Here is a 55570-nt window from a genome sequence, read left to right on the forward strand (position 1 = left end):
GGATGATGCTGTACGTTTCATACGCGACAGACGAACCAAAGAAAAGAGAAGCACCTAAAGTGGCAACCGATTACGACGAACTGCGTTCCGACGTCAAGGAATCGCAGGACAACTCTCTCGAGCAGCTCCAGTCAGCCAACGCTCCCGACGCGCGCAGCGTCGTCCTGGAGCTGGACGAAGCTGACGGCCTCGACGGCGCGGGCGTACCCGGCGGCGAGTTTGTCGCTGAGGAGCTCGTTGTTCAGGTCATCCCCCAGGCCGAGGACGAATTCACCTGCTACTCCTGCTTCCTGGTCCGCCACCGCTCGCAGATTGCGCGCCAGAAGGACGGCCACAGCTACTGCACGGAGTGCGAAGGCTAAATCAGGAAGTCAGGCGGGACGGCGCATTCAGCCGCCCCTAACTGAGCAGAAGGCACGCCCACTATCGTGTGGACGTGCCTTTCCGCTTTAAGCGAGCTTTTGGCGCACCAGCTGGCTGACTTCCTTGCCATCGAAGCGCCCTGCAACCTTCGCCGTCACGGGCTTCATCACTTCGCCCATCTGCCGCGGCGTCAGTTCGCGTCCCTCGGCGCGGAGCCCGTCGATGACCTCGTCCACAATCGCCTCCACCTCCTGCAGGGACAGGGGCTTTGGCAGGTAAGACTCGATCACCTCCGCTTCAGCAATTTCCGCCGCCGCCCGCTCCGGCTGTCCGGCTTCCGCGTAGATGCCAGCCGTGTCCCGGCGCTTCGCTGCTTCCTTTTGAAGCAGTGACGTCACCTGCGCATCATCGAGCTGCACGGGTGTCTTCCCCGACTTCTCGCGGGTCTCAATCTCGCCCAAGACGTTTCGGACAGTGGTCAGCGCAGTCTTATTGCGTTCCTTCATATGGATGACGACGTCGGCCTGCAACCGTTCCTTCAAAGATGACACGTTTCCTCTGTTCCTGTGTTTTTTCTTTCATTGGGACGGAGCGCCGCAGGGCGCCGCGGCAGCGTCCCACCCATCCCTAGTACCGTAGGTGCTTATGGCCAAAAATGACCACTCATGCCCGGGAAGCATTCGGTGAACCTTGCCAAGGACCCTTGGAATACGTTCATCAGTGCCTTCAGCCGCACCGACCTTCCCGTCATTACATTCACTGAGCTGATTCTCGCCCTGGGCATAGTGACTGCCTTGTCGACCCCCCGCCAGTCCTGGAAGTATGTGGGCCTGCTTGCAACAGCCACCCACGAGTTGGGACATGCCTTCGCAGCAGTCACGAGCGGCCAGCGGTTGTCAGGGATACGGCTTCGGTTCGACCATTCAGGCACCACCACCACATACAGCCGGAGCAAACTGGCCACCGTGTGGTCCTGCTTCTGGGGGTATCCCGTCCCTGCAGTCGTAGGCGCCGCGTTCGTGTGGTGCGGCTTCACCGGGTGGGGTCCTGCCGCCCTGGCGGTCAGCACGGTGGCCCTTGCAGCGACACTGCTCTTCCTCCGCAACTCCGCGGGGTTCCTCATCACCACCGCTGCGATAGGCGGCAACATAACTCTTATTTTCCTGGTGCCGGCCGGTTTCGTGGGCCATGTGTCCGTCATCCTGGGCCTGGTACTGCTGGTGGGCGCCGTACGGGACCTCATTAAGCTCGCGCATGTGCACCTGCGGCGCAGGGAGCGGCTTGCCAGTTCCGACGCGTACCTCTTGTACCGTGCGACGGCGGTTCCTTCCGTTGTGTGGATCCTCCTGTTTACGGTCCTGGTGGGCGGGTCCTGGCTGGTCGCCTGGCAGCCTATCTCTGCAGTCCTACCAGCGGGGTTTAGGGTGGTTTTATGAGCCAGGAAACGGAAAGCACCCAGCAAGTGGACGGCGGGGGTACCGCAGAGCACAGCACGCGCGGCGCCTACGTAACCGGTGGAGCGGAATTCAACCGCGACACCAACTACATCGAGGACCGGATCACTGCAGACGGCAGGCCGGGCCTTAACGGGGAGCCCGGTTGGCCAGTGGAGTCGGGACGCTACCGCCTTATCGCCGCAAGGGCATGCCCTTGGGCAAACCGGACGGTTATTGTCCGCCGGCTGCTGGGGCTGGAGGATGCCATTTCCCTCGGGCAGCCCGGCCCCACGCATGACGCGCGGTCCTGGACTTTCGACCTGGATCCCGACGGCGTTGACCCGGTCCTGCGAATCGAACGCCTGCAGGAGGCGTACTTCAAGCGGTTTCCTGACTACCCGCGGGGCATTACCGTTCCGGCGATTGTTGAGGTGGCCACCGGAGCGGTGGTCACCAACAACTTTCCGCAGATCACGCTTGACTTCTCGACGGAATGGACGAAGTTCCACCGGCCCGGCGCACCCCGGCTGTACCCCGAGCATCTCCGGGAGGAGATCGACAAGGTCAACAAACGGGTGTTCACCGAAGTCAACAACGGGGTCTACCGCTGCGGCTTCGCAGGGTCCCAGGAGGCCTACGACGCCGCTTATGCGAGGCTTTGGTCAACCATGGACTGGCTGGAAGACCGGCTCTCCCGGCAGCGGTACCTGGTAGGCGACACCATCACGGAAGCCGACGTGAGGCTGTTCACCACGCTGGCGCGGTTCGACGCCGTCTACCACGGCCACTTCAAATGCAACCGCCAGAAACTCAGCGAGATGCCTGCCCTCTGGGGCTACGCGCGCGACCTGTTCCAGACTCCCGGGTTCGGCGACACCACCGACTTCGTCCAGATCAAGCAGCACTACTACATCGTGCATGAGGACATTAATCCCACCGGCATCGTCCCTGCCGGCCCAGCACTGGGTGGCTGGCTTGACGCTCACGGGCGCGAGTCCCTGGGCGGCCGGCCCTTCGGGGATGGAACCCCGCCGGGGCCGGTGAAGACCGGCGAAGAAGTTGCGCCGGGACACGGAGCGGACTCCTGAAGGAAAGCGCTTTCTGGCTAAACTGGCCGGATGCAGACAACTCAATGCCACGTAGCGCCCGGCTACGAAAATGTCCTGGAGCTCTTCGAATCATTCCTGGCTGAGGACCCGCAGTACAGTGCGCAGCTGGCGGCCTACCATCACGGGAAGCAGGTGGTGGGACTTACAGGTGGACCGGACATGGACGAAGATACGATAACGGGCGCGTACTCCTGCTCGAAGGGAGTCGCGGCCATGGTGGTCGCACTCCTGGTCCAGGACGGGCTGCTTGACCTTGACGCCCGGGTTGCCCACTACTGGCCGGAGTTTGCGGTGCATGGCAAGGACCGGCTGCTGGTGCGGGAGGCGCTGTCCCACCAGGCCGGAATCATGGGGGTGGAGGGCGGTTTCGCCCTTGACGGGTTCACCACCCCTGGTGCTGCCGCCCGCCTCGCAGCGGCCCGGCCGTCCTGGCAGCCTGGCCGCCAGTTCGGCTACCACGCCCTGACCATCGGGATCATGATGGAAGAGCTGTGCCGCCGCACCGCAGGAGAATCGCTGCAGGACTTCTATGACCGCCGGATTCGGACGCCACTGGACATCGATTTCTTCCTGGGCCTGCCGGCGGACATGGAGCCCCGCTACCGGGAAGTCCTGTACACCATCGATCCGCAACAGCCCTGGGTCGATCCGCTCAGCCTCGACGGGCTGAACAGCAATGCACCCGTCAGCACCATCATGGAGCTCCCCAACGTCCGCAGTGTCCGCGGTGCCGGCATGTCGGCGGCCGGCGGAGTGGGATCTGCTGAGGGACTGGCCCGGCTTTATGCGGCAGCCACCACCGGCGTCAGCGGTGGGGAAGGATTCCTGGCTCCCGGAACGGTGGAGCTGATGTCCCAGGAACAGGTGTGGGGCCTGGACCGTTCCTCCGGCCTGGACAACGCTTTCGCCGTGGTTTTTATGAAGCCGCATCCCTCCCGGAACTTTGGCAGCCACCGGGCTTTCGGCCACGAAGGCGCCAACGCTGCCCTCGGGTTCGCGGACCCCGCCTACGGCCTGGGATTCGGCTACATCCCACGGCGCGCAGAGGACGGCCGCACCCCTGGAAAGGCGCACCAGTTGGCCGCAGCCGTGCGCCGTTCAGCGGCGGCTTTGTCCTAGAAGTTTCGCCCGCCGCCTTTTACTGCCGTCCTGACCAGTAGCTTTGTCCCTTGCCCCACAGGCCCCCTAGGGTGGATCGGATGGGCAAATCTCAAGCACGTCCGGCAGTCCGGTGGGCCAAGGGGACCCAGTTTCTGAAGCAGGCAGTGGAAGGACTGTCCGCGGCGTTCGCTGCACAACGCCTGCAGTTGGCGGCCAAAGCCGCCCTGGCCGCAGGGTTGGCCTTCCTCATCGCCCCGCTCATGCCCGGCGCAGCCGCGAACTACCCGTACTACGCGCCGCTGGGAGCGCTGGTGGCGATGTACCACAACGTGGCCGGATCAGTCCGGCAAGGCTTCCAGGCCCTCGCCGGACTCAGTATGGGAATAGGTCTCGCGGTCATCCTGGTGAACATCGCGGATCCCTCGCCCCTGACGGTCGCTTTGTTCATGGGCATAGGCGTACTGCTGGGCGGGTTGCCGGGAATTGGCTCGGGCAGTGATTGGATTCCGACGGCGGCCCTGCTGGTGCTCCTCGTGGGAGGCAGCAACGCGGACGACTTTTCGTTTGGCTACCTTGTGCAGATGGGCGCCGGCGTTGCCGTAGGCATCGCAGTGAACTTCTTAGTCTTTCCCCCGCTGCACTTGAAAGCCGCCGCGGCCAGCCTCGATGAACTCCGCTTTGCCTTGGGCAGGCAACTGACCGACATGGGCGCCGCGCTGGAGGAAGAATGGCCGCCCGAGCACGAGGAATGGTCGCGCCGTTCGGATGAGCTGGCATCAGCCGCCCGCACCGTACGCCATCTCGTCAAGGAAGCCGATGCCAGCCGGCGTGCCAACCCCCGCCGTAAACTCCACCCCCGGGACATCGACCGTGACTACCGTAATCTCCGCCAGCTGGAGAGGGTAACCTTCCACATTCAGGACATGACGGACGTGCTCTCCGACGTCATCTGGGAAAGCGACGTGCCGTACACCGTCCCGCTGCAGGACAACGGTCCGCTGGCCGGGGCTATCACCGCCACGGGCGAATTGCTGCGCTCATTCAGCAATGAAGACCCGCAACAGCAGGAGGAGCTCTATCAGGCCGCCAGGACGGCGGTGGAAGCCTGCATGGCAGCCACCGCCACCCGTGAGCTGGACGAAGGCGCGGTTCCGGCGTCCGAATCCATCCTCCTGAGCCTCCACCGGATCCTTCGCGCCGTCCACCCGTCAAGTGATTCGGAGGCACCGCCCCAGGGGAAACTCTAGAGGGCGGCGACTGAGCCGCTGAAGTGACGGCGGCCGGAGCGGGGATTCCACGCGACGAAGTCGGAACGCTCCCAAGCTCCTGCCGCCCCCTGCACCGTACTGATGTCCAGGGCGACCCGGCAGGGAAGGAAAACCGGCGCCTCAAAGTCGACTTCCCAAGTGAAGGAATCCCCCCGGACCGCGCCGACGTCGGCGAGTGCCCTGGCCGCCAGGTACATGCCGTGGGCGATGGAGCGGCGCATGCCCAGTGCCTTGGCGGACAGCACGCTGAGGTGGATCGGGTTAAAGTCGCCGGAAACTGCCGCGTATGCCCTTCCGGTGTCCACCCCGAGCTGCCACAGCGCGGTGGGATCCGGCGCCGTGAACTCCGGCCGTGCCGGGGCGACTGTTGGTTTGTCGATTCCCGGCAGGAAAACGCCCTTGGCCAGATAGGTGGAGACCCCCCGCCAGGAGATTTCCCCACCCGGGGCCCTGCGGACCTCGACCACCAGGTCCACCTGTGTGCCCGACCGGTGACCACGAAGGTTCTCCACGTGCGCGGCGATGACCAGGGTATCCGTGAAGACGAGCGGCCGCCTGTGTTCCACGACGTTGCGCAGGTGGATCATCCCGAGCAGCGGCAAGGGAAAATCATCCCGGTTCATGACGCTCATGGCGAGCGGAAAAGCCAGGGCGTGGATGAATCCTGCGGGCAGCACGTCACTGGCAGTTTCGCCGATGAGGTGCTGGTAGGCCGTAAGGTTACCGACGTCAACCGTGACGCCGCGGACTTCGTGGCTCTCTGCCGGAAGGACTGATCCGTCATGCGTCCCCAGCAGCCGGCGCCGGGCGGCCTGGGCGGCAGCATTGACGTAGAGCTTGGAAAGCGACGGCATCTCCCCCAGGATGAGCGGCTGTACAGGCGTCATGCCCCCACCAGGTTCTGGCCGCAGACCCGGAGCACCTCGCCGTTGATACCGCCAGCCGCGTCGCTGGCCAGAAAGGCTATGGTCTCTGCGACGTCGGTTGGCTGGCCACCCTGCTGAAGCGAGTTCAGGCGCCGGCCCATCTCCCGCAGTGCAAAGGGTATCCGGGCCGTCATCTCGGTTTCGATGAACCCCGGCGCGACGGCGTTGATGCTGCCGGCTTGGGCGGCTAGAAGCGGCGCAGTCGCGCGAACCATGCCCATGACTCCGCCCTTGGACGCCGCATAGTTTGTCTGGCCGCGGTTGCCGGCGATGCCGCTGGTGGAGGCGACGGAGACGATCCGGGGAGAGCTGCGGAAGTGTTCTGAGGCCAGGAGGGCCTCATTGATCCGGAGCTGGGCGGCAATGTTGATGTTGATCACTGAGTTCCAGCGGCCCTCATCCATGTTGGCCAGGAGCTTGTCCCTGGTGATGCCGGCATTGTGGATCATGATGTCCAGGCGCCCGTACCGCTGGGCGGCGTGCTCCAGGATCCGTTGCCCGGCCTCCCCTCTGCTGATGTCCAGCTGGAGGGCTGTCCCCCGCACCTCATTCGCCACCGCAGCCAGCTGGTCGCCCGCCGCAGGGATGTCCACCAACACCAAGGTGGCGCCGTCCCGGTGCAGTGTCCGGGCTATGGCCGCACCGATGCCACGAGCTGCTCCGGTGACGACGGCGATCCTCCCGGCCAGGGGCTTCTCAGGGTCCGTGGAAAGTTCTCCCGCCGTCGTGGACACCGTGACGAACTGGCCGTCCACGAAAGCGGAGCGGCCGGAGAGGAAGAACCGGATTGCCGCCAGCGCGCTTGGGCTCGTTGTGTTCACGTCCCGCGCCAGGAGAATACCGTTGCCGGTGGCACCACCACGCAGTTCCTTGGCCAGGGAGCGCAGGAACCCGTCCACCCCCTGGCGTGCGGCTGCTGCCGCCGGCGAGGGTGCGTCCGAGGCAGGCCGGGACACCGTCACGACACGGCCTCCCTGGGCGAGATCCCGCAGGGAGGCTGCAGCGGAGAGAATCGGCTTCCCGAGGTCTTCAGGTTCCGCCACTTCGTCCAGCACCATGATGATGGCACCAAGCTTCTCCCGCGGAACGGCGTGCCGCCTGACGTCGAGATCCCAGGAGAGCAGTTCGGCGGCGAGGCTGTCGGCACCGGCAGTGCCGCCCTGGACCAGGATGGGCCCGGTAATCAAGGGCTGGCCGGGCTCGTACCGGCGCAGTACTGCCGGCTGGGGCAGCCCGAGCTTTTTGGCCACGTTCCTGCCCAAACCCTGGTTTACCAGTTGTGCGTACTTGTCTGTCATGCGTTCCCCCTACAGTGATTCAAGAATCGCGGCGACGCCAAGTCCGCCGGCTGCGCAGACCGAGACGAGGCCCCGTGCGGGACGGCCTTCGGTGCTGGCTTTTTCGTGGAGCGTCTTGGCGAGCGAAGCCACAATCCGGCCGCCGGTCGCGGCGAACGGATGGCCGGCGGCAAGCGAGGACCCGTTGACATTCAACTTTGATCGGTCGATTTTGCCAAAGGCACCAGGCAGCCCCAGCCGGGTCCGCCCGAATTCCTCGTCCTCCCACGCGGCCAGAATGCTGAGGACAGTCGCTGCGAAGGCTTCGTGGATCTCGATGAAATCAAAGTCGTCAAGGGTGAGCCCGTGCCGGGAGAGCAGTCTGGGCACGGCGAAGACGGGTGCCATCAGCAGGCCGTCCTTCCCGTGCACAAAGTCCACCGCGGCGGCTTCGGCGTCCACCACAGCGGCCAACTTGGGCAGGTCGCGGGCGTCGGCCCACTCCTCGGAGGACAGCAATACAGTGGAGGCGCCGTCCGTCAACGGAGTGGAGTTGCCGGCTGTCATGGTCGCGTCGGCACCGAGGTTCCTGCCAAAGACCGGCTTCAGGGTTGCGAGTTTTTCCAGGGAAGTATCGGGCCGCAGGTTGCCGTCCCGCGTCAGCCCCCGGTACGGGGTGAGAAGGTCGTCGAAGAATCCGGCGTCGTAGGCGGCAGCGAGGTTCCGGTGGCTGTTCAGGGCCACTTCATCCTGTGCCTCCCGCGAAATCTTCCACTGTGCCGTGGTCAATGCCTGGTGCTCCCCCATGGACAGCCCCGTCCTCGGCTCGGCCGTTCCCGGCGCCAGCGGTGCCAGATCCTTGGGCCGGAGGCGGCTGAGGATCTGCAGCCGCTGTGGAAGGGTTTTGGCCCGGTTGAGGTCGAGGATTACCTCACGGAGTCCTTCGCTGACCACCACGGGTGCATCAGAGGCAGAGTCGACACCGCCGGCGATCGCGGAGTCGATCTGGCCCAGCTTGATCTTGTTCGACAGTCCTACAACAGTTTCCAGCCCAGTGGCGCAGGCCTGCTGGAGGTCGTAGGCAGGCGTCTCGGGGGACAGTGCGGAACCGAGGACGGCCTCGCGGGTGAGATTGAAGTCCCTTGAGTGCTTGAGCACTGCACCGGCGCCCACTTCCCCGATGCGTTCATCCTGCAGTCCGAAACGTGCGATCAGTCCGTCCAGGGCAGCTGTCAGCATGTCCTGGTTTGAGGACTTGGCGTAGGCCCCGCCGGACCGCGCAAACGGGATTCGGTTGCCTCCCACGATGACGGCCCTGCGGGGTGCAGGGGCGGAAGTTGCGGCGGGAGTTCCGGCTGCGTCGGGTCCGGTGGTGGGCTGTCCGTCAATGGACATGGCTGTCTCCTCGGGTCACGTTCGATTACCGATACCCAGCGTACCTGATACGCTGGGTATCGTGAACATCCAGGAAGCAGGGCATGTGCCCGCCGTTGCCGCCGGGCCCGGAGACGGCCGCTCGTCCCGCTGGCAGAGCCACCGGGAGGAGCGGCGCAGGGAGCTGATCAAGTCAGCCCGCCGCGCGGTGCACGCACTGGGCAGCGACGCCTCCATGGAGGACATTGCCGCCGCAGCGGGCACCTCCAAGTCTGTCTTCTACCGCTATTTCGGGGACAAAGCCGGGTTGCAGCAGGCAGTGGGTGAAGTTGTCCTCAGCCAGATGCAGCGCCGGATCCAGGAGGCTGCGCAGAGCGCCGTCACCCCGCGTGAAGGTTTGCTGGCAATGGTCACCGCCTACCTTCAGATGGCCAGTACAAGCCCCAACGTCTACACCTTTGTGACAAGGCATGCCGCAGCAGAACCGGAGACTACGCAGGACCCCGCAGCGGGATCGGCTGCCCTGGGACATTTTTTTGAAGCCGTCGCCGACATGATCGCCACCCCCATGCGTTCGCATTTGGGGGACGGCAAGGAGGCCGTCATTGGTTACTGGCCCAAAGCGGCGATCGGGCTGGTACGGAATGCCGGTGAAGAGTGGCTGAGTACGCCGGACTCCCCAACAAAACCAGGGCAGGAGGCGATGGCACGGCAGATCACCGCCTGGCTGTGCGTTGGCATCGCTCCTGAACTGCCCAGGCTGTCCGCCCCCGACGCGTGAACCCCCTTGCTTGCCGCAGCACCACCAACCCATCTGTCAGCACCAACGAAGGACAATGACATGACTGAACTAGTGGACCGTCCCGCTGGAAACAGGCACCGCCCCGCCACGGTGGCCGCTGCCGCGTCCGGAGCAGCCTCCGCACAGCCCGCCGTCGACGTCGACGCGCTGGGTGAGCAGCTCCTTGGCAAGTGGGCCGCAGTCCGGCTCCAGGCCCGCAACCTCGCAGCGTCACCCGAGCTGCACAAGATCGAAGGCCTGACGCACACTGAACACCGCGCCAGGGTGTTCGGCCAGCTGCAGTACCTCGTGGAGAACGAGGCCGTGCACCGCGCGTTCCCCGAGTCCTTGGGCGGCTCGGATGACCACGGCGGGAACATCGCCGGTTTTGAAGAACTGGTGGTGGCGGACCCTTCGCTGCAGATCAAGGCCGGCGTTCAATGGGGGCTTTTTGGTTCCGCGGTGATGCACCTCGGCACTGCCGAACACCACGCCAGATGGCTCCCGGGCATCATGAACCTGGAGATCCCGGGGTGCTTCGCCATGACGGAGACAGGGCACGGCTCGGATGTGGCCAGCATCGCCACCACCGCCACTTACGACCCTTCCACTGACGAATTTGTCGTGCATACCCCCTTCCGGGCTGCCTGGAAGGACTACATCGGAAACGCGGCCAATGATGGCCTGGGCGCAGTGGTCTTCGCCCAGCTGGTTACCCGGGGCGTCAACCACGGGGTCCACGCGTTCTACGTGGATCTCCGGGACCCCGCGACAAAGGAATTCCTGCCGGGCATCGGAGGCGAGGACGACGGCGTCAAGGGCGGCCTCAATGGAATCGACAACGGCAGGCTGCACTTCACAAACGTCCGGATCCCCCGGACCAACCTGCTGAACCGCTATGGGAACGTGGATACCGACGGCCGGTACACCTCCCCCATCGCCAGCCCGGGCCGCCGCTTCTTCACCATGCTGGGCACCCTGGTACAGGGCCGGGTATCCCTCGACGGGGCTGCCGTAGCCGCATCCAAAGTGGCCTTGAAGGCGGCCATCCAGTACGCCACCGAGCGCCGCCAGTTCAATGCCTCTTCCCACACCGAAGAGGAAGTGCTCCTCGATTACCAGCGCCACCAAAAGCGCCTATTCACGAGGCTGGCCACCACATACGCAGCAGGCTTCGCGCACGAGCAGCTGCTGGAAAAGTTCGACGATGTGTTCTCCGGTGCCCATGACACGGACGAGGACCGCCAGGACCTCGAAACCCTCGCCGCAGCACTGAAACCGCTGAGCACCTGGCATGCCCTGGACACCCTGCAGGAATGCCGCGAAGCCTGCGGCGGCGCAGGGTTCCTGATCGAGAACCGTTTTGCCTCATTGCGGGCCGACCTGGACGTCTACGCCACCTTTGAAGGCGACAACACTGTGCTGCTGCAGCTCGTTGCCAAACGGCTGCTGGCCGACTACGCCAAGGAATTCCGGAGTGTCGACTTCGGGGTCCTGGCCCGTTACGTGGTGGGCCAGGCTACCGGCGCCGCCATCCACCGCACCGGCCTGCGCCAGGTGGCACAGTTCGTCGCGGACACCGGCTCCGTGCAGAAGGCGGCCATTGCGCTGCGGGACGAGGAAAGCCAGCGCGCGCTCCTCACGGACCGTGTCCAGACCATGGTGGCTGAAGCTGCCACTGCGCTAAAGGGCACGGGCAGGTTGTCGCAGGAGAAGGGTGCGGCCCTGTTCAACCGGCACCAGAACGAGCTCATTGACGCAGCCCAGGCGCACGCCGAGCTGCTCCAGTGGGAGGCGTTCACGGACGCTCTCCGCGTTGTCACGGACCCCGGCACGAAAACAGTGCTGACCTGGCTGCGCGACCTGTTCGGGCTTTCCCTGATCGAAAAGAACCTGTCCTGGTACCTCATGAACGGCCGCCTTTCCATGCAGCGGGGCCGCACGGTGGGCGAGTACATCAACCGGCTGCTGGTCAAGCTCCGCCCGCACGCCGTGGACCTCGTGGACGCCTTCGGATACGGCGAGCAGCACGTTCGGGCTACGATCGCCACCGGTGCCGAGAAAAAACGGCAGGACGAGGCCCGCGCCTATTTTCGGAGCCAGCGCGCCAGCGGTCAGGCGCCTGTTGACGAAAAGGTGCTGATAGCCCGTACCGCTGTAGGCAAGCGCAACTGACCGTCCCCGGACGCAAGGAACGACGACGGCGCCGCTCCCCTTGTGAAGGGGGCGGCGCCGTCGTCATGTCCCTAGGAGGGCTGGCCCTGCGCCGGAAGCACTGAGCGGTACACCTCGAGCGTGGTTTCGGTGATGGATTCCCACGAGAAGTGCTGTTCGGCACGCAGCCGGCCGGCCTGTCCCATGGCGCGTGCGCGCTCGGGATCCGAGACAACCTCGGTGAGGGCGGCGGCGAACTCGGTGACGAACTTTTCCGGGTCAAGGGGTGTTCCGGTACCGTCCGTCACCTGCTCCAGATCGACCAGGAGGCCGGTCCGGCCGTGCTCCACCACCTCGGGGATACCGCCGGTGGCGCTCGCCACCACTGCTGCGCCGCATGCCATGGCCTCGAGGTTGACGATGCCGAGCGGCTCGTAAATGGAGGGGCAGGCGAATGCCGTGGCGTGGCTGAGGACCTGGATGAGCTCGTTGCGGGGCAGCATGCGCTCGATGAGGACAACGCCGGTGCGCTCCCGCTGCAGGTCCTCGATCAGGCGGGCAGTTTCCGCGGCCAATTCCGGAGTGTCTGCAGCGCCAAGGCAGAGGACCAGCTGGACGTCGGCCGGAAGCTTCGCGGCGGCCCGCAGGAGGTAGGGAACGCCCTTCTGGCGCGTGTTTCTCCCCACAAAAACGACGCTCGGCTTGTCCGGATCAATGCCCAGGGCGCGGACCGCGTCAGTGTTCTCGTCGCGGTTCCACAGCTCCACGTCGATGCCGTTGTGGACCACCCGCACCTTGGCCGGGTCCACGTCGGGGTAGCTGCGCAGGATGTCCTGCCGCATGCCCTCCGACACGGCGATGATGGCCGCTGCAGCTTCGTAGGCGGTCTTCTCCACCCACGAGGACAGGGCATAACCTCCGCCGAGCTGCTCTGCCTTCCACGGCCGGAGCGGTTCCAGGCTGTGGGCGCTGAGAACGTGCGGAATCCCGTGGAGCAGGGAGGCAAGATGTCCGGCCATGTTGGCGTACCAGGTATGCGAATGGACCAGGTCCGCGCCTTCGACGTCCGGGACGATCCGCAGGTCAACACCCAGGGTCTGCACCGCGGCGTTGGCCGAGCCAAGATCCTCCGGAACGGAGTAGGACGTCACCGCCGCGCCATGGTAGTCGGCGTCGCGGGGAGCCCCAAATGCACGAACCTGCAGGTCAACGTGCTTACTAAGCACCCTGCTCAATTCGGCCACGTGGACACCCGCGCCACCATAGATCTCCGGTGGAAACTCTTTAGTCACAATGTCTATTCGCACAAGACCCAAGGTAGTCCTTCACGCATAACTGTTCTAGTGTGAAGGAGTCCGGGCATGCCGGACTGTCTTGGGGAGTTACGAAGGCGTACAGGAGCGACCATTATGCCGTTGAACAAAAGAGTTCTGGCCATTGTCCTCGCAGGCGGCGAGGGAAACAGACTGATGCCATTGACGGCAGACCGCGCGAAACCCGCGGTGCCCTTTGCGGGAAGCTACCGCCTGATCGACTTCGCCCTGTCCAACCTGGTGAATTCCCGCTATTTGCAGATCGTTGTGCTCACCCAGTACAAATCGCACAGCCTGGACCGGCATATCTCCGAGACCTGGCGCATGTCCACGCAGCTGGGCAACTACGTCGCCTCCGTCCCGGCGCAACAGCGCGTGGGCAAGAGTTGGTTCCTCGGCAGCGCAAACGCCATTTACCAGTCCCTGAACCTCATCCACGACGCCAACCCCGACATCGTGGTGGTGGTGGGTGCGGACCACGTCTACCGCATGGACTTCGCCCAGATGGTGGCGCAGCACGTCAACAGCGGTGCCAAAGCGACGGTCGCCGCCGTGCGGCAGCCCCTGCACATGGCCGACCAGTTCGGTGTCATCGAGGTGGACCAGAACGATCCCCAGAAGATTGCCGCCTTCGTGGAGAAGCCGGCCAGCACGCCCGGCCTGGCGGCAGATCCCTCGCAGTTCCTGGCCTCCATGGGTAACTACGTCTTCGACGCCGACGCACTGGTAGCGGCGCTGCACGTCGACGCCGAGCGTCTCGACACCAAGCACGACATGGGCGGGGACATCATCCCCTACTTCGTGAACCAGGGCGAAGCCGGCGTCTACGACTTCACCCTCAACGACATCCCCGGCTCCACCGAGCGGGACCGCACCTACTGGCGTGACGTCGGCACCATCGACTCCTTCTACGATGCCCACATGGACCTCATCTCCCCGCTGCCGGTCTTCAACCTGTACAACTCCGAGTGGCCCATCTACACCCGGCAGAGCATCTCCCCGCCGGCGAAATTCGTCCGCGGCAAGAACAACACTGTTGGCACCGCCCTGGACTCGATCGTTTCCAGCGGCGTAGTGATCTCCGGCGGTGTTGTGGAGGGCTCGGTCCTCTCCAACGATGTCTACGTGGCAACGAGCAGCCGGATCATCGATTCGGTGCTGATGGACAAGGTGCAGATCGGCGAGGGCGCCGTTATCAACCGGGCGATCATCGACAAAAACGTCAAGGTGCCGGCCGGGGCGGCGATTGGGCTGGACCCGGAACTGGACCGCGCCCGCGGCTTCAAGGTCACTGATTCCGGGATTACTGTGCTGTCCAAGGGCCAGGAGGTTCCGGAGCCCGGCGAAGAAGAGCGCAAGCTCGCTGCCGCAAACCTCCATCTTGTGCCGAACGCCGTCAAGGCCGCCGCCGCGCAGTACCCGGACGTCCGCGAGTCCGTTGACAAGGTCGCCAAAACGCACGCTGCGGCAGCGGCGGAAATGGCGCCCGGCGCGAGTATTTCCTGATTGCTTGCCGGGAGCGCCCGGGCCGGGCGCTCCCCCGCTGCCGGCCCTGTTGATGGTGGGACCGGCGGGGACTCCCAGGCTGTAAAATCGGTACAATGAGCTCCCCCGATCTGACGCCTGAGGAAATCCAGGCCTGCCTCAAGGTCCTCAACACGATCCACGCCTATGACGAGGAGCATCCGGACTACGTTTCGGTCCGCCGTGCCACCGGCAAGATGTTCAAGGCCGTCAAGAGGCACCGACGCGTCACCAAGCGGGACCTGATCTCCGAGGCGGACCGGGCAGTGATTGCCCAGACCGCCACCGCGGCCCCGGACAGGATCGACGACGAAACCCGCGGGAACAAACTGGCTCCTTCCGCCACCGGCAAGGTGGCCGGCCATCTCATCCGGTCCCGCCCGTGCTACATCTGCAAGCAGCACTACACCCAGGTTGACGCCTTTTACCATCAGCTCTGCCCCGAGTGCGCCGCGTTCAACCACGGCAAGCGCGACGCCCGCACGGACCTGACGGGCCGCCGCGCGCTGCTGACCGGCGGGCGGGCCAAGATCGGCATGTACATCGCGCTCCGGCTGCTCCGCGACGGCGCCCATACCACCATCACCACGCGGTTCCCCAAGGACGCGGCCCGACGCTTTGCAGCCATGGAGGACAGCGGCGAGTGGCTGCACCGGCTCCGCATCGTGGGCATCGACCTGCGGGACCCCGCCCAGGTCATGGCCTTGACCGACTCGCTGAACGAGGCCGGCCCGCTGGACATCATCATCAACAACGCAGCCCAGACGGTGCGCCGGTCCGGCAACGCCTACAAGCCGCTGGTGGACGCTGAGGACGAACCGCTGCCCGCGGCCCTGGAGCAGGCCAACGGCGGGCCCGAGCTGGTGACCTTCGGCCACGCCCACGACAAGCACCCCCTGGCCCTTGCCAGCAGCGTTACTGAGCACCCGGTCCTTGCCGGCGACGCCATCACCTCCCTGGCGCTCTCCACCGGTTCGGCTTCGCTGGAGCGGATCGCGGCGGGAACAGCGATCGACGCCGGCGGACTGGTCCCGGACCTCGCGACGATCAACAGCTGGACGCAGGTGGTGGACGAGGTGGACCCGCTCGAAATGCTCGAGGTGCAGCTCTGTAACGTCACGGCGCCGTTCCTTTTGGTCAGCAGATTGCGCTCGGCCATGAAGCAGTCCACCGCGCGGCGGAAGTACATTGTGAACGTCTCCGCCATGGAGGGGCAGTTCTCCCGCGCCTACAAGGGCCCCGGCCACCCGCACACCAATATGGCCAAGGCTGCGCTGAACATGATGACCCGGACCAGCGCACAGGAGATGCTGGACAGCGACGGCATCCTGATGACCGCCGTCGACACCGGCTGGATTACTGACGAGCGGCCGCACTTCACCAAGGTCCGGCTCATGGAGGAAGGCTTCCACGCGCCCCTGGACCTGGTGGACGGGGCTGCACGGGTCTACGATCCGATCGTGATGGGCGAGAACGGCGAGGACCAGTACGGCGTGTTCCTCAAGGACTACAAGCCAAGCCCCTGGTAGGCGTATGCTCGGCGGCATGAGCCACGAGACTGCCCCCGACGTACAGACCCTGGAACACCACGAGTGCTGGGCCATGCTGCGGACGGTGTCCGTCGGCAGGCTTGCTGTGCTGGCCGACGGGCGTCCCGATATCTTCCCCATCAACTACACCGTGGACGGCGGAACACTTGTGTTCCGTACCGGGGAAGGCACAAAGCTCGCTGGCGCGTCGAAAGGCGCCGCGGTGGCACTGGAGGCGGACGGCGTGGATCCGGACAACGGGTTGGCCTGGAGCGTCGTGGTCAAAGGCACTGCCGAGGTGGTCACCGGAACAGACCAGGTCCTTGCCACTGCCGAGCTTTACCTCTTCCCCTGGCAGGCGGGCAAAAAGGATGCTTTCGTCCGGGTCGCGCCGGACAGCATCACCGGCCGGCGGTTCAAGGTAACGGAACCTCTTACGTGGTGGACCCAGCTCAGCGGAGCCGCCAAGGCATCCCCGGAGTAAGCACCAGGGGCGTCCACAGATGTGGACGCCCCTGGTGTTTACAGCTCTCGGTCCGGACCTGCCGGTCAGGCCAGCTGGGTGATCTCCACGCTGACGCTAAGAGCCGACCCGCCGCCACCGGACAAGATGCCTTTCAGCGGGGGCACATCGCGGTAGTCCCGCCCCCGTGCCACCGTGACGTGGAAGTCGCCGGCAGGCTTGTGGTTGGTGGGGTCCCAGCTGCGCCAGTCACCGTCCCAGAATTCCAGCCAGGCATGTGACTGCCCGGCGACCGTCTCGCCGATGCCGGCGCTGGAACGCGGGTGGAGGTAGCCCGAGACGTACCGGGCCGGGATTCCGCAGCTCCGCAGCGCGCCGATGGCGAGGTGGGCGAGGTCCTGGCACACGCCCTGGCGCTGACCCCAGGCTTCCTCTGCGTTCGTGGTGACGGCGGTGGAGCCGGACATGTACGTCATCTCGCCGCGCATCCATTCGAAGACTGCCATGGCGGCGTCATGCGGGTTCTTCCCTGCCACCACCTCGGGGATGAGGCCCAGGACCTCGTCCCCGGGACCGCTCAACCGGGACTGGGGAAGCCAGTCGCTGTACGTATTGAGCGTCCCGGGCGAGGCGAGGACATCCCAGCCCACGATGTCGGACTCGGAGGGGATCTTCTCGGCACGGTGTACTTCCACCGTGATGTTGGAGACGACCTCGAGGTGCTCGTGCGGCATCTGCATGTCGAATGCCGTGACCCTGGTCCCCCAGTAGTCGCGGTACGTGCTCACCGCAGCCTGCGAGGGCGAGACCTTGACCACCGATTCCAGCACCACCTGCTGGGAATCCGTGAGGGGCGTCATGCGGGCCTCGTTATAGGACAGCGTGACCCGCTTGTTGTACTTGTAGGCCGTCTTGTGCACGATGCTCAGCCGGGTCATGAAACTTCTCCCACCCAAGCCAGTTCGTCGGCCTGATTGAAGTACTTACGGGAAATGGCGTCCGAGGCCTGGGACACTGCCTTCTGCACGCGTTCCATGTGTTCGGGCAGCTCGGACATGAGGTCGTCCGTGCGGTGGAATTCAAGGAACGTGCGGGCCTGGCCCACGATCCGGCGCGCGTCGTTGATGAAGCCCACGCGCTGCGCAGACGGATCCAGCTTGGCGAGGCATTCGTCAGCGTCCCGCAGCGCATACACAATGGACCGCGGGAACAGCCGGTCCAGAAGCAGGAACTCGGCGGCGTGTTGGTCACCGAAGGCAGCGCGACGGGTACGCAGGAAGGATTCGTAGGCACCGGCGCACCGGAGCATGTTGACCCAGGACATGCCTGCGGACAGGACGTCGCGGGTGGAGAGCATGCGCGCCGTCATGTCCGCCCGTTCCAGGGACCGTCCCAGTACCAGGAAGAGCCAGCTTTCGTCATGGCTCACCGTGGTGTCCGCCAGTCCGCTCACCATGGCGGTGCGTTCCAGCGTCCAGTTGCAGAAGCGGTAGGTGCCCACCACGTCCTTGCGGTGCTGGCTCAGCCCGTAGTACGTGGTGTTGAGGCTTTCCCAGAGGCCGGAGGAAACCGTTTCGCGGGCGCGGCGGGCGTTCTCTCGTGCGGCTCCCAGTGACCCTGCAATGGAAGTGGCGCTGGTCTTGTCGTAGGCCAGCGCGTGGAGCAGCTCCGGCAGCCCGAAGTCCTCGCTCTGCGGGCGGGCGCCCATCACAGCCAGGAGCTCCTGTGCCACGCTTTTGCGTTCGTCCATGGGCAGGTGGTTCAGCCGCTCCAGGTGAACATCGAGGATACGCGCCGTACCATCGGCACGCTCCACATAACGGCCAATCCAAAAAAGGGACTCGGCAATACGGCTAAGCATTCGCGGCTACCTCCTGCAGGCCCGACACTGAAAAAGACATTGGCACGGTCGTGGGCCGGTTCACTGCTGCTGCTCCGACTGGCGGTCGCGCCAGTTGCTTTCGACCGGCCACACGGACACACGCTCGCGGATGGACATGGACTGCCGCGGCACGGTCTCCACCGGCAGGTGCGGCGAATCGGCAAGGACCCAAGTGTCCTTGGAACCGCCGCCCTGGCTGGAGTTCACGATCAGCGACCCTTCCTTGAGTGCCACGCGGGTAAGGCCGCCGGGGAGCACCCAGACGTTGTCGCCGTCGTTCACGGCAAAAGGCCTCAGGTCCACGTGGCGGGGGCCAAACTTGTCCCCGCTTAGCGTGGGCACGGTGGAGAGCTGCAGCACCGGCTGCGCGATCCAGCCGCGGGGGTCCGCGATGACCCGCTGGCGGAGGGCGTCGAGTTCGTCCCGGGAGGCGTCCGGGCCGATCACCAGGCCCTTGCCGCCGGAGCCGTCCACCGGCTTGACCACGAGCTCTGACAGGTTGTCCAGGGTGTACTCGCGCGCTTCCTTCTCCTCCAGCCGGAAGGTGTCCACGTTCGCGATGATGGGTTCCTCGTTGAGGTAGTAGCGGATGAGGTCAGGGACGTAACTGTAGACCAGTTTGTCATCCGCGACGCCGTTGCCTACTGCGTTGGCGATAGTCACCCCGCCTGCCCGGGCGGCGTTGACGAGTCCGGGACAGCCGAGCATGGAATCGGCCCGGAACTGCAGCGGGTCAAGGAAGTCGTCGTCGATCCGTTTGTAGATGACGTCCACGCGCTGCTCGCCGGCCGTGGTGCGCATGTAGACGCGGTTACCACGGCAGATAAGGTCACGGCCCTCCACGAGTTCAACACCCATCAGGCCCGCGAGCAGCGTGTGCTCAAAGTAGGCGCTGTTGAATACCCCGGGCGTCAGGACGACGACGGTGGGATCGTCCACGCCGGCCGGCGCGGTTTTGCGCAGGGCCGAGAGGAGCCGGCGCGGGTACTCCTCCACCGGGCGGATGAGCTGCTGGCCGAAGGCTTCGGGCAGGCCCTTGGCCATGGCGCGCCGGTTTTCCAGGACATAGCTCACACCGGAGGGGACGCGCACGTTGTCCTCCAGCACCCGGAAGGTCCCCGCGGCATCACGGACAACGTCGATGCCGGAGATGTGCACGCGGACGCCGCCGGCCGGTTCAAAGCCGTGGACCTGGCGGTGGAAGTGTGCGCTGGTGGTCACCAGTTGCCGGGGTATCACGCCGTCGGACACCACGTTCATCTTGTCGTACACGTCGTTGAGGAAGGCCTCAAGTGCGTGCACGCGCTGGGCGACGCCGCGTTCAAGCACATCCCATTCCGCCGCGGGGATCACCCGGGGGACGATATCAAGCGGGAAGGGGCGCTCCTCGCCGGCGAAGTCAAAGGTGACACCACGGTCCAGGAAGGTGCGCGCCATGGAGTCCGCCCGCGCGCTGACGTCGGCGAGGGAAAGCTTGCGAAGGGCGTCCGCCACCTGCTCATAAGAGCCCCGTGCTTCTTGCCCGGGGGCGAACATCTCGTCGTAGGCTCCGGTCCGGCCGGCGGCCACGGAGTAATCCTGGAATAGGTCTGACATGTCCAATAGCCAACCATCTTTTTGTTTCGAATTCATTACTGCCATCCATTGTGGCGTGTTGGCGGAGGTGGTCTGGTTCGTGGATATCGTGTCCTTTCCGGCACAGTAGGTGAGTGCCAGTCAGCAGAAGCCTCCCCACCCCCGGCCCGGGCATCCCCGGCGGCGCTGACCGGTTGCTCCCAGGCCTGGCCACAGCGGCTGTTGCCTTGGCCGCAGCGTTCCTGGTCCACTGGCTCGTGCCCGTTCTCCCGGCCATGACCCTGGCCGTGGTCCTGGGCGTCCTGGCCGCCAACCTGCCGGCGGCGGGAGTCTGGACTGCCGGGAGGGCGCGCCCGGGGCTGGACTTTGCGGGCAAGCACCTGATGCGCGGCGGAATTGTCCTGCTGGGCCTGAAGGTGAGCGTTATGGACGTCCTGGGACTGGGCTGGCTGGCCCTGGTGCTGATAGCGGGGGTGGTGGCGGTGAGCTTCGGCGGAACCTACCTGATCTCCCGGCTGTTCCGGCTGCCCCCGGTGACCTCACTCCTGGTGGCCACGGGGTTCTCGATCTGCGGTGCGTCCGCCATCGGCGCGATGGCGGCCGTACGGCGCATCCGGCACGTGGACACCGTCCTGCCGGTGGCGCTGGTGACGCTCTGCGGGACCCTCGCCATTGGGGTTATGCCCCTCCTGGTCCATCCCCTGCAGCTCAGCGCGCCGGTTTTTGGCGCCTGGACGGGCGCCTCGGTGCACGACGTGGGCCAGGTAGTGGCCACGGCGCAAACCGCGGGGACGGCGGCACTGGGCATCGCCGTCGTCGTCAAACTCACCCGGGTGCTGCTGCTGGCACCCGTGGCGGCATTGGCGGGTGCCCACCAGCGGCTGTTTGCCAAGCCCGGCCCGGGAGCGGAGGGCAGGGAGGCGAAACTGCCACCGGTGGTTCCTCTTTTTGTCCTGGGCTTCATTGCCATGGTGGGCCTCCGCTCCACCGGTTGGCTCGCCGCGGGCTGGCTTGAAGCCGGAGCAGCACTGCAGGACATCCTGCTCGGCGCCGCGTTGTTCGGTTTGGGCTCAGCCGTACGTGTGCGCACGCTGCTCCACACCGGCGGCCGTGCGCTCCTGGCCGCCCTCGTATCCTGGCTCCTGATCGCACTCCTGGGACTCGCTGCCGCCCTGCTGATCGCCGCATAAGCCGTGATTAGATAGCGGAGTGTCACATGAGAATCTGCAGCGCGACGAAGCCGCCGAACGTTCAGCCCTGATCAGCACCACCAGCTACGACGTTTCGCTGGACGTGCGCCACGCCGGGGACCCGGACGTGGCAGGCTACCCGACCCGCAGCGTCATCACCTTCTCGGCGGCACAGCCCGGCACCTCGACTTTCCTGGACTTCATCGGCGATGTCCACCGCGTGTTCCTGAACGGCCGGGAACTCCGTGTGGAGGACGCAGTGGACGGGGCCAGGATCAGGCTGGACAGCCTGCAGGCCGAAAACACGGTGACAGTGACCGGAACCGCCCAGTACAGCCGCTCCGGCGAGGGCATGCACCGGTTCGTGGATCCGGCCGACGGCCAGTGCTACCTCTACACGCAGTACGAGCCGGCAGACGCCCGCCGGGTTTTCGCCAACTTCGAACAGCCCGACCTCAAGGCCACCTATACCTTCCACGTGACGGCTCCCGCCGGCTGGCACGTGGCCTCCAACGGCGCGGAGGTGGGCCGGACCCTCCTTGCCGGCGACCAGTCCACGGCGTCCTGGGACTTCGCCACCACCGAACCTATGTCCACCTACATCACCACCGTGCTGGCCGGGCCCTACTTCAAGGCGGAGGACCGCTGGCAGGCAACGCTCGACGACGGCACCTCCTTGGACGTGCCGCTTGCCCTGTACTGCCGGGCTTCCATGGCGGATTCCTTCGACACCGACGAGCTGTTCCGGCTCACGAAGAACGGCCTGGACTTCTTCAACAGGCTTTTCGACTACCCGTACCCCTGGGGCAAGTACGACCAGGCCTTTGTCCCCGAATACAACCTCGGGGCCATGGAGAACCCCGGCCTGGTGACGTTCACGGAGAGCTACGTCTTCACTTCCCGCGCCACCGGCGCGCAGTACCAGGCACGGGCCAACACCCTGATGCATGAGATGGCACACATGTGGTTCGGGGACCTGGTGACGATGCAGTGGTGGGATGACCTGTGGCTCAAGGAATCCTTCGCCGACTATATGGGCACCCTTGGCGTTGACCGCGCCACGGACTGGGACACCGCCTGGGTGAACTTCGCCAACAAGCGCAAGGCCTGGGCCTACGTCCAGGACCAGCTGCCCACCACGCACCCAATTGTGGCGGACATCCCGGACCTGGAGGCCGCGAAGCAGAACTTCGACGGCATTACCTACGCCAAGGGCGCGTCGGTGCTGAAGCAGCTCGTGGCCTATGTGGGGTTCGAGGCGTTCATCGCCGGCTCCCGCGACTACTTCCGCAAACACGCGTACGGAAACACTTCCCTGGCTGACCTGCTGGCAGCCCTCAGCGCCTCCTCCGGGCGGGACCTTGCCGGCTGGGCGCAGCAGTGGCTGCAGACCTCCGGTATCTCCAGGCTGTCCCTCGACATCGCCGCAGACCCGACGGACGACGGCGTTCTGGGCAGCGTGGCGATCGTCCAGGAGGCAACCGATCCCGTCACCGGACGCGAGGAACTGCGCCCGCACCGCCTGCGCGTGGGCTCCTACGATTTCGACGCCGACGGCGCGCTGGTGCGCACCGGAAGTATCGAAACCGATGTGCCAGGGGCACGGACCGAACTCCCCCAGCTCACGGGTGTGCCACGGCCCGCGCTCCTGCTCGTGAACGACGACGACCTGACATATGCCAAAGTCCGGCTGGACCCCGCATCCGAGGCGACGGCCCTGGCCGCACTGGACCGGATCGTGGACCCGATGGCCCGTGCCCTGTGCTGGACGGCGCTCTGGAACTCCGCCCGCGACGGCGAAAGCCCTGCCGCGCGGTACGTCGAAGCTGTGGCTGCCTTCGGACCGGCTGAGCCAGGCATCGGCGTCCTGTTGAACATCCTCGACAACGCAAGCACCGCCGTCGAACGCTACACACCGGCAGCCGGACGCGAAGCAGTCCGGGCTTCGTTCCTGGCAGCAGCTGCCGCAGAACTGGACCGCGCCCAGCCCGGCTCGGACCAGCAGCTGGCCTGGGCCAGGACCCTCGCCAGCGTCAGCAGGAACGATGACGCCATGCTGCCCCGGCTGAAGGGCCTGCTGGACGGCACGTCGCCGGTTGTCGGCCTGGCCGTGGATGCGGAGCTGCGGTGGCACCTCTGGCACGCCCTGGCGGCGAACGGCCAGGCGACGGCGGCGGAGCTGGACGCCGAGCTGGGCCGTGACACCACGGCCTCAGGACGGGCCGGCCACGCCACCGCCCTCGCTTCCCGGCCTGACCCGGACGTCAAGGCAGCAGCGTGGAACAAGGCCGTTCAAGGAAATGAACTGTCCAACCAGCTGCTCACCGCCACCATTATCGGGTTCATGACGGCCCCTGCGGAGCTGCTGGAACCTTACGTGGAGCCATACTTTGAGTGCCTGCGCGAAGTCTGGGACGAGCGGAGCATCGAGATTGCGAGCCGGATTGTCCGCGGCCTGTACCCAATGTCGCAGGACTTAACCGAGGGGGCGGAACCAACGGAGCATCCCGTCGTTCGGCGCACGGACCAGTGGCTGGCCGACGACGCAGAGGCGCCCCGTGCACTGCGCCGCATTATCGTGGAGCAGCGCAGCCATCTGCTGCGGGCGCTGACGGCACAGGCCGCCGAGGTCAAGGCTCCGTCTTCGAGCGTTCCTGCGCAGTAAAGCCCCGCCTCGATGCGCAGGGCCAGCCTGTGCGCACCGAACCCGACCGCCAACGGCGGTTACGGTCCAGTCAAAGCTCAGGGAACCCGGTGGAGCCATACGTCGGTGCCGAACTTCGTGTCTACCCGCTCCCGCGCCGTGGCCAGTTCGGTCTCGGTCAGTTCTGAGGGGGTGGCGCCATAGCGCTCCGTGAAGACTTCCATCATGGCCGCGATGATTTCGGCGCGGGCCAGGCCGGTCTGGCGGCGGAGCGGGTCCACCCGTTTCTTGGCGCTGCGGGTGCCCTTGTCCGAGAGCTTTTCCTTACCGATGCGGAGAACTTCCACCATCTTGTCGGCGTCGATGTCGTAGCTCATGGTGACGTGGTGCAGCATGCCGCCGTTGGCAAGGCGCTTCTGTGCCGCGCCGCCGATCTTGCCCTGGTCGGTGGCGATGTCGTTCAGCGGCACGTAGAACGCGGTGATGCCCAGCTTCTCGAGCGCGGCCATGACCCAGGCGTCCAGGAAAGGGTAGGAGTCGGCGAAGCTAAGGCCGTCCACCAGGGTCTGGGGCAGGTACAGCGAGTAGGTGATGCAGTTGCCCGCCTCCATGAACATCGCTCCCCCGCCGCTGATGCGGCGGACAACGTTGATGCCGTGCTTCGCCACGCCGTCGGGGTCCACCTCGTTGCGGTAGGACTGGAAGCTGCCGATCACCGTGGAGGGCTCCTGCCAGTCCCAGAAGCGGAGCGTGGGGTTGCGGCGGCCGTCGCCCACCTCCTCGGTGAGGACCTCATCGAGCGCTACATTGATTTCGGTGGGCAGGACAGTGGGCGGGATGAGGGTCCACTGGTGGTCCGCCCAGGAGGTGGCTTTCGCCAGGGCACGACGGACAGCGATCGCCACGGCGTCGGCCGAGAAGCCGAACAGGGCGGCCCTTTCCGGCAGCGAAGCGGTGACGGCGGCGGCAAGCTCGGCCGCCGTCGTTGTGTCCGGCAACCCCGTCAGCCCGCGGTTGATGTCCAGCAGCGCTTCGTCCGGTTCCAGGAAGAAGTCCCCGCTGACGGATACGTCGGCCAGTTGGCCGTCCACAACGTTTAGGTCCACCACGACGAGCTTGCCGCCGGGGACTTTGTACTCGCCGTGCCGGCGGGACGTGGAATCAGCAGCTGGAGCGGGCGTGGCAGTCATGCCTCCCATCCTGCCCCAGAATGGCCCGGCCCCTGAAACGATGCCGGCCGTTAACGGGGAAAGCCCGCACCGTCGCCGGTGCGGGCTTTCCCTTTGAAGCTTGGGGGAAGTGAATTACTTCTTGCCGCCGAAGCCCTTGAAGCGAGCGTTGAAGCGCTCGACGCGGCCTGCGGAGTCCATGATGCGCTGCTTGCCCGTGTAGAACGGGTGGGACTCAGAGGAGATTTCGACGTCGATGACCGGGTAGGTGTTGCCGTCTTCCCACTCGATGGTCTTCGAGGAAGAAACGGTGGACTTGGTCAGGAACTTGACGCCGGAAGCCAAGTCGTTGAAAACAACAGCTTCGTACTTCGGGTGGGTATCAGACTTCATAATGGGACCTTTGTTCGCACAACTGGATTTTGCCAGCTGCCAGGTATGAATGGGATGGCCGCATTCCGCGCCGTAAGACGCAGGGCAGCCAGCTATCAATAATAGCGGATAACCGGGGTGCCCGCGAACCGCATGTCGGCCCCTAATCCCGGGGGCGCAGCTCCCAGAAGGCAACGGCCGATGCTGCTGCAACATTCAGCGAATCCACACCGTTGCGCATGGGGATCTTCACCGCGAGGTCGACGGCGGCGAGGGTCTCCGCGCTCATGCCGGCACCCTCGGTGCCCAGCACCAGGGCGAGCCGCTCCGGATTCTGCGCGGCAACCGCGTCCACGTCCTGCGCATCCGCCGTCAGCTCCAGGGCGGCCACGGTGAACCCCTGGTCCTTGAGCAGGTGGAGGTCCTCCGGCCAGCTGGTGAGGCGGGCCCACGGCACCTGGAATACGGTGCCCATGCTCACGCGGACGCTTCGCCGGTAGAGGGGGTCGCCGCAGCGCGGCGAAACAAGGACAGCGTCAATGTCCAGGGCGGCGGCGGAGCGGAAAATGGCACCCACGTTGGTGTGGTCCACGATGTCCTCCAGGACGGCCACCCGCCGTGCTCCGGCCAGCAGTTCCGGCAACGGGACCGGCGCCGGGCGCTGCATGGCGGCCATGGCCCCGCGGTGGAGATGGAACCCGGTGATCTCCTCCAGCAGGGCCGCGCTGCCGATGAAGGCGGGAACCTGCGGGTAGGCGCCCAGAATGTCCTGGAGGTCGTCCAGCCACTTTTCCGCGAGGAAGAAGGACCGGGGCTGGTGCCCTGCGGCGAGGGCACGGCGCAGCACGCGGGACGATTCGGCGATGTACATGCCTTCAGCCGGTTCGCGAAGCTTGCGAAGGTGCACGTCCGTGAGCTGGGTGTAGTCGGTCACCCGGGGGTCAGCGGCGGACTCGAGATAGTGAATTGTCACCGGGTGATTATTTCAGCAGATTCGCGATCATGAATCCGAGGGCCACCAGGCCCAGGACGAAGATCACACCGCGGAGCACTGTCGGGGAAAGCCGGCGGCCCACCTTGGCGCCCAGCAGGCCGCCGATGCTTGAGCTGATGGCGATGAGCAGCACCACCAGCCAGTTGATTCGGTCGAACGCGAACAACAGGTATGAGATGGCTGCCACCAGGTTCACGCCCAGCACCAGGATGTTCTTCATGGCGTTGGCGTTCTGGATGGTGCCGGTGAGGAACACGCCCAGGATACCGACGAGCAGGATTCCCTGGGCAGCCACGAAGTAACCGCCGTAAACACCGGCAAGGTAGACAAGGACCACCAGGAGAACGGTATGGCGCTTGTCCCGTACGGCGTGCTCCGGATTCTCCTCACGGTTGCGGACCCAGGCCTGCATGCGGGGCTGGAACACCACCATCAGGAGGGCCAGAACCAGGAGGACCGGGGCGACGTAGTGGAAGACCTGTTCGGGGAGGTGCAGCAGCAGCCAGGCGCCGGAAATGCCGCCCAGGAGGGACGCCGGAAGGAGCCGCAGCAGCTGGCGGCCGCGGCCTTTCAGTTCCCGGCGGTAACCGAAGGCACCGGCGGCGGTGCCAAAGACAAGGCCCATGGCGTTGCTCATGGAGGCCACAACTGGGGTGACGCCCAAGGCGATGAGGACGGGGAACGTCACCAGTGTTCCGGAGCCCACCACAGCGTTGATGGTGCCGGCCCAGAGGCCGGCGATGGACACAAAGATACTGCTGAGAAGATCCAAGGTGCTGCAGTGCCGCCTTAGCGGCGCGCGACGGCGGTGTACCGGCCGCCGTTGACGGTCACATCCAGGTCCAGCCCGAAGGTGGTGCTGAGGTGTTCGGCCGTCAGTACGTCCGTGATGGGGCCAGCGGCAACCACTCCGCCGTCGCGCATCAGCATGGCGTGGGTGAAGCCCGGGGGGACTTCCTCAAGGTGGTGGGTGACCAGGACCATCGCCGGTGCTGCCTCGTCACGGGCGAGTTCCCCAAGCTTGTGGACGAGTTCCTCGCGGCCGCCGAGGTCCAGGCCGGCGGCGGGTTCATCGAGCAGCAGCAGCTCGGGATCAGTCATCAGTGCGCGGGCGATCTGGACGCGCTTGCGCTCCCCCTCGGAAAGTGTGGCAAAGGTCCTGTTCAGGAGCGGGCCCATCCCCCAGTCGTTGAGCAGGCGGAAGGCCCGCCGCTCGTCGTCGCGCTCATATCCTTCACGCCAGCGGCCGGTGACGCCGTAAGCGGCAGTGACCACGACATTGAGGACGTTCTCGTGTTCGGGGATCTGGGTGGCAAGGGCGGCAGAGGAAAGGCCAATGCGTGGCCGGAGTTCAAAGACGTCCACCCGGCCCAGAATTTCGTCCAGTATTCCGGCTTTGCCGCTGCTCGGGTGCATCCGGGCGGCTGCGATTTGAAGAAGAGTGGTTTTGCCGGCGCCGTTGGGTCCGAGGATTACCCAGCGTTCGCCTTCGTTGACTTCCCAGTCAATCTTGTCCAGCAGGGTCTTTTTACCTCGGACAACGCTAACGGAAGCCAATTCCAGAACATCACTCATAGGAGTAGACACTAGGACAAAAAAGAGACTGACTGATAACCGGTGTCATGCCCGGACAGGAGGCGTGAAGTTACCGGACGAGCCGGACGTTCTCGCCCCGGAGGTTGGCCCGGAAACCGTCACCTTGAACGACGACGTCCTGGAGCACGAGGCCTTCGGGCAGGCCCTCAATGTCATGCTCTATGGTTACGAGTTCCCGCACGACGGCGGCGGTGGCGTCCGAGAGGAAATCCGGCCCGCCAAAGTCGATCGAGCGTGGCTCGACGACGAGCCTGCCCGCCTCAACCTCGACTGTGCCGGTGGCTATCACACGCAGTTCACGGCCCAGGGCCTCGACCGTGCGAAGCACCGTGGCTTGGCCCCTTTCAGCAGCGCGGACCTCGGTCCCGTTGCCAAGCTCCCCGGCGACAACGTTGAAGGGGACGGTCGCATCTACAGTGAGCCGGGAAGCGACCGGCCCGTCCGGTCCCGTGGTCACGTCCTGCCCCACCACCCGGACGTCCCGCAGCGTCGAGCCCGCGGCCACCACTGTCCCGGCATCCAGCGAAAGATCCGCCAGCCACACCTCGTCCCCGCGCAGGCCGGCAGGAGGCTCTGCGCCTGGCATGCGTTCGGTGCCCACCGTCGGCGACGGCACAGGTCCTGCCTCCCCGGCGGCCGGTTCGCTCACCACCCACCACAGGAGCACAGCTGCGATCCCCAGGACGAGGAGAAGTCCAGTTGCACCGATCAGCCAGTCCTTCGCGCGCTTCCACTCCATCGGGACAGTCTGTCATTGGAGGTAACAGGTGGTCCCGCTTGCCTCTGCGCCGACTCGTGATCTTGTTCCCTGTACCTACACGATTGCCGCCCGGAAGGCAGGCGGGTAGCCGCCGCGCAATGAATTCAAGGGACTCCTCCCCCGCTGACTAAGATTGCAGGCATGACTTCGAACGTGACCGCCGTCAGCTATGGCCTGAATGTGACCCCAACCGGGCTGGAGCAGCTGCGTTCCGTCCTCACCGGACAAGGGGCAGCCCTGCTGTCCGAAACGGACTTTGGCGACGAGCGGTACCAGGTGCACGTGGCAGAACTTCAGCTTCCGGACGCCACTGCGGCCGGCATCGCTGCGCTACGCCGTGCCGTCGCCGGGGCGTCCATCAGCGGACTGGACACCGCCCTGGTCCCCAACGGTCTCCGCTCGGCGGAACGCAAACTCCTGATCATGGACGTGGATTCCACCCTGATCCAGCAGGAGGTCATCGAACTCCTCGCCGCCTACGCCGGGAAGCGCGAAGAGGTGGCTGCTGTCACCGAAGCTGCCATGCGCGGCGAGCTGGACTTCACCCAGAGCCTCCACGCCCGGGTGCAGGTGCTCGCGGGGCTGCCGGCCGACGTCGTCCGTTCTGTCCGTGAAGAGGTGAAACTCAGCGAGGGGGCCGCCGAACTCGTGGCGGCGTTCAAGGCCGCGGGCCATGTGGTAGCCGTGGTGTCGGGCGGGTTCAACCAGATCCTGGAGCCGATAGCCGCTGAGCTGGGGCTGGACTACTGGCAGGCGAATGAGCTGGAGATCGTCGACGGTGCCCTGACCGGCAAGGTGCTGGGCGCAGTGGTGGACAGGGCGGCAAAGGAAAAGTACCTGCGTGAATGGGCAGCCACTGAGGGCATCGCCCTGGAACACACTGTGGCCGTGGGCGACGGCGCCAACGACCTTGACATGCTCGGCGCCGCCGGGATCGGCGTCGCGTTCAACGCGAAGCCTGCCGTGCGTGCTGTGGCTGACGCTGCCGTCAACATGCCGTACCTCGACGCCGTCCGCCACGTCGCAGGCGTCTAGTCCCGCTTAAGCGCGATAGGCCCACGCCATCAGGATTCCCTGACGGTGTGGGCCTAACCGGCGTTCCGGGGCCTAGCTGGGCTGGCCGGCACCCTTGCCGAAGTAGTCGGCGCCGCCCGCGTATTCGGTGTGGCCGGACTCGACGTCGGCGGTAGCCATGCCGGCCACCACCTCCGCGAACTCTTCCACGGAGTACAGCTTTCCGGCTTCAGCCCGGCGCGCTTCGATGGCACCGGGGGTGGAGCGATCGAGCAGCGTTGCCGTGACGGTGCCCTCGATCATGTCGCCGGACACAACCACCAGGCTGATGCCCTTTTCGGCGAGGCTGGGGATGAGTTCGCGCAGTGCGTCTTCCCCGGCACGCTTGCTGCGGGCCACGGGCTCGTAGGCCTCCATGGTGGGCACGGTGTTGATGAAGTGGGCCTGGTGGCTGGTAACGAACACCACGCGGGAGCCTTCCTTCATCAGGGGCACGGCTGCGTTGAGCATGTTGACCTGGGCGTCGCGGTTCAGTTTGAGCGCGTAGTCCTCGCCCATGCCGGTTTCCATGCCACCGGAGGCGTTGAGCACCAGGATGTCCAGCGTCCCGAAGTTTTCCATGGCAGCCGAGGCCAGGGCCTGGACGCCTTCCTGGGTGGTGAGGTCCGCGCCCACGGCCACGGCACGCCCACCGGCGGCTTCGATTCCCTGCACTACCTTGTTGGCGCGCGGCGCCTTCTGGCGGTAATTTACCACGACGGCGGCACCCTGGCCGGCGAGGATCTTGGCTACGTCGGCCCCAATGCCGCGCGATGATCCGGTGACGATGGCGGTCTTGTTGTCCAGCAGTCCCATACGAGCTCCCTTTGTTCGAAACGTCTAAATCGCTGAAGGTCTGCAGTCCATCATGCCAGCGGCCGCCGCCGATCCGCTTGTGCGACCCCCACAAAGAAGGTGGCGACGGCTAGTTGGGCGGAACGCGCCCAGGCGCCAGGACCGGCCAACGCGCCGCCCCACAAAGTGACCCGGCGTAGGCTCGCCGTATGGAAAAGCAGGCGGGCGCGTCCGGTGCCGAGTCCACTCCGGAGCAGGTGTTCAGCGGTTCTCCGGAAGGGCTGCTGATCTGCGCGGCCGTGCAGCACGTCATACCTCATCACGCCACGGTGCGGACCACCACCAGCCAAGTGGCTTTTCGGAACCGGCGCGGGTTCGCCTATGTCTGGAACCCGCGCCGATACCTAAAGACCAACGTTCCGGCGGTGCTGTCCATCGCCCTGCCACGGCGCCTGGAATCCGGCCGGTTCAAGGAGATCATCCATCCGTCCCCTGGTGTCTGGATGCACCACCTGGAACTAAACGGCGTGGACGAGGTTGACGGCGAGGTGGCAGATTGGCTGGCGGAGGCGTTCGCGGCCGCCTCATGATGGTGCTGCTGTCCCGCTCCCGGGTCAGTGGCCCATGCCCAGGCCGCCGTCCACGGGAATGACAGCACCCGAGATGTAGGCGGCTTCCTCGCTGGAGATCCAGCGGACCACGTTGGCAACCTCCGTGGCCTCGGCAAATCGTCCTGCCGGGATGCTGGACAGGTAGTCCTTCTGGGTTGCTTCAGGAAGTTCAGCGGTCATGTCCGTGTTGATGAAGCCGGGGGCCACCACATTCGCCGTGATGCCGCGAGAACCCAGTTCGCGGGTCAGCGAACGCGCAATGCCCACCAGGCCCGCCTTTGAAGCGGAGTAGTTGATCTGGCCGGGGGCGCCATACAGGCCGGACACCGAAGAGATCAGGACCACGCGGCCCTTGCGCAGGCGGATCATGCCCTTGGAAGCGCGCTTGATGACCCGGAACGCACCAGTCAGGTTGGTGTCAATGACGGAGGTGAAGTCGTCTTCGCTCATGCGCAGCAGCAGGGTGTCCTTGGTGATGCCGGCGTTCGCCACCAGGACTTCCACCGGCCCGTGGGCCGCTTCCACTTCCTTGAAGGCGGCATCCACGGATGCCTCATCGGTGACGTCAGCCTTCACACCCAGGATTCCCTCCGGCAGCTTGGACTCGCTGCGGTAGGTCACGGCCACCTTGTCCCCATTGGCCAGGAACGCTTCGGCGATGGCCAGGCCGATGCCGCGGTTGCCGCCCGTGATGAGGACGCTGCGGGGGGCGGTGGCTGCTTCAGTCATGAAAAGGGCTCCGGATTTCTGCGGCAGTGGGCCGCGTAGAAGAGGGGTGATTTGGCTGACTTCGATCTTAGCGTCAGCCCCGGGCTTGGTTTGGGCACCACTGCCGTTGGTGAGAGAATTGACGTAAGCCTTTGGAGCGTGATCAATCACCGTGACCCTTGAAAACCACGCGGGACAATCCGCGCCTGGAGAACCCGGGCGGTTCTCCAGCGATTCGGAAGTCCACAGCATCACGGATGCCGCGGGAGCCCATTCCGAGGACATGCACCAGCGCATGGTCAAATACGCGCTGGCCATGGGAATCCGCTTGGTGTGCCTGATCCTGATCTTCGTGGTGGACGGCTGGCTTAAGCTGGTTATGGTCGCCGGAGCAGTGTTCCTGCCCTGGATTGCGGTTGTCATAGCCAATGGCAACGACAAGGCCGAGGGCCACAGCGACCTGCTGCTGGATTCTGCCCCGCTGGCCGAGATTGAGAGCCCGCCCGCTCCCACCCCGGATGACGAGCACGGCAGCGAGGTCCTGCAGGGCGAGTTGATTGACGACGACGAAACACCATCCGGGCAGGAGCGAAGGGCATCATGAGTATTTTTGACTTCGCAGCGGGAACCGATCCCACGGTGGCGGAAGCCGCTGCCATCTGCTCGCGGAAGGCGTGCCGAGCCCAGGCAACCTGGCAGCTCCAGTGGAACAACCCGAAGATCCACTCCCCCGAACGCCGCAAGACCTGGCTGGCCTGCGCAGACCACCGGGACTGGCTGGAGGATTACCTCCAGACCCGCGGGCTTTGGAAGGAAACTTTGCCGCTTGCGGGCCAGGGCGTGTCCGGTGCATTGGAGCAGGACAGCTGAATGTACCGTTTCCTCTTCTCCAGCAAGTGGCTGGGCTACCTCCTGCTGGCTGCCATCTTTGCGTCCGCCTGCGTTTTCCTGGGCCGCTGGCAAATGGACCGGCGCGCGGAGACCCTGGCGGAGATCAACCGTGTGGTGACAAACTACTCGGCCACGCCCATCCCCTTCTCTGAGGCCAAGGAACAGTTCAGCAACCGGTTGGACCCTGCCATGGAGTGGACGCAGGTGGAGCTGAAGGGCTCGTACCTCGCCGATGAGCAGCGCGTCGTCCGGAACCGGCCGCTGAACGGCCAGCCTGGCTATGAAGTGGTTGTCCCGTTCCGCCTCACCACCGGCGAAACCGTAGTGGTTGACCGCGGATGGCTGCCCATCGGTAACAAGAACCCAGGCAGCCCTGATTCGGTGCCCGAACCTCCTGCCGGTGAGGTGACCGCCGTCGTGCGTTTGAAGCATCCCGAGCCCGAACTGCAGCGTGGTGCGCCGGAAGGCCAGCTGGCTTCGATCGACCTCGCCGCCTATGCGGCCCAGCTCGGGCAGCCCCTGCTCACCGGTGCGTACGGCCAGCTCGCCTCCGAGACTCCGCCGGCGCTGGAGATGCCGCTGCCGTTCCCGAAGCCGTCCATCGAGGAGGGCACGCACCTGTCCTACTCGCTGCAGTGGTTCGCGTTCGGCGTGCTGATGTTTGTGGGCTTCGGCTACGCGGCCCGCCAGCAGGCCCGTAACGCAGCGATCGACGCCGAGGACGAGGCCGCAAGCACGGACGTATCGCTCGACTCGGGCAGCCCCATCCACTCGGCTGCCGCGGCAGCCCGCCGTCGTCCTTCCGCACCGCGCAAACGCAAGCACGCGACCTCGGAGGAAGAGGAAGACGCCCTCCTGGACGCCCAGGGATACTGACGCATGACGGAGTACGACGGCGGCCCGGTCGGCCGGGTGAGGTTGGCGTTGGTACGCTCCGGCGTGGGCGACACTGTGCGGACCTTTCCGGCCGGCGTCCCGACAGCAGCCGCGGCGGCGGAGGCTTTGGAATGCGACCTCGCGGCAATCACCAACAGCCTGATCTTCGACCTCAACGGAGAGCCCTTGCTGATCCTTGCCAGCGGCGCAGCCCGCGTGGACACAAAGCTGGTGGCTGAGCAATTGGGTGAAGGCCGAATCCGCCGCGCCTCCCCGGAGTTCGTCCTGAAGCACACCGGTCAGCATGTAGGCGGAGTAGCCCCAGTTGGCCACCCCGAAAAGATAAGGACCCTCCTGGACGAGTCGCTCCAGAAGCACGAGCTCCTTTGGGCAGGCGCAGGCGACCACAACTCAATGTTCAGCATCACCTACCGGCAGCTTCAAGAAGTAACCGAAGCGATCGAACTGAAGGTGCGTTGAAGCGTAAGGCTCCAGAGGCACGAGCGAAGCGGCGTAGGTGATTTATGTAGCGTGCGTCAGAGGCGACGAAGGAGCCAGCACGCGGGAATCACCTACGCCGCGAAGCGGACGTAAGGCAGGCAGCGGGAAGGCTTACGCCAGGGTTATCAGGTCCAGGTAATCTTCGTTCCAGTGGTCCTCGACGCCGTCGGGCAGCAGGACGACACGCTCGGGGTTAAGGGCTTCGACCGCCCCTTCGTCGTGGCTTACCAGGACGACGGCGCCGCTGTAGTTCTTGAGGGCGCCCAGGATCTCGGCGCGGCTGGCGGGGTCGAGGTTGTTGGTGGGCTCGTCCAGGAGCAGGACGTTGGCGCTGGAGGCCACGATGGTGGCCAGGGCCAGGCGGGTCTTCTCACCGCCGGAAAGCACGCCGGCGGGCTTGTCGACGTCGTCCCCGGAGAACAGGAAGGAGCCCAGGATGCCGCGCACCTCTGCGTCCTTCATGTCGGGAGCAGCGGACCGCATGTTTTCCAGGACGGTGCGCTCGACGTCGAGAGTCTCATGTTCCTGGGCGTAGTAGCCCACCTTGAGGCCGTGCCCGGCGATCACGTCACCGGTGTCGGGCTTGTCCACGCCGGCCAACATGCGCAGGAGAGTGGTCTTGCCCGCGCCGTTGAGGCCGAGGATAACAACCTTGGAGCCGCGGTCGATGGCAAGGTCCACGTCGGTAAAGATCTCCAGTGAACCGTACGACTTGCTGAGGCCTTCGGCTGTCAGCGGAGTCCTGCCGCAGGGCGACGGGTCCGGGAAGCGCAAGGCTGCCACGCGGTCCTGCTCGCGGACGGCCTCCAGCCCGCTCAGCAGGCGCTCGGCGCGCTTGGCCATGTTCTGCGCTGCAACGGCCTTGGTGGCCTTGGCCCGCATCTTGTTGGCCTGGTCGAAGAGGACCTGGGCCTTCTTCTCGGCGTTGGCACGTTCCCGCTTCCGGGCACGCTCGTCGGTTTCGCGCTGGGTGAGGTAGCGCTTCCAGTCCATGTTGTAGAAGTCGATCTGGGCGCGGTTGGCATCCAGCAGGAAAACCTTGTTGACGGTGGCTTCGAGCAGTTCGGTGTCGTGGCTGATCACGATCAGTCCGCCCTGGTGGTTTTTCAGGAAGTCGCGAAGCCAGGCGATGGAATCGGCGTCAAGGTGGTTGGTGGGCTCATCGAGGAGCATGGTCTCGGCATCCGAGTAAAGAATCCGGGCCAACTCCACGCGGCGCCGCTGGCCACCGGAGAGCGTCTTGAGCGGCTGGTTCAGGAGACGATCCGGCAGCGCGAGGTTGGAGCAGATAGCGGCCGCCTCGGCCTCGGCCGCATAGCCGCCGGCCGCCAGGAACTCGGACTCGAGCCGGTCATAACGGTTCATCGCCTTGCGCTGGACAGCGGCGTCCTCGCTGGCCATCTCTTCATGGGCCAGGCGGAGCTTGCCGACGGCGATGTCCAGGCCGCGGACGGACAGGATCCGGTCCCGCGCGAGCTGCTCCATGTCCGGGGTGCGGGGATCCTGGGGCAGGTAGCCGATCTCGCCGGTGCGGGTGACCTTGCCGGCAGCAGGGAGCCCCTCCCCTGCGAGAACCCGGGTCAGCGTGGTCTTCCCGGCGCCGTTGCGGCCCACCAGGCCGATCTTGTCTCCCTTGTCGATGCGGAAGCTCACCTGGTCCATCAGGAGCCGGGCGCCGGCGCGCAGTTCAAGATCCTGGACAGTAATCACAGCAGGTAAAGCCTTTCACAGAGGGATAAGCCGCGGCCCAGAGCGTCTGTGGTGGGCGTGGGCGGCAATGGCCGGAGAACGGCCCATCCAAGTCTACCGTCCGCGCCTGCGCTGTAGAACCGCAGGACGGGTGGGGTTGTACGGTTCCAGCTCCCGGGCGGCGATCGCGTTTCCGCCTGCACCATGTCGGGCAGGGAAACGAAGAACTGCCATACTCTGACAATGGCCGTCTACTTTGAGTGCACAACGCATACAAGCATGCCCAGGCCGGAGCTGTTTGACCTGGCCCGGAGCGTCGACGCCCATAAGGAATCGATGGCTGCGTCCCGTGAGGAAGCCATTGCCGGTGTGACCTCGGGCCTCATCTCGCTGGGCAACGAAGTGACCTGGCGGGCCTGGCATTTCGGCCTGCCGCTGAGGATGACAAGCCGGATCACCGAGCTGCAGGCACCCGAATATTTTGTGGATGAGCAGGTTCGGGGACCGTTTCGGCGGTTCCGGCACGTGCATGAATTCAGGGAGGATCCTGCCGGGACCACAATGGTGGACCGGATCGAGTTCGAGGCTCCTTTCGGACTCCTAGGTCGCCTAATCGAAAGACTGGTCCTGGCCCGCTACCTCCAGAAGCTCATCGAGGCAAGGAACCGTCACCTGGCCGCTGCGCCCACTCGCAGGCTTTAGCTGCGCGAAGTGAAACTGATCATGCCCAGGGCAGGCTCTTGAGCCGGGTAAAGAGGCGGTCGACGTCCCAGGCGGCAGTTGTGTTGGCCATGGCAACCAGGGCCAGCCGGTCCTCAGGGTAAATGCGCATGGCGTTCCAGAAAGCCGCCACCGGTCCCATAGTGTTCGACGAATCCAGGGCTGCGCGTGGCATCCGCCGGTTTGCGGAACCAGCCGATGCCATGGTCGAAAGGCTTGCCGGAGGCGTGGATAGTCCGCATCTCCTCGATGTCGTCCTGTCTCAGAACCGGATGCGGGTCCGTAGCCGCGGCAGCATGCGCCGCGGCTAGCCGGGAGGCGTCGGCAGCAGTGCCGACGAGGCCACCGTACGCGGCGCCGTTCACCAGGAGCGGGTTCAGGCTCGTGTAGCGTCCCACCTGCGGTCCACCACCCCTTTCGGCAGAATCCGGACCAGCACCGGCCGAAGGAGAGGTGCCGTGCGCATATATCCCACCGCACGGGGAGCCGCGCTGTTATAGCCGTATCCTGTCGCGGTCATGCCCAACGGGTTGAGCACCAGGTCCTGGACGCATAACTCCACGGGGCGTCCAGCGGCGGCCTCCATGACTTCGCCCGCCAGCAGGTAACCGATGTTGGGGTAGGCTGCCCGGCTACCAACCGATGTGTGTGGTGTCCCGTGGTTGCGGACGATGCGGGCCAGCCGGTTTGGGACTGCCGCGTGATGCTCGGGGCGATCCACCGCACCGGCAGGGGGTTGCCCAGTCCCGCAGTGTGGGTGAGGAGCTGCCTCGTGGTGGGTGACCGTGCCGCGGGTGTGGGCGGTAGCCACGGAGATAGGTGCCAATCGGGGCGTCGAGGTCGAGGAGTCCGTCGGCGTGCAGCCTCATTGCGGCTGTGGCGGTGGCGATTTTTTGGGGGGCTGCCCGCCCGGCTCCGGAAACGGCTGGTCAGCAGTATTCATGACTCAGAGTGGCAGCCAGGGCACCGGTTGCACCAGTGGTTTTGGACCAAACCGGTGAACTGAACGGCATTACGGCAATACCCTGCTGAACCACATCGAGACACCCTCCTAGCTGCCCCCAAGGTTTCCGCAGGTGGTTGCCAGCAGGATGATCCCAATCCGCGAATACAGGGAGACGACATGAATTCTCAATCAAGCCATTTCACTAGTCGAAGCCTCAGTCGCCGCCAGTTCGGATTGGTGCTGAGTGGTGGCGCTTTCCTGCTGCTGGCCGGCGGTACCTATGGCATTGCCGGGCGGAGTCGGGAGAACACAACCACGAGCGTGGCCACGGGATTTGGGTCCCTGGCAATTGTTCGGGCCGGACGCCTCGCGCGGCTCGATGCCCAGGGACAACCGGCCTTCAAGACCTTGGCGGCCGCTGCTTCGCACATGAAGGCCGGCGGCGCCGGAGGCGGTATGCGGATTCGGCGTGTCAGTACCACAACGCAGCCCAGCCCCGACGTTCACGGCCACGACGACGGGACGTTGAGAGACGCGGCGGGGCCGGAACCGCTGAACCTCACCTGGGCCGACGTCGTACTGCTCGAGGTGCAACTTCAGAATGCCGGGGCGGTGCCGGTGCTTTTCAGTCCGGGCCAGCTCCGGCTAAAGCTGGGTTCATCGGCGGTAACAGTCACGCCGCGTGATTCCGACCGCGACCCCGGCCCGATAGCACCACACAGCTCGGAGCACCTACTGATCAGCTACCTGGCGCCGCGTGATTCCCCGGAGCTGGCGCTGGACTACTCCGACGAGCAGCAGGACCGGACCTACCGGCTGGCGCTCCCGTCCCTTACTACGAACGAGGTCCGGTCATGAGCATACTGGACTTCCATATCAACGAGGGGTATGTGGCGATGGTGGACGGTTCCCTGGTCTACCACCGGGGCTTCGGCGAGCGCCGCACCATCGTGTCGGACATCAGTCCGTCCTTGTCCATGGGCCCGCGGGTCTTCACGGCTGCCGGAGACGTCGTGGCAAGCCGGACTTATCCGCTCACCGCTCCGCCGCCTCCGCACGGCAGGCCAGCCCCGCTGCAGCCTGACCCGGCAAATCCCGGACAGTACCTGGTGAGGAAGGAATACTGGGCCAGCTACTTTCCGGACCGGACCCTCATCGCCGAAACAGGCAGCACCATCCGGATTTTGGTGCACAACCATCTTTCGCAGGAACACGAACTCCGGTTCCATATCGCCCCTGCGGGCGGGGATAAGGGCACGGGCGCCATAGCTCCCGGAGCATCAACTCTCCTTGAGTTCGAAGCTCCCCCGCCGGGAACTTATCTGTTCTCGGACCCGGGCAATGAACCGGTGGAACGGACCCTTGGCCTCTACGGCGCGCTGGTGGTCATAGACCCGGCCAACGCCTGGCGGCTCGTCCCCGGCGGGAGCGAGTTCGAACGCCAGTGGCTGTGGTTGTGCCATGACGTGGATCCTCAGTGGGCCCGCATCGCGTCCCGGGGTCAAACGGTCAATCCCGCCTCAACGCCGGCCGCGCCCCGGTACTTCACCCTTAACGGGTACTCCGGCTTCCAGTCGCTGGCCGTTACCACCAATGAGGAATTCAACGAACTCCGGGAGCAGGACACGCTGCCCTCAGGCCACCCGCGCGAAACCGATGTGCGCAACTTCAGCGCCTCGCCGGCCCAGGGCGCCGTCCGCACCGGCCAGCTGATGAGGATGGTCAACGCCGGCATCGTGGACCACCAACTGCACTACCACGGTAACCACGTCTGGACAGTCCGTGCCAACGGCCGTGATTTCCCCCGCGAAGGTGGATCGGTCAGCCCGGAGGGTGACGTCATCCTGCAGCACTGGGAGGACACCATTCAGCTGGAGCCGTTGGACCGCAAGGAGTCAATGCTCCCCGTCCGGCGCCCACCCGAGGTGGTGGATCCGGTGTGGGACGCCCGAACCGAAGACTGGAAGTATCCGATGCACTGCCACGCGGAGCCCTCGCAGACCGCGGCCGGCGGACTTTACCCCGGCGGCCTCGTCGCTGATTGGGTACTGGCCGCGGGCACCAACCCAGAATCAGGCCTTCCGAGCACCACCGACGACGCCCATCACAAATACCGGAGCCAGGTGGAGTTTGCTTCGGACCAGCCTCACGAGGGAAGCCCGGAAACCAAGTTCCGCCAGCGCCCCGACGTCAGAATGGAGTTCGACTTCTTCAACAAGAAACTGAAACTCCCTAACGGCCCCGAACTTGAATTTTGGAGTTTCGAGCACGGCAAGTCAGGGCGGGGGCTCCCCGGACCGTTGTTGCGGCTGACGGAGGGACAACTGTTTCACGGAACCATCAAACCCAGTAAGAGGGTCCACACCATCCACTGGCATGGCATCGAACCTGATCCCCGGAATGACGGCGTAGGCCACACCTCCTTCGAAGTTACCGGCCACTACACCTATCAGTGGAGGCCAGACGTCGGCGAGGCCGGGAACCCCAACCGCGGCTCGGCGGGAACGTACTTCTATCACTGCCACGTCAACACACCCCTGCACGTACAGATGGGCATGTTCGGGCCCATCATCGTGGATCCGCCGGTCAACTCGACCACCCCGGCGCCGAAAGGAACCCGCCGCCACTCGACGGACGGCCCGCTGTACGACATCGCCACCGAGACGTTGATTGCCCCCTATTCGATCGACCCGCGTTGGCACGAACTGAACCATGCAGCCGGGTTGTCCGGGGACGACGCAGGCCTTAACCGCTTCGACCCCAAACACTTCGTTCTCCTGGGCGGCACCATTCCCACCAGACCCAAAGGGGACAGGGTATGGAGCATCAGCGCGATGCGCGCGAACGTTCCCCGGCCCGGCTACGCGCCCACCCTCGTCCGCATGGTGAATGTGGACTACTTCCCCACCCTTACGCGGTTTCTCGATGCGGCCGGCAAACCGGCTGAGATTGCCGAACTAATCGCCCACGATGGCCGCCCCTTCTGGAACACCCCCAACCCGGACGGTCCGGCGGTTCAGCCCGCGGTGGCTGGCCAGTCGCTGGTAACCAGCGTCCTTAAGTCGGGTGCTGCCGAGAAGTTTGACTTCCTGCTCCGCCCGCCGGCGGCAGGACGGTACACCATCGCGGTCGACTTCCTGCACTGGATTACAGGCCAGGTCCTGGCGACCCGGACCGTGACCGTTAACGCTTCTTGAAGGTCCCACACCATGTCACGCTGGTTGCATGGAACTGGAAGTGCTGCCCGGGCTGACGATCCCAGCGTCCGAACTCGACTGGCGGTTTTCGCGGTCGTCCGGCCCAGGCGGTCAGCACGTCAACACCTCGGACAGCCGGGTCGAACTCTCGTGGAACGTCAGGGAATCATTGGCGCTTTCAGACAGCCAACGGCTGATCCTGCTGACGCGTCTCGGACCACGCCTCATCGGCGGGGTAGTAACGGTGGCCGCTTCCGAGCGGCGCTCGCAGCTGCGCAACCGCGAGATCGCACTGGCCAAGCTCGCCGACCTTGTGGCAGGGGGCCTTGCTCCTGCTGCACCCGGCCGCCGGGCAACCAAACCTACCCGCGGTTCCAACCGCCGCCGCCTCGTCGCCAAGAAACTGCGGTCAACAACCAAACAGCAACGCAGGCGGCCGTCGGCCGAGTAGCGGACGGCGAGCGCTGAAGAGTTTGCGGAGCTGAAGGCGCAGGCGGGACTCAGGGAGGTAGCGGTTCGCCGCCAGCACAAGATGCCTTGGGCTTAATCGGCCGCGGCATGTTTGGCAGCTTGGGAGAATGAAGGCATGGAATTCAACCGGCTGCTGCAGATCCGGCGCATCTATGCGCAGCCTGCTGCCCTGGAGCTGCCCCGGGGCAAGGAGATCGTCGAACGCTGGCCGGACGCCGACGTCGTACTGGTGGAAAACCACTGGAATATCCCGGAGGTGCACGGCGATGAAACGAACGTGCCGCGCTGGTCCCGGATCAAGACGGAGGCCCTGGTCCTCGGCGTCAAGAAGGCACTAACCGTCAAGCCGAACGGCCGGTCAGCGGATTTCATTGCCCCCTCCACCGCGAACGGCTGCGCCATGGCATGCGCCTACTGCTACGTACCCCGGCACAAGGGGTACAGCAACCCGGTGACCGTGTTTGCGAACATCGACCAGATTGCCGGAGTGCTTGAGCGGCACGCCACCCGCCAGGGCATGAAGCTGGAGCCCAACCAGTGCGACCCGGACCTGTGGGTCTACGACATCGGTGAAAACAGCGACTGCTCCGTCGACGCGCTGATCAGCGACAACGTGGAGGATCTGGTCACCCTTTTCCGCGATCTGCCCACAGCCAAGCTGTCTTTTGCCACCAAGTACGTGAACCCGGCCATGCTCGGCTGGGACCACGGCGGCCGCACCAGGATTCGCTTCTCACTTATGCCCGCTGATCTGGCGAAGTCGGTGGACGTCCGGACCTCACCGGTGGGTGAACGCATAGCTGCAATCAACGACTTCGTTGATGCCGGGTACGAGGTGCACGTCAACTTTTCCCCCGTCATCATCACTGACACCTGGCTCAGCGATTGGGAGGACCTGCTGCGCCAGCTCGATGCCACCCTCACGGATGCCGCAAAAGCCCAGCTCGCGGCGGAAGTCATCTTCCTGACCCACAACGAGCGGCTCCACGAGGTCAACCTGGGATGGCACCCGCAGGCCGAAAAGGTGCTGTGGCGTCCGGACCTGCAGGAAGCGAAGGTCTCCTCCAACGGTTTCACCAACGTTCGCTACCGTTCAGGAACCAAAGGACGCTACGTGCGGCAACTTACGGCGCTCATTGAGCAGATCGCGCCGTACTGCCGGATCCGCTACGCGTTCTGAGGACGATCGCCTCCCCTGCCGGCGCCTGACATGCAGCGCTAAACTGGACCAATCATGATTGGTGCCCGTACCCGTCTTCTCGCCTGGCTCGTCGCCTTGGCGGCCTTCCTCGCGGGTTGTGTGCCCGCGATCGGCCTCGATGACGCCGATACCGGCCGCCCGATCCCGCCGTCCTCGGCACCTTCAGCCTCCGTCGACGTCGCCCTCCCGCCTCAAGGGACCCCCACCCCCACTCCGACGGCGGTTCCCGCGCCACCGCCTGTGCCCCAGCCGTTCGCGCTCAACCTCTATCAGGAGGGGGACTTCGTGCCGCAGTACACCTTCGACTGGTGTGTTGCAGCGAGCATCCAGATAGCGCACAACCTGATAGACGACACCGGCGGCGGCACGTGGGGCGACCGCGCCCACCAGGGCGAACTCTGGGACATGGCCCGGGCCCGGTCGTCCAACTCGTTCAACGGCGCCAACCCTTTGGGCTGGGCGCAGGTCCTGACCGAAGTTGGGATGGGGCCGTACTCCGTTGTCAGCGTCGGCAACTATGAGGACGCGCTGCAGACGGCGGCCCGCGCCATCGCTGACACCGGCAGGCCGGTGGGGCTGGTTATGTGGAGCGGTCGCCACGCGTGGGTGATGAGTGGCTTCGAGTCACTCGGCGATCCAAAGCAGTTCCCGGAGTTTTCGGTCACCGGCATCCGCGTCCTGGATCCGCTCTACCCGCACGGCAGCGGGCAGTGGGGTCCGTCGCCCGAGCCGAACAGCCTGCTCACCCCCGAGCAACTGGCTGCGCAATTCGTTATCCGCGAGCCGCGGCGCTGGAGCACCGACATGCCAGCCGGCTACCTGCTGGTGCTGCCGCGGGCCCAGGCCTGATCACGGCTTCGCTCCCCCGAGTTCTGCGCCCCGTTTGGCCGCGATATCTTCCACTGCCCGCGTCAGTGCCGCCATGGATGAAGGGCCGCCATGCCCTTCATCCTCAATGACGACAAGGCAGCTTGATTCCCAAAGCCGGTGCAGCTGCCAGGCAGTGACGACGGGGCCGCTGACGTCCCGCCGGCCATGAATCAGGTAACCGGCGATGCCATTGAGCTCGTGAATCCGCGGGAGAATTTCCCGTCCGGCGACGAGAAACCCGTCCCTGGCCCAGTAATGCGTCACCAGAAGAGCGAACGTCATACGCTCCCGCTCGTCTTCAAACAGGAGGCCAGGAAGCCAGCTGGGGTCCAAGGATATGTGCGTAGACTCCCAACGGTCCCAGGCCAGGGCGGCCAGTCGGGCGTCTTCGCGATCCTGGCCAGCCAGCCGGCGGGCGTAAGCCTCAACCAGTCGTTCACCCGGGGCTGCCTTGGCCGCATGCGCGAACTCAGCCCAAGCTTCAGGAAAGATGCGCCCGACATCCTCTGTGATCCATTGGATCTCTTCCCGGCTGCTTGTTGTCACCGCCACCAAAGCGATACCCAACACCCGCCGGGGATGTTCCAAGGCATAGGCGAGGGCAAGCGTGCTGCCCCAGGAAACTCCGGTGACGATCCACTTTTCTACGCCCAGGTGCTCCCTGACGGCCTCAATGTCTTCGATCAAAGTTTGGGTCGTGTTCTCCGACAGGTGGTCCAGGTCGTCCTGGGCAGCAGGTGTGCTCTTGCCACAACCGCGCTGGTCCAATCCGATGATGCGGAATCGGCTGTGGTCATGGCGTTGACGGTAACCGCCTCGACCAAGGGAACCACCCGGGCCGCCGTGAAGGTAAAGGACTGGAATGCCAGCAGGTTCGCCCGTTGCCTCCCAATAAATTCTGGCATGGGGCACGTTCACCCAGCCGGATTCTGTCGTTGTTTGTCCGCCCGTCACCTGCCCCACAGTATTCGACCTTGGACCGTACTGGACGTTAGCGCCTCCCGTACAGGAGTCTCCCTTGACAGGGCTGAAGCCCGGGGACTCTTATCGAGTACAAATGTGAAAAGAGAGGGGGTGGCGGCTAGCCCGCCATTCAAACTATCCCGGGAAATGAATCCCGCCTGCGGACGGGAGCCGCTCTCATGACGCTTGCCGGGCTGGCTTTCGTGGAGTACGCCGTCGTCTTCCTGGCATCCAACTTCACGGGCGCTTTCCTTGAGCTGGGCATTGGCCCCGACCAAGTGGACAAGGGGAAAGCTGAGGTCGAGGCCTTCAGCCCGGAGCTGTACCACTACATCAGCCATCTGCACATTGCGCTCAGCGGCTTCATCGCTGCAATAGGCCTGGCTATCACAGCCTTGTCCTGGTAGGGGGTGCGGAGAGGAGTGCGGTGGGCTTTCGCCTCAGCGGTAATCGTCCCACCGTCGGACTCGCAGTTGCCCTCCCCGCACATTACCCGTGGGGCCTGGCCACGCTGGGACTTCTCGGCCCGGTCTACCTCGCTATGCTCATTTTCCTCGCAGGTGTCGCGGCAGCCTACGGCGGAATGCGAGACCCTGCGATGAAACATCACTGACACACTTGCGGGTGCAACTGCAGTGGACGCTCATCCTTTTTGCTTGATCACAGTCCTCAGAGGGCAGAGAATGGTCCTGATTCCCACGTCAGCGGCTCAGCGCTCCTTCGGCACGTGGCGGCATGCGCTGCGGTGCCCTCCCTAACCGGAAAATCTAGGAAGCGGTACTGCTGATGAGCTCGCCTGGTTCTCGTAACGCTCCTCTGTCCCTCATCAAACATCATCCGGTGGCAGCGTTCCTGCTCATCGTCCTCCTATTGTCCTGGACTGGCCAGATCCTGTCCCTCTTGCTGCTGGGGGACATCCTGCCGGGAATCCTCGCCGAGCTGGTGATACTGCTGGGCACGGCCATCCTGGTCACGGGAGTCGCCGACGGCCGGCCCGCGGTCCGCGAGCTGTTCCGCCGGACGTTCCGGTGGAGGGTAGCTCCGGCGTGGTACGCGGCAGCACTGCTGGGCCTTCCCGCGCTAACGGCGCTCATTGCTGCAGCCACCGGAACGTTCCATCCGCCCGCCGCGGGCTGGGGGCTGTTGTTGGGCAACTATCTGCTGAACACCCTGATCATCGGCGCCCTCTTGGGCAACATCTGGGAGGAGCTCGCCTGGACCGGCGTGGTGCAGCACCGAATCATGGACCGGCGCGGACCTGTCATTGCCGCCCTGCTGACCGCCATCCCGTTCGCACTCATCCATTTACCGTTCGCCTTTGCCGAGAGGGGCTTCTCCGGCACGCCCTGGAGCGACGTTGCAATCTCCTGGCTGGTCCTGTTCCTTTTTGCCCCGTTCTTCCGCTTACTCATGGGGATCGCCTACCTGGGAACGGGGTACAGTCTGTTCATCGTGGGGCTGCTGCACGCGTCCTTCAATGCCTCAATGTCAACCAAGCTGGACGTATTCGACGGCGAGTGGCAGCAGATCGCCGCCTTGATCCTCCTGTTGGGAGTCATTGCCGCAGGCAACGCTTTCCGCACCTCCCGCTCAAAGCGGGCACCTGTCGGTGGGGGCCCCGACATTCGCACAGCACAGGATCCCGCCTAGTGCCCTTTGTCTTCCCCCGTTGCCTGTGAGCTAGGAGGAGGGATCGGTGTTGCGTTTCGTCGGCCGGTAACCGGCGAGTTCGGCGCGGACGTCGCCCTCCTCGTGGCTGCCCTTCTTTTTTCCGAATGGCAGCGCTTTGAGCAGCGGATGCACGATTGCCATGACGACGATGCCCCAAGTGAGCCCGATGACGGCTGAGCACAAGGTGTTCACGAGCCAGGCCAGGAAGCTGCCAACCACTGCGATCCCGGCGAAGGGGTGCTCGAGGACATGGACTATGTCATACGGACCGTGCCAGCCGAGGTCGTAGGCACCCTGCAGCATGATGTGGCCGCCGACCCACAGCATGGCAATGGTCCCGATGAAGGTTATCGCGGCCAGCACGGCGGGCATCCCCTTGACCAGCAGCTCGCCGAAGCGCTTGGCGCCCGCTGAATCTTTTGCGGCCAGGTGCAGGCCGATGTCGTCCATCTTGACGATCAGTCCGACCGCACCGTACACGAGTACCGTGATCACCAGGGCCACGACCACCAGGATAATCGCCCGGGACAACAAGGAATCTGCGGCCACCTCGTTCATCGAGATAACCATGATCTCGCAGGACAGGATGAAGTCGGTGGTGATGGCGCCCTTGATGACCTTGGCCTCGGCCTCGGGGCCGCGTTCAACCGCCGGGGCATCTTCCTCCGCGGTGTGGTGGCCGCGGAGCTTGTGCCAGACCTTTTCGGCGCCCTCGTAGCAAAGGTAGGTGCCGCCCAGCATGAGGATGAACGGGATGGCCCAGGGGACGAAGGCGCTGACCAGCAGCAGTGCCGGCAAGATGATCAACAGCTTGTTCCGGAGCGATCCCCAGAAGATCTTCTTGATCATCGGCAATTCGCGGGACGGGTCCGCCCCGGACACGTACTGCGGGGTGACGGCTGCGTCGTCGATCACCACGCCGGCGGCCTTGGCCCCCGCCTTGGCGGCCCCGGCGGCCACGTCATCCACTGAGGCGGCGGCTATGCGGGCCAGGGCTGCGACGTCGTCCAGCAGGGCGACGAGACCGCCGCTCACAAACCGCTCCCGCACTGCTCGAGGATGGACAGCTGGGCGTGGAAGCCTCGGTTTAGGCGCGTGATCGGCATGCTCAGATTATACGGTGGCGGGCAGCCCGCCGACGGGCAGTGGCGATAGCAAGCCCCGGCCGCGCCCGCCTCTGGAGGTATTTGATCCGCCTTGGTAGGTTTCGACGCATGGCCATCAAACTTGAGAATGTCGGTATCGCCGTTCGCGACCTCGAAGCCGCAATCGCTTTTTTCACCGACCTCGGGCTTACGGTCTTGGGCCGTGACACGGTCAGCGGGGAGTGGACTGACACTGCGGTCGGACTCGATGGCAACCATGCCAACATTGCGATGCTCCAGACCCCGGACGGCTACGGTCGACTTGAGCTTTTCGAATACATCCACCCCAAAGCTATCGAGTCGAAGCCAACCCGTCCCAATGACATCGGCATGCACCGTGTGGCCTTCTCGGTCGACGACATCGACAAGGCGCTTGAGATAGCGGCAAAGCACGGATGTCACCCGCTACGTGGCGTGGCAACCTACGGCGATGTCTACAAACTCACATATCTCCGCGGTCCCAGCGGGATCCTCGTGATGCTCGCAGAAAAACTGAAAACAGACTGATCCGGGTCCATTGGGAACCCTGGACAGGCGTCAGGGTCGCGGTGGCCGAAGTCTCCTCTGGAAGGTCCCATTAGGGAATTCAGGCCATGAAAGCCCCCAGAAAATGGGATGTTCAATGGATAGGTGCGGGTCTATTCTTCAACACATGAACGAACACACGGTTCCAAGCGAGGCCGGCGGGTATCTGTTTGAGTTCAAAGGGAAGCACCCCGTCGGTGAGACAGCACGTTGGGTAACCGGTGTCGGATTAGCTGGTGTCGGAGTAGCAATCGCGGTCATAGGAACCGCTTCAAATTCCTATTTGTCCACGCCCTTGGGAACCGCGATAGCAGTTCTCGGCGCCATCGTGCTCGTTATGTACGCCGCGGCGAAGAACAAGGCGAAGCCTCGGTCCGCGCCTGCCGGGATAGGAAAGCATCACATCAGTAGCGCAAGTAAGGTAACGGCGAAGGAATCCGTAGCAGCTGATCTTGTCCTCATAGCAAACCTTTATTCCCAGGGTGCTCTCACCGCAGAAGAATTTGTGGTGGCCAAACGTCGAATACTCGATACTTGACGCTTAGCCTCCGGCAGCGGGACTCAACTTGCAGAGGATCGGGTGGGAGGGGCGGCCAATGGCGGCCAGTTCCCCTGTCATCGACCTCCCATCTTTAGGGCTGACCGCAGCCAAGAGGTCTTTCTCGGTTTCTTGAGGCTTGGATGCAACTCCCGGTCCAGATCCGCGGACTTCACTTCCCATTCCTCCCACATTCCGAGCAGATCATCTGCGCGGTTACCGTGCCGGAACTCGGCCTCTTCAGCGAAGACTGGCAGCGCGTCAAGGAAGGTGATGTGCCGTCCGTCCTTCAGCTGGAGGTCCGGAATGAGTTCGTCCGGTCGTTCGGTAAGGACCCAGCCTGTGAACTTCCGTCCTTCGATGACCCCCCAATCCCCGGCGACGAAGACGCCGTGAGAGGCTGGGTGCGGCGTGGTGCTGCAAACCAGGCTCGTGATGAGATTGGCGAACGCTTCCCGCACCTGGGCGGAATCCTGCTTAATGCCCGTGAAGACTTCCACGGTGTGTGAATGGCCGCGGCCGCCGGGACCGGGAACGCTGATCCCGGCGGAGGCGTACAAGCTGACTCCCATCCTTGATGATGCCTTGGGCCAGTGAAAGATGCCCACCGTGTTGCCCTCCAACGAGGTCATCGTGCCGAACTCGGGTTCTGCACCGACAACGGACCTATAGTGCGCTTCCAGCTCGTCCAGATGTCTCACGGGGCCTCCACCCCAGCCAGACGATTAATCTCCGCTAACCGATGCAGCGTTATGCCCATCCCCTGCTCCCTGACTATTGGATGGTCCACCGACGGGTCGAGCTGGATGAACGGGACAACTCCCGGGTCCCTGCTATGCATAAGGCTTGGAATGGAGACGGTTGACTGCTCGTACGGAAGTTCGTTGCACACCCATCCGAACACTGGGGGCAGGGACGCCCGTGCCGGGTCTTCCCAGTGTTCTGCAATCTGTTGGATGCTTTCCTCACTGACTGAGGCCCATACAGACCAGCTAAAAACTTCACCAGGTGCATCGAGGATGGGGATTTCGATATGTCCTCTGAGGAAGTAATACCACTTCCCTTCTATTTCCAGGACGCACATGTCAGCGTTCAGTTCGCCTGCGTCACGTTCCGCCTGTGTTGCGTGCATCCAAGGATCTGGCCCCATGGGCCCGAAAACCGTTGCGAGTCCCTCATGTGGCTGTCCGCAGGTTCCGCATTCCCACTTGGCTTGACCGTCCACTAGCTCCCCCTAAAGTCTTGTGGCTCTCAACTGGTAGAGCCTACCCTCACACAACTTTCCCGCTTCATGGCATAACTCTCCTGCAACAACGCCGTAGTCAGCTGGACCCAGTGCCTGCACGACAACAATCGACGGCTATGCGAGCGTCACGAGGGAGCGCACTCCTACCTACCTCCGGGCCTAAAATCTGCTGTGCAGGCGACGACATCATTCGGCCGCCCGAGGCACACCTAGGAGCAGGGCGCATTCTTAGCCGTCATCTTGATGCAGCATTACGCGGGGGTTTAAGCTTCTGAGCTTCCAGCGGCGGTGGAAGCACCACAATGAGTAGCGTTGCGAATGGCCCGAAGAACATCGAGATGAAAAACCATGCAAGCCGGCTCCGCTTCTTCTGTTCGGCCAATCCGGCGTTGATCAGCGCGATCGCGAACCACATGCCGCCCCCATTGACATAGTTGCTATCCATGGGCCTACTCAACCAGCTTTTGCTCAAGTAGGTTCCGCGAGGTCCTCTTCACGCCGCAATATAGGTCGAATTAGTGGCGAAGGTCGCGTCCGCTGTCCTGATTATTATTCTCGAATCCATTCGTCGCGGTTCGAGTCTCGCTGCCATAGCTGCCGGGATCCAATCAATTCACGCGCTACATCCTGCAGCCAGTCCTTGCGCGCCCGTTGTGTCAGCGTCTGCCCTGGGTTTTTCGGTAGGGGGGGCGGGATCGTCGGCATGACGCCAGTCGATCGCCCACTGCTTACTTGGCGGGGTTGCAAGCACCATTGCATCCGGGGGGAGGCTATGAACTGTTCGGCGACCGGGGACAATGCCTCAGGGATCACCGGAAGTCCGGCCAGGACGTCCTCGCCGTCGGGCGGTTGCCAGTACCTTGCACTGTCAACGGACCGCTCAAGGGCCCCCCGCAACTGACTTTCCTTGAGGTCTGTGAAGTCCAAAGATCTTAGCCTCGACGTCAGCCACTCCAGGGATGGAGTAGGGTGCTTGGCCTGCACGCTATCGGAAGAAACAGCGGACAGCAGAACCCTCGATGTACCCCTGCCATTGTCAGTTCATAGCTCACCAGAAGACCGCGGTTCGAATCTCCCGATAAAGCTCCATAACCAAGTCAAGGCACAGGCGGCGGCCTCGAGGACCTTGCAAAAGCAGATCGTACTTGGCGTCACCAGATCATCCCCGCACCAGCACACAACCGATACCCGGTGAGTGGACCGTCACCGGCACGGTGGTGAGCGTCGGCCAACAAACACAGCAACGCGCAGCGATTTCGGGACGAATTTAGGCGTTACGAGCCTGGTGGTGCAGGTAGGCAAACAATAGGTACATGGAGGTTCTTGGAAGGCTTTCCGCCGGTCGGCGGTGACCAGCCGCCTTGCTTCCCGCCTTCTTATTCGGTCAGTCCAACATTCGCCAAACCAGGAGAGATGGTGACAGTCGCAGCCCCTGCAGCCGACTGCAACCTCGATATGGGGCCACTGCCCGGATTCACGTGAGTGTTACCGATGCAAGCGGTACGGAAGTTGTCCGCGCAACGGCCCCAATGACCGATGCCGGCGAATTACGTATACCTTCGCCGTCCCTGCAGCGATAGCAGCTGGCGAGGCGACCGTCACCGCAATGCCGCACGATATTGACTGGTGCGACGACACCGGCAAGAACGATCGAGCAGAAGGAACTGGGATCCTTGAGCCTGCCTCTTGCGCGACGCCGGTGAAGGCACTAACAATCACGCGTTAGCTAATCCAGCTCCGCGCGAAGAGGAACCCTGCACGGACACAATGAAGCTGAACCTGGACAAAGCGAATATTCTCATCAGGCGATGGCCACGTGCCTTCGGAGAACGTCTGGGATTTGTTCCAGCTATGCGCCGACGATGGCGTATTCGCCGTTCAGTTCCTTCGCCAGGCGTTCGATGTTCCGCGTCGGCGGTTGGCTCGTTGACATTTGGCTGAAGTCCACAACCATCCAATTCTTCCCGTAGACGAGGTGGACTTTGCCCTGATTCGTATCAGACAAGATCTGGTAGCTCTCCTGAAAAGCCTTCTGATCCCTGTAAAGGTCTATCTGCACATTTTCAAAGCACAGCTTCTGCGCTGACGTCAGCCGGACGCCATCGCCCATAGGAACAATCGGCTCACCAACAGGATCAGGCTCGCAGCCAAGAATGTTATCGACAGCGGCGTAAGCCTCATGCATGGAACCGAACCGAGGTAAATTTTCACCTCTAGGTTGGTCTTGGGCCCCACATCCTGTCAGCGGGACTGCTGCAAGAAAAGTAGCTACAGCGAAAACTGGAAAACGTTCGCGTTTTGTCACTTCTAAACCCCCAATTCTTAATGGCACTATTCCACAAGCGCGCAAACAGGTGAACCTAAACTTCACTAGTGCCTAATGCTCTCCCGCAAGGGCCTAATCTCGGACCTGGCCGGTGGCGGTCCAGCCGGGGACCCCTAAAGCGACGAAATACGGAACTGTGCCGAATAGCCACGCAGTCACACCTTCTCCTCTGATCTACAACTTCGGGGCTAATTGCCTTGTGCTGAGTGGCTAGGGATCCGCATGGGTCGCAAAGTTCCGGTGTCCCGGAACCCGGCACGGGAACCTTTACCGCGACATAGGCGGTCCAGCTACAGCGGCCTCTTCTAGTCCAGGACCCTAAGTGAGCGGAGCCTGAGTCCCGTTGCCTGGTGCTGATCCGTGAAAGCCCGAGCAACTAGTCGCGCAGATGCTCTCGACCCCTGCTCGCGATCACTCGGAGGCACAACATTTGGCTCCTCCGCAGTCCCCTTTTCCCATTGCTCGTTATAGCGCTGAATCGCCTCCAGATCGTCAAGCTCTACTTCCAGCGAGAACGTGAAGACTTCTTTGGGTGCCATACCCGCCATTCTGCATGAAAGCGAGGCCCAAGTGCCCGGGTTTGGAGGATGCGTTGGAGGAACATTGACCGGGACGCTCATGGACTTTAAGAGGTGCGTCGGATACGCCCAAAGAGTGTCCAACGCACTGGTCCTGCTGGCCGGCGACCACCCAAGGAGTGGTCGGCCGCCTCCGCTTTTTCCCGCAGTTGATTTGCCGGTTATGGGGCCGAACTGACCACTGAGGTCTGGACTGAGGTCCACGCGGTGGCTGTTCCAGCCGGAAAAGTCTCGCCGGCCGTCAGGGTGACCACCCGTTCTCCGATCAGCAGCCCGGTGGCTGAATCAATGATGATGTCCGTCCGTGTTCCTCTGTTCGGGTGCTCGATCACGATGGCGGTGCCTACCTTGCCGTCAAGGTTCGCTTCCCTGTCTACGACTATGACTCCGGAAATGAGCGCGGCCGCCTTATACAGTGCGGCGCGCAGGTCGGCCGGAACGACTCCGGTTCGCTGCCGAATTGCGTCCAGGAGCGCTTGGGGGTCGCGGGGCAGATTCTTCACGCCTTCCTCCAGGGACAGGCCGGCGAACAGCAGCCGCGGTTCTCCGTAGAAGTTCCCCCCGGTGCCCGCAGCAGTTCTCCCCTCCTGCTTGGTTCGCCGGCGTGGGACTGTTTACAGGCCGGCGAAGCCCAGCAACGGCTCTTTCTCCGAGTACAGATAATTGGGGATCTTCTTCCCGTCCTCAGTCTTCTGCCACTCGTAATAACCTTCGGCCGGGACGACGGCCCTGCGCTTCGCAGCGGCCTTCCGGAGGACGGCTTCTCCAAGATGACTCGCTCCGGGCATTTATCCGCTTGGCGCCGATCTTGATGTCCTTCGCCCAGGACGGGACCAGCCTCCACCGGGCAATGAGCAGATGCCGGTCAATGGTGCCCTCATCAAAACGTTCTGCAACGATCGGCACACTCTGGGTCGGTGCCACGTTCCAGCTCGGCGGCGGCGGACTCCCCTCGACCTCCTTCGCCTCAAGTGGCTCAGAAGGTCACCCGTGGCTTTGGACATCACAGATTCTTCTGGGATCAGCACCGCGACACGCCCAAGTCACTGTGGGCGGCCACGGTGGCGCTACACCCCTATGCGCGCCGGCTTTCCACGGCGGGCGGGTATGGAAAAACTGACGGACGTGTCCGGCAGTTTCGGTATCTTATCTATGGATCGGTGATCAGGTTGTGGGGTGCCGTGTGCGGCGAGAACCGCTCTGCGATCATAAGAGGGGTGAGAAAGTTGACGGTGCGATGGATCATGCCGCTCGCGACCGTGTTCGTCGTCGTCGGGCTCCTGATTGGCATGGCGTGGTTCTTCCAACGCTCGCTCATTTATTTTCCCGACCGCGGTCAGCCACGCCCAGCCGCCGAGCTGTTGCCCGGAGCCCAGGAAGTCACGCTCACGACGAGTGACGGCCTCGAGCTCGGTGCCTGGTACGTGCCAGCGGCAGTCGGCTGCCGCGCGAACGTGCTCGTCGCACCGGGGAACGGCGGCAACCGGGCTTATCGGGCAGGGCTGGGACGAGCGATCAGCGAGCTCGGGTTCGGCGTGCTGCTCTTCGACTATCGCGGTTACGCGGCGAATCCCGGATACCCGTCCGAGGACGGTCTCGCGCGCGATGTCCGCGCCGCTCGCGAGTTCCTGACAGGTGAGGCAGGTGTACCGGCGGGCTCGCTCGTCTATTTCGGGGAGAGCATCGGCGCAGGGGTGGTTACGGAGCTCACCACCGAGCACCCTCCAGCCGCGATGCTGCTGCGCTCACCTTTTACCTCGCTCGCCGACGTCGGCCGGGCAGCCTACGGCGTGCCGGTGGGCTGGATGCTTCGCGATCGCTACCCGGTACGCGAGAACGTGGTGCGAGCGGACATCCCGATTGCCGTGGTCTACGGGAGCGCAGACACCATCGTGCCCGCACAGCAGAGCCGGGATGTGGCCCAGGCGGCCCGGAATGCTGGAAACTACGTCATCGAGGTGGAGGTAGCGGCGGCGAACCACAACGATGCAGCACTGATCCTGGGTCCAGAACTCGTCGGAGCCCTCGTCGACGTGGCTGGCCGCGGCGGGGCGACCGGGTGCCCGTGACTGCTCAGGACGCCGAGTACACGCGCGTTTCACCGGTGCTGTCCTGATCACACCCCAGGGCTGTGAATCACAGCGATAGTGGCGGCATTTTCATCGTCACCAAACTAGATCGCCTCGCCCGCTCGGTGCGGGACGTTTACCAAATTGCTGACGATTTAGCCGCACGGGAAGTCAAGCTCAGTATCGGCGGCTCCGTTTACGATCCCGCCGACCCCATGGGCAAGCTCCTGTTCAATGTCCTCGCCATGGTTGCCGAATTCGAAGGTGACCTCATCAGGCTTCAAACAAGGGAAGAGATGAAAATTGCCAAGGCGAAAGGTCGGCTAGGGGGAAAAAGCTCAAGCTTTCCACCAACCAGGAAGCACTCCTGGTCCAATTGCAGGGCAACGGCGAACACACCATGTCCGAGCTGGCGGAGCTGTTTTCGGTGGGACGCTCCACTGTTTAGCGCGCACTCGACCGTGCCCGTATTAAGGAAGCAGCCGCAGAGGCCACGAGACCCAAGCCCGACCTATAGTGCAGCGCAAATCAAAGCACGATTGTGCCCAGCAATCAGCGCTGGGTGCCGGGCTTAGTAGACCCCCTACAAAATAGGGGCCGTCGCACCGCAGTAACGTCGGCAGTACATTAGATTCCGCTTGTACAACCCCGACAGGACCGCCATGAGCAACACTGACACTGCCGTCAAAACCACCTTGAACACCGGGCGCCGCCGCTGGAACGCCACCGACCTTGGGCTGATCGCCGTCTTCGCCGCCCTTGTCGCCGGCGCAGCATTGGTGCCCGGCCTGGCCGTCAACGGCTTCGGCGTGCCCATCACCTTCCAGACCCTTGCCGTGATGCTCACCGGTCTGGTGCTGGGCCCCGGAAGGGGCTTCGCCGCCGTCGGACTCTACGTCCTGCTGGGCCTCGCAGGCCTGCCCATCTTCAGCCAGGGCCGCAGCGGCCTGGGCATCCTTGCCGGCCCTTCCGCCGGCTACATCCTCGCCTTCCCCATCGCCGCGGGCGTCGTGGGCTGGCTGGCCACGGTGGTAATCCGCCGGACCACCAAAGCCCGGGCCTTGTGGCTGTTCCTGTCCGCCACTTTCACCAGTGTTGTGTTTGTGCACTCACTGGGCGTCGCGGGCATCGTCCTGAACACGAAGGCCACCCTCGAACAGGCCTTCCTGAGCGACGTCGT

At 64.4% G+C, this 55570-nt stretch carries 57 protein-coding genes and 2 pseudogenes (1 of these 59 only partly in view); 31 read left to right on the forward strand and 28 right to left on the reverse strand.

The window, feature by feature from the left end:
• Nucleotides 1-59 precede the first annotated feature (59 nt).
• Nucleotides 60-362: a DUF4193 domain-containing protein gene (locus AC5RV1_RS01110; RefSeq protein WP_066275770.1), complete on the forward strand. Its 303-nt coding sequence runs from the start codon at nt 60-62 to the stop codon at nt 360-362.
• Between the two features lie 87 nt (nt 363-449).
• Here the strand turns inward: AC5RV1_RS01110 and AC5RV1_RS01115 are convergent, their stop codons facing one another.
• On the reverse strand, nt 450-914 hold the full coding sequence (locus AC5RV1_RS01115) for a GatB/YqeY domain-containing protein (protein ID WP_430226187.1): 465 nt from the start codon (nt 912-914) through the stop codon (nt 450-452).
• Between the two features lie 114 nt (nt 915-1028).
• On the opposite strand from AC5RV1_RS01115, the gene AC5RV1_RS01120 reads away from it, so the two are divergent.
• From AC5RV1_RS01120 to AC5RV1_RS01135, 4 genes are all read left to right on the forward strand, one after another.
• Entirely contained in the window at nt 1029-1799 is a 771-nt protein-coding gene (locus tag AC5RV1_RS01120) for a M50 family metallopeptidase (protein WP_493993181.1), read from the forward strand.
• Entirely contained in the window at nt 1796-2887 is a 1092-nt protein-coding gene (locus AC5RV1_RS01125) for a glutathione S-transferase family protein (RefSeq protein WP_493993182.1), read from the forward strand. Before AC5RV1_RS01120 ends, AC5RV1_RS01125 begins: the two co-directional genes overlap by 4 nt.
• A 30-nt stretch (nt 2888-2917) precedes the next feature.
• Nucleotides 2918-4027: a serine hydrolase domain-containing protein gene (locus AC5RV1_RS01130; RefSeq protein WP_493993183.1), complete on the forward strand. Its 1110-nt coding sequence runs from the start codon at nt 2918-2920 to the stop codon at nt 4025-4027.
• Nucleotides 4028-4173: 146 nt separating this feature from the next.
• The gene (locus tag AC5RV1_RS01135; protein WP_493993257.1) at nt 4174-5256 is read left to right on the forward strand and encodes an FUSC family protein; all 1083 of its coding nucleotides are present in this window, start codon (nt 4174-4176) and stop codon (nt 5254-5256) included.
• Here AC5RV1_RS01135 and AC5RV1_RS01140 read toward each other — a convergent pair.
• Genes AC5RV1_RS01140 through AC5RV1_RS01150 form a run of 3 tightly spaced genes read right to left on the reverse strand, consistent with a single transcriptional unit; the run spans nt 5253 to nt 8875 of the window.
• Nucleotides 5253-6164, reverse strand: a complete 912-nt coding sequence (locus AC5RV1_RS01140) for a MaoC/PaaZ C-terminal domain-containing protein (RefSeq protein ID WP_493993184.1) — start codon at nt 6162-6164, stop codon at nt 5253-5255. The two genes, AC5RV1_RS01135 and AC5RV1_RS01140, sit on opposite strands and share 4 nt — an antisense overlap.
• On the reverse strand, nt 6161-7501 hold the full coding sequence (locus AC5RV1_RS01145) for a 3-oxoacyl-ACP reductase (RefSeq protein WP_493948321.1): 1341 nt from the start codon (nt 7499-7501) through the stop codon (nt 6161-6163). Before AC5RV1_RS01145 ends, AC5RV1_RS01140 begins: the two co-directional genes overlap by 4 nt.
• A gap of 9 nt (nt 7502-7510) precedes the next feature.
• Complete coding sequence (locus AC5RV1_RS01150) at nt 7511-8875, reverse strand: acetyl-CoA C-acetyltransferase (protein WP_493948320.1); 1365 nt, start codon at nt 8873-8875, stop codon at nt 7511-7513.
• 67 nt (nt 8876-8942) lie between these two features.
• Between AC5RV1_RS01150 and AC5RV1_RS01155 the strand changes: the two genes are divergently transcribed.
• Together AC5RV1_RS01155 and AC5RV1_RS01160 are read left to right on the forward strand one after the other, a co-directional pair.
• The gene (locus AC5RV1_RS01155; protein WP_493993258.1) at nt 8943-9635 is read left to right on the forward strand and encodes a TetR/AcrR family transcriptional regulator; all 693 of its coding nucleotides are present in this window, start codon (nt 8943-8945) and stop codon (nt 9633-9635) included.
• Nucleotides 9636-9695: 60 nt separating this feature from the next.
• A complete protein-coding gene (locus AC5RV1_RS01160) occupies nt 9696-11810 on the forward strand; it encodes an acyl-CoA dehydrogenase family protein (protein ID WP_493993185.1) in 2115 nt (704 codons plus the stop codon).
• A 71-nt stretch (nt 11811-11881) separates the two neighbouring features.
• Here the strand turns inward: AC5RV1_RS01160 and glgA are convergent, their stop codons facing one another.
• The gene (glgA, locus tag AC5RV1_RS01165) at nt 11882-13096 is read right to left on the reverse strand and encodes a glycogen synthase (RefSeq protein WP_493948318.1); all 1215 of its coding nucleotides are present in this window, start codon (nt 13094-13096) and stop codon (nt 11882-11884) included.
• Nucleotides 13097-13198: 102 nt separating this feature from the next.
• On the opposite strand from glgA, the gene glgC reads away from it, so the two are divergent.
• The 3 genes from glgC (at nt 13199) to AC5RV1_RS01180 (ending at nt 16639) form a co-directional block, all read left to right on the forward strand.
• A complete protein-coding gene (gene glgC, locus AC5RV1_RS01170) occupies nt 13199-14608 on the forward strand; it encodes a glucose-1-phosphate adenylyltransferase (RefSeq protein ID WP_493948317.1) in 1410 nt (469 codons plus the stop codon).
• A 95-nt stretch (nt 14609-14703) separates the two neighbouring features.
• Complete coding sequence (locus tag AC5RV1_RS01175; protein ID WP_493948316.1) at nt 14704-16155, forward strand: SDR family NAD(P)-dependent oxidoreductase; 1452 nt, start codon at nt 14704-14706, stop codon at nt 16153-16155.
• 16 nt (nt 16156-16171) lie between these two features.
• Nucleotides 16172-16639, forward strand: a complete 468-nt coding sequence (locus AC5RV1_RS01180; RefSeq protein WP_493993186.1) for a pyridoxamine 5'-phosphate oxidase family protein — start codon at nt 16172-16174, stop codon at nt 16637-16639.
• A 65-nt stretch (nt 16640-16704) separates the two neighbouring features.
• On the opposite strand, the gene AC5RV1_RS01185 is transcribed toward AC5RV1_RS01180, so the two are convergent.
• Genes AC5RV1_RS01185 through AC5RV1_RS01195 form a run of 3 tightly spaced genes read right to left on the reverse strand, consistent with a single transcriptional unit; the run spans nt 16705 to nt 20096 of the window.
• Nucleotides 16705-17556, reverse strand: coding sequence for a transglutaminase family protein (locus AC5RV1_RS01185; protein ID WP_493993187.1), 852 nt, complete (start codon nt 17554-17556; stop codon nt 16705-16707).
• On the reverse strand, nt 17553-18479 hold the full coding sequence (locus AC5RV1_RS01190) for an alpha-E domain-containing protein (protein ID WP_102975536.1): 927 nt from the start codon (nt 18477-18479) through the stop codon (nt 17553-17555). The genes AC5RV1_RS01185 and AC5RV1_RS01190 overlap by 4 nt, the downstream gene beginning before the upstream one ends.
• Nucleotides 18480-18539: 60 nt before the next feature.
• On the reverse strand, nt 18540-20096 hold the full coding sequence (locus AC5RV1_RS01195) for a circularly permuted type 2 ATP-grasp protein (protein WP_493948313.1): 1557 nt from the start codon (nt 20094-20096) through the stop codon (nt 18540-18542).
• A gap of 113 nt (nt 20097-20209) precedes the next feature.
• Between AC5RV1_RS01195 and AC5RV1_RS01200 the strand changes: the two genes are divergently transcribed.
• Both AC5RV1_RS01200 and pepN read left to right on the forward strand, forming a co-directional pair.
• On the forward strand, nt 20210-21265 hold the full coding sequence (locus tag AC5RV1_RS01200) for a YeiH family protein (protein ID WP_493993188.1): 1056 nt from the start codon (nt 20210-20212) through the stop codon (nt 21263-21265).
• A 19-nt stretch (nt 21266-21284) separates the two neighbouring features.
• Complete coding sequence (pepN, locus tag AC5RV1_RS01205; RefSeq protein WP_493993189.1) at nt 21285-23930, forward strand: aminopeptidase N; 2646 nt, start codon at nt 21285-21287, stop codon at nt 23928-23930.
• A 77-nt stretch (nt 23931-24007) separates the two neighbouring features.
• On the opposite strand, the gene lplAB is transcribed toward pepN, so the two are convergent.
• From lplAB to AC5RV1_RS01235, 6 genes are all read right to left on the reverse strand, one after another.
• Nucleotides 24008-25099, reverse strand: a complete 1092-nt coding sequence (gene lplAB, locus AC5RV1_RS01210; RefSeq protein ID WP_493993190.1) for a lipoate-protein ligase LplAB — start codon at nt 25097-25099, stop codon at nt 24008-24010.
• Nucleotides 25100-25213: 114 nt separating this feature from the next.
• The gene (locus AC5RV1_RS01215) at nt 25214-25471 is read right to left on the reverse strand and encodes a type B 50S ribosomal protein L31 (RefSeq protein ID WP_090956047.1); all 258 of its coding nucleotides are present in this window, start codon (nt 25469-25471) and stop codon (nt 25214-25216) included.
• Between the two features lie 142 nt (nt 25472-25613).
• Nucleotides 25614-26423, reverse strand: coding sequence for a TrmH family RNA methyltransferase (locus tag AC5RV1_RS01220; protein ID WP_493948309.1), 810 nt, complete (start codon nt 26421-26423; stop codon nt 25614-25616).
• A 7-nt stretch (nt 26424-26430) separates the two neighbouring features.
• The gene (locus AC5RV1_RS01225) at nt 26431-27216 is read right to left on the reverse strand and encodes a sulfite exporter TauE/SafE family protein (RefSeq protein WP_493948308.1); all 786 of its coding nucleotides are present in this window, start codon (nt 27214-27216) and stop codon (nt 26431-26433) included.
• Between the two features lie 17 nt (nt 27217-27233).
• Nucleotides 27234-28019, reverse strand: a complete 786-nt coding sequence (locus AC5RV1_RS01230; RefSeq protein WP_163163657.1) for an ABC transporter ATP-binding protein — start codon at nt 28017-28019, stop codon at nt 27234-27236.
• Between the two features lie 70 nt (nt 28020-28089).
• On the reverse strand, nt 28090-28779 hold the full coding sequence (locus tag AC5RV1_RS01235) for an LmeA family phospholipid-binding protein (protein WP_493993191.1): 690 nt from the start codon (nt 28777-28779) through the stop codon (nt 28090-28092).
• Between the two features lie 162 nt (nt 28780-28941).
• Here AC5RV1_RS01235 and serB point away from each other — a divergent pair, with 162 nt between their 5' ends.
• Nucleotides 28942-29835: a phosphoserine phosphatase SerB gene (gene serB / locus AC5RV1_RS01240; RefSeq protein WP_493993192.1), complete on the forward strand. Its 894-nt coding sequence runs from the start codon at nt 28942-28944 to the stop codon at nt 29833-29835.
• A 72-nt stretch (nt 29836-29907) separates the two neighbouring features.
• Here serB and AC5RV1_RS01245 read toward each other — a convergent pair whose 3' ends face one another.
• The gene (locus AC5RV1_RS01245) at nt 29908-30669 is read right to left on the reverse strand and encodes an SDR family oxidoreductase (protein WP_493993193.1); all 762 of its coding nucleotides are present in this window, start codon (nt 30667-30669) and stop codon (nt 29908-29910) included.
• A 188-nt stretch (nt 30670-30857) separates the two neighbouring features.
• Between AC5RV1_RS01245 and AC5RV1_RS01250 the strand changes: the two genes are divergently transcribed.
• Nucleotides 30858-31238, forward strand: a complete 381-nt coding sequence (locus tag AC5RV1_RS01250; RefSeq protein ID WP_493993194.1) for a DUF5655 domain-containing protein — start codon at nt 30858-30860, stop codon at nt 31236-31238.
• 24 nt (nt 31239-31262) lie between these two features.
• Here the strand turns inward: AC5RV1_RS01250 and AC5RV1_RS01255 are convergent, their stop codons facing one another.
• Complete coding sequence (locus tag AC5RV1_RS01255; protein WP_163163647.1) at nt 31263-31988, reverse strand: beta-ketoacyl-ACP reductase; 726 nt, start codon at nt 31986-31988, stop codon at nt 31263-31265.
• 151 nt (nt 31989-32139) lie between these two features.
• Between AC5RV1_RS01255 and AC5RV1_RS01260 the strand changes: the two genes are divergently transcribed.
• From AC5RV1_RS01260 to AC5RV1_RS01275, 4 genes are read left to right on the forward strand one after another with little or no spacing between them, the layout of a single operon-like run.
• Nucleotides 32140-32571 carry a DUF3099 domain-containing protein gene (locus tag AC5RV1_RS01260; RefSeq protein ID WP_493993195.1) on the forward strand — a complete coding sequence of 144 codons (432 nt, stop codon included), beginning with the start codon at nt 32140-32142 and terminating at the stop codon, nt 32569-32571.
• Nucleotides 32568-32837 (forward strand): hypothetical protein, encoded by a 270-nt coding sequence (locus tag AC5RV1_RS01265; protein WP_493993196.1) that lies wholly within the window; start codon nt 32568-32570, stop codon nt 32835-32837. The genes AC5RV1_RS01260 and AC5RV1_RS01265 overlap by 4 nt, the downstream gene beginning before the upstream one ends.
• Nucleotides 32838-33734, forward strand: coding sequence for an SURF1 family cytochrome oxidase biogenesis protein (locus tag AC5RV1_RS01270; protein ID WP_493993197.1), 897 nt, complete (start codon nt 32838-32840; stop codon nt 33732-33734).
• A gap of 3 nt (nt 33735-33737) precedes the next feature.
• Nucleotides 33738-34214 (forward strand): YbaK/EbsC family protein, encoded by a 477-nt coding sequence (locus AC5RV1_RS01275; RefSeq protein ID WP_493993198.1) that lies wholly within the window; start codon nt 33738-33740, stop codon nt 34212-34214.
• A gap of 132 nt (nt 34215-34346) precedes the next feature.
• Here AC5RV1_RS01275 and AC5RV1_RS01280 read toward each other — a convergent pair whose 3' ends face one another.
• A complete protein-coding gene (locus tag AC5RV1_RS01280; protein ID WP_430226160.1) occupies nt 34347-35945 on the reverse strand; it encodes an ABC-F family ATP-binding cassette domain-containing protein in 1599 nt (532 codons plus the stop codon).
• Nucleotides 35946-36203: 258 nt separating this feature from the next.
• Here AC5RV1_RS01280 and AC5RV1_RS01285 point away from each other — a divergent pair, with 258 nt between their 5' ends.
• Nucleotides 36204-36626: an SRPBCC family protein gene (locus AC5RV1_RS01285; protein ID WP_493993199.1), complete on the forward strand. Its 423-nt coding sequence runs from the start codon at nt 36204-36206 to the stop codon at nt 36624-36626.
• Nucleotides 36627-36739: 113 nt separating this feature from the next.
• Here the strand turns inward: AC5RV1_RS01285 and AC5RV1_RS01290 are convergent, their stop codons facing one another.
• Nucleotides 36740-37042, reverse strand: coding sequence for a hypothetical protein (locus AC5RV1_RS01290; protein ID WP_493993200.1), 303 nt, complete (start codon nt 37040-37042; stop codon nt 36740-36742).
• On the reverse strand, nt 37021-37455 hold the full coding sequence (locus AC5RV1_RS01295) for a serine hydrolase (protein ID WP_493993201.1): 435 nt from the start codon (nt 37453-37455) through the stop codon (nt 37021-37023). Before AC5RV1_RS01295 ends, AC5RV1_RS01290 begins: the two co-directional genes overlap by 22 nt.
• Nucleotides 37456-37767: 312 nt before the next feature.
• Here AC5RV1_RS01295 and AC5RV1_RS01300 point away from each other — a divergent pair, with 312 nt between their 5' ends.
• The 5 genes from AC5RV1_RS01300 (at nt 37768) to AC5RV1_RS01320 (ending at nt 43308) form a co-directional block, all read left to right on the forward strand.
• A complete protein-coding gene (locus AC5RV1_RS01300) occupies nt 37768-38448 on the forward strand; it encodes a hypothetical protein (protein WP_493948295.1) in 681 nt (226 codons plus the stop codon).
• Nucleotides 38445-40787 carry a multicopper oxidase domain-containing protein gene (locus AC5RV1_RS01305; RefSeq protein ID WP_493993202.1) on the forward strand — a complete coding sequence of 781 codons (2343 nt, stop codon included), beginning with the start codon at nt 38445-38447 and terminating at the stop codon, nt 40785-40787. The genes AC5RV1_RS01300 and AC5RV1_RS01305 overlap by 4 nt, the downstream gene beginning before the upstream one ends.
• Before the next feature lie 28 nt (nt 40788-40815).
• Nucleotides 40816-41238 (forward strand): alternative ribosome rescue aminoacyl-tRNA hydrolase ArfB, encoded by a 423-nt coding sequence (gene arfB / locus AC5RV1_RS01310; protein WP_493948293.1) that lies wholly within the window; start codon nt 40816-40818, stop codon nt 41236-41238.
• 135 nt (nt 41239-41373) lie between these two features.
• Nucleotides 41374-42438 (forward strand): spore photoproduct lyase family protein, encoded by a 1065-nt coding sequence (locus tag AC5RV1_RS01315; RefSeq protein ID WP_493993203.1) that lies wholly within the window; start codon nt 41374-41376, stop codon nt 42436-42438.
• 54 nt (nt 42439-42492) lie between these two features.
• Nucleotides 42493-43308, forward strand: coding sequence for a hypothetical protein (locus AC5RV1_RS01320; protein WP_493993204.1), 816 nt, complete (start codon nt 42493-42495; stop codon nt 43306-43308).
• On the opposite strand, the gene AC5RV1_RS01325 is transcribed toward AC5RV1_RS01320, so the two are convergent.
• Nucleotides 43309-44292 carry an alpha/beta fold hydrolase gene (locus AC5RV1_RS01325; protein ID WP_493993205.1) on the reverse strand — a complete coding sequence of 328 codons (984 nt, stop codon included), beginning with the start codon at nt 44290-44292 and terminating at the stop codon, nt 43309-43311.
• 179 nt (nt 44293-44471) lie between these two features.
• Here AC5RV1_RS01325 and AC5RV1_RS01330 point away from each other — a divergent pair, with 179 nt between their 5' ends.
• Complete coding sequence (locus AC5RV1_RS01330; protein ID WP_493993206.1) at nt 44472-44699, forward strand: hypothetical protein; 228 nt, start codon at nt 44472-44474, stop codon at nt 44697-44699.
• A 433-nt stretch (nt 44700-45132) separates the two neighbouring features.
• On the forward strand, nt 45133-45942 hold the full coding sequence (locus AC5RV1_RS01335) for a CPBP family intramembrane glutamic endopeptidase (RefSeq protein ID WP_493993207.1): 810 nt from the start codon (nt 45133-45135) through the stop codon (nt 45940-45942).
• Between the two features lie 30 nt (nt 45943-45972).
• On the opposite strand, the gene AC5RV1_RS01340 is transcribed toward AC5RV1_RS01335, so the two are convergent.
• Complete coding sequence (locus tag AC5RV1_RS01340; protein WP_493948288.1) at nt 45973-46998, reverse strand: DUF808 domain-containing protein; 1026 nt, start codon at nt 46996-46998, stop codon at nt 45973-45975.
• 179 nt (nt 46999-47177) lie between these two features.
• Between AC5RV1_RS01340 and AC5RV1_RS01345 the strand changes: the two genes are divergently transcribed.
• Together AC5RV1_RS01345 and AC5RV1_RS01350 are read left to right on the forward strand one after the other, a co-directional pair.
• Nucleotides 47178-47615 (forward strand): VOC family protein, encoded by a 438-nt coding sequence (locus AC5RV1_RS01345; RefSeq protein WP_493993208.1) that lies wholly within the window; start codon nt 47178-47180, stop codon nt 47613-47615.
• Nucleotides 47616-47760: 145 nt separating this feature from the next.
• The gene (locus tag AC5RV1_RS01350; protein ID WP_493993209.1) at nt 47761-48171 is read left to right on the forward strand and encodes a hypothetical protein; all 411 of its coding nucleotides are present in this window, start codon (nt 47761-47763) and stop codon (nt 48169-48171) included.
• Between the two features lie 77 nt (nt 48172-48248).
• Here the strand turns inward: AC5RV1_RS01350 and AC5RV1_RS01355 are convergent, their stop codons facing one another.
• The 7 genes and pseudogenes from AC5RV1_RS01355 to AC5RV1_RS01385 form a co-directional block, all read right to left on the reverse strand.
• Nucleotides 48249-48872, reverse strand: a complete 624-nt coding sequence (locus AC5RV1_RS01355) for a suppressor of fused domain protein (RefSeq protein ID WP_493993210.1) — start codon at nt 48870-48872, stop codon at nt 48249-48251.
• Nucleotides 48869-49396, reverse strand: a complete 528-nt coding sequence (locus AC5RV1_RS01360) for a DUF2199 domain-containing protein (RefSeq protein WP_493993211.1) — start codon at nt 49394-49396, stop codon at nt 48869-48871. The genes AC5RV1_RS01355 and AC5RV1_RS01360 overlap by 4 nt, the downstream gene beginning before the upstream one ends.
• A gap of 256 nt (nt 49397-49652) precedes the next feature.
• Nucleotides 49653-49862 carry a hypothetical protein gene (locus AC5RV1_RS01365; RefSeq protein WP_493993212.1) on the reverse strand — a complete coding sequence of 70 codons (210 nt, stop codon included), beginning with the start codon at nt 49860-49862 and terminating at the stop codon, nt 49653-49655.
• Between the two features lie 1404 nt (nt 49863-51266).
• Nucleotides 51267-51722 (reverse strand): hypothetical protein, encoded by a 456-nt coding sequence (locus AC5RV1_RS01370; protein WP_493993213.1) that lies wholly within the window; start codon nt 51720-51722, stop codon nt 51267-51269.
• A gap of 760 nt (nt 51723-52482) precedes the next feature.
• Nucleotides 52483-52824: a hypothetical protein gene (locus AC5RV1_RS01375; protein WP_493993214.1), complete on the reverse strand. Its 342-nt coding sequence runs from the start codon at nt 52822-52824 to the stop codon at nt 52483-52485.
• Between the two features lie 111 nt (nt 52825-52935).
• The gene (locus tag AC5RV1_RS01380) at nt 52936-53109 is read right to left on the reverse strand and encodes an SOS response-associated peptidase family protein (protein ID WP_493993215.1); all 174 of its coding nucleotides are present in this window, start codon (nt 53107-53109) and stop codon (nt 52936-52938) included.
• 43 nt (nt 53110-53152) lie between these two features.
• Nucleotides 53153-53245 (reverse strand): annotated as a pseudogene (locus tag AC5RV1_RS01385) (SOS response-associated peptidase); the annotation flags it as partial.
• 320 nt (nt 53246-53565) lie between these two features.
• Here AC5RV1_RS01385 and AC5RV1_RS01390 point away from each other — a divergent pair.
• From AC5RV1_RS01390 to AC5RV1_RS01400, 3 genes and pseudogenes are all read left to right on the forward strand, one after another.
• The gene (locus AC5RV1_RS01390; protein WP_493993216.1) at nt 53566-54390 is read left to right on the forward strand and encodes an alpha/beta hydrolase; all 825 of its coding nucleotides are present in this window, start codon (nt 53566-53568) and stop codon (nt 54388-54390) included.
• A gap of 80 nt (nt 54391-54470) precedes the next feature.
• Nucleotides 54471-54838, forward strand: a pseudogene (locus tag AC5RV1_RS01395) (recombinase family protein); the annotation flags it as partial.
• 214 nt (nt 54839-55052) lie between these two features.
• Nucleotides 55053-55570: the 5' portion of a biotin transporter BioY gene (locus tag AC5RV1_RS01400; protein WP_493993217.1), read on the forward strand. The gene runs 127 nt beyond the window's last position; 518 of the gene's 645 nt are visible here — the first part of the coding sequence; its start codon is at nt 55053-55055; the stop codon falls past the right edge of the window.

Source organism: Arthrobacter sp. Hb9-2 (assembly GCF_059091165.1).

Coding starts and splice junctions, on each gene's coding strand:
- AC5RV1_RS01330 (WP_493993206.1), top strand. CDS start 44,472: ATGACGCTTGCCGGGCTGGCTTTCGTGGAGTACGCCGTCGTCTTCCTG.
- AC5RV1_RS01160 (WP_493993185.1), top strand. CDS start 9,696: ATGACTGAACTAGTGGACCGTCCCGCTGGAAACAGGCACCGCCCCGCC.
- AC5RV1_RS01125 (WP_493993182.1), top strand. CDS start 1,796: ATGAGCCAGGAAACGGAAAGCACCCAGCAAGTGGACGGCGGGGGTACC.
- AC5RV1_RS01365 (WP_493993212.1), bottom strand. CDS start 49,862: ATGGATAGCAACTATGTCAATGGGGGCGGCATGTGGTTCGCGATCGCG.
- AC5RV1_RS01140 (WP_493993184.1), bottom strand. CDS start 6,164: ATGACGCCTGTACAGCCGCTCATCCTGGGGGAGATGCCGTCGCTTTCC.
- AC5RV1_RS01250 (WP_493993194.1), top strand. CDS start 30,858: ATGGAAAAGCAGGCGGGCGCGTCCGGTGCCGAGTCCACTCCGGAGCAG.
- AC5RV1_RS01270 (WP_493993197.1), top strand. CDS start 32,838: ATGTACCGTTTCCTCTTCTCCAGCAAGTGGCTGGGCTACCTCCTGCTG.
- AC5RV1_RS01350 (WP_493993209.1), top strand. CDS start 47,761: ATGAACGAACACACGGTTCCAAGCGAGGCCGGCGGGTATCTGTTTGAG.
- lplAB (WP_493993190.1), bottom strand. CDS start 25,099: ATGACTGCCACGCCCGCTCCAGCTGCTGATTCCACGTCCCGCCGGCAC.
- glgC (WP_493948317.1), top strand. CDS start 13,199: ATGCCGTTGAACAAAAGAGTTCTGGCCATTGTCCTCGCAGGCGGCGAG.
- AC5RV1_RS01300 (WP_493948295.1), top strand. CDS start 37,768: ATGAATTCTCAATCAAGCCATTTCACTAGTCGAAGCCTCAGTCGCCGC.
- arfB (WP_493948293.1), top strand. CDS start 40,816: ATGGAACTGGAAGTGCTGCCCGGGCTGACGATCCCAGCGTCCGAACTC.
- AC5RV1_RS01390 (WP_493993216.1), top strand. CDS start 53,566: ATGCCGCTCGCGACCGTGTTCGTCGTCGTCGGGCTCCTGATTGGCATG.
- AC5RV1_RS01120 (WP_493993181.1), top strand. CDS start 1,029: ATGCCCGGGAAGCATTCGGTGAACCTTGCCAAGGACCCTTGGAATACG.
- AC5RV1_RS01305 (WP_493993202.1), top strand. CDS start 38,445: ATGAGCATACTGGACTTCCATATCAACGAGGGGTATGTGGCGATGGTG.
- AC5RV1_RS01380 (WP_493993215.1), bottom strand. CDS start 53,109: ATGCCCGGAGCGAGTCATCTTGGAGAAGCCGTCCTCCGGAAGGCCGCT.
- AC5RV1_RS01315 (WP_493993203.1), top strand. CDS start 41,374: ATGGAATTCAACCGGCTGCTGCAGATCCGGCGCATCTATGCGCAGCCT.
- AC5RV1_RS01245 (WP_493993193.1), bottom strand. CDS start 30,669: ATGGGACTGCTGGACAACAAGACCGCCATCGTCACCGGATCATCGCGC.
- AC5RV1_RS01320 (WP_493993204.1), top strand. CDS start 42,493: ATGATTGGTGCCCGTACCCGTCTTCTCGCCTGGCTCGTCGCCTTGGCG.
- AC5RV1_RS01195 (WP_493948313.1), bottom strand. CDS start 20,096: ATGTCAGACCTATTCCAGGATTACTCCGTGGCCGCCGGCCGGACCGGA.
- AC5RV1_RS01265 (WP_493993196.1), top strand. CDS start 32,568: ATGAGTATTTTTGACTTCGCAGCGGGAACCGATCCCACGGTGGCGGAA.
- AC5RV1_RS01175 (WP_493948316.1), top strand. CDS start 14,704: ATGAGCTCCCCCGATCTGACGCCTGAGGAAATCCAGGCCTGCCTCAAG.
- AC5RV1_RS01190 (WP_102975536.1), bottom strand. CDS start 18,479: ATGCTTAGCCGTATTGCCGAGTCCCTTTTTTGGATTGGCCGTTATGTG.
- AC5RV1_RS01230 (WP_163163657.1), bottom strand. CDS start 28,019: ATGAGTGATGTTCTGGAATTGGCTTCCGTTAGCGTTGTCCGAGGTAAA.
- AC5RV1_RS01145 (WP_493948321.1), bottom strand. CDS start 7,501: ATGACAGACAAGTACGCACAACTGGTAAACCAGGGTTTGGGCAGGAAC.
- AC5RV1_RS01345 (WP_493993208.1), top strand. CDS start 47,178: ATGGCCATCAAACTTGAGAATGTCGGTATCGCCGTTCGCGACCTCGAA.
- AC5RV1_RS01180 (WP_493993186.1), top strand. CDS start 16,172: ATGAGCCACGAGACTGCCCCCGACGTACAGACCCTGGAACACCACGAG.
- serB (WP_493993192.1), top strand. CDS start 28,942: ATGACTTCGAACGTGACCGCCGTCAGCTATGGCCTGAATGTGACCCCA.
- AC5RV1_RS01215 (WP_090956047.1), bottom strand. CDS start 25,471: ATGAAGTCTGATACCCACCCGAAGTACGAAGCTGTTGTTTTCAACGAC.
- AC5RV1_RS01150 (WP_493948320.1), bottom strand. CDS start 8,875: ATGTCCATTGACGGACAGCCCACCACCGGACCCGACGCAGCCGGAACT.
- AC5RV1_RS01255 (WP_163163647.1), bottom strand. CDS start 31,988: ATGACTGAAGCAGCCACCGCCCCCCGCAGCGTCCTCATCACGGGCGGC.
- AC5RV1_RS01235 (WP_493993191.1), bottom strand. CDS start 28,779: ATGGAGTGGAAGCGCGCGAAGGACTGGCTGATCGGTGCAACTGGACTT.
- AC5RV1_RS01275 (WP_493993198.1), top strand. CDS start 33,738: ATGACGGAGTACGACGGCGGCCCGGTCGGCCGGGTGAGGTTGGCGTTG.
- AC5RV1_RS01285 (WP_493993199.1), top strand. CDS start 36,204: ATGCCCAGGCCGGAGCTGTTTGACCTGGCCCGGAGCGTCGACGCCCAT.
- AC5RV1_RS01185 (WP_493993187.1), bottom strand. CDS start 17,556: ATGACCCGGCTGAGCATCGTGCACAAGACGGCCTACAAGTACAACAAG.
- AC5RV1_RS01130 (WP_493993183.1), top strand. CDS start 2,918: ATGCAGACAACTCAATGCCACGTAGCGCCCGGCTACGAAAATGTCCTG.